Annotated in this window: 50 protein-coding genes and 2 tRNA genes (2 of these 52 running past the window's edge); 26 read left to right on the forward strand and 26 right to left on the reverse strand. The window is 48.5% G+C overall.

Features of this window, described 5'->3' with window-relative positions; translation table 11 throughout:
• The 5 genes from F0L74_RS13350 to F0L74_RS13370 all read left to right on the forward strand — a co-directional run.
• On the forward strand, positions 1-839 hold the 3' portion of the coding sequence (locus tag F0L74_RS13350; protein ID WP_149838350.1) for a carboxylate-amine ligase. The gene continues 262 nt to the left of window position 1, outside the view; the window shows 839 of its 1,101 coding nt (coding positions 263-1,101); the start codon falls outside the window, past its left edge; the stop codon is at positions 837-839.
• Between the two features lie 96 nt (positions 840-935).
• On the forward strand, positions 936-1,799 hold the full coding sequence (locus tag F0L74_RS13355; protein WP_246197701.1) for a type 1 glutamine amidotransferase: 864 nt from the start codon (positions 936-938) through the stop codon (positions 1,797-1,799).
• 47 nt (positions 1,800-1,846) lie between these two features.
• On the forward strand, positions 1,847-3,040 hold the full coding sequence (locus tag F0L74_RS13360) for a hypothetical protein (RefSeq protein ID WP_149838351.1): 1,194 nt from the start codon (positions 1,847-1,849) through the stop codon (positions 3,038-3,040).
• 99 nt (positions 3,041-3,139) lie between these two features.
• Positions 3,140-4,381 carry a hypothetical protein gene (locus tag F0L74_RS13365; protein ID WP_149838352.1) on the forward strand — a complete coding sequence of 414 codons (1,242 nt, stop codon included), beginning with the start codon at positions 3,140-3,142 and terminating at the stop codon, positions 4,379-4,381.
• Positions 4,382-4,392: 11 nt separating this feature from the next.
• Complete coding sequence (locus tag F0L74_RS13370) at positions 4,393-4,779, forward strand: RidA family protein (protein ID WP_149838353.1); 387 nt, start codon at positions 4,393-4,395, stop codon at positions 4,777-4,779.
• A gap of 90 nt (positions 4,780-4,869) precedes the next feature.
• On the opposite strand, the gene F0L74_RS13375 is transcribed toward F0L74_RS13370, so the two are convergent.
• The 4 genes from F0L74_RS13375 to F0L74_RS13395 all read right to left on the reverse strand — a co-directional run bounded on the left by F0L74_RS13375 (position 4,870) and on the right by F0L74_RS13395 (position 7,782).
• Positions 4,870-5,181, reverse strand: coding sequence for a rhodanese-like domain-containing protein (locus F0L74_RS13375; protein ID WP_149838354.1), 312 nt, complete (start codon positions 5,179-5,181; stop codon positions 4,870-4,872).
• 32 nt (positions 5,182-5,213) lie between these two features.
• Complete coding sequence (locus F0L74_RS13380; RefSeq protein ID WP_149838355.1) at positions 5,214-6,038, reverse strand: PASTA domain-containing protein; 825 nt, start codon at positions 6,036-6,038, stop codon at positions 5,214-5,216.
• 57 nt (positions 6,039-6,095) lie between these two features.
• The gene (locus F0L74_RS13385; RefSeq protein WP_149838356.1) at positions 6,096-7,088 is read right to left on the reverse strand and encodes a D-alanine--D-alanine ligase; all 993 of its coding nucleotides are present in this window, start codon (positions 7,086-7,088) and stop codon (positions 6,096-6,098) included.
• Positions 7,089-7,434: 346 nt separating this feature from the next.
• Positions 7,435-7,782 carry a 4Fe-4S dicluster domain-containing protein gene (locus tag F0L74_RS13395; protein ID WP_149838357.1) on the reverse strand — a complete coding sequence of 116 codons (348 nt, stop codon included), beginning with the start codon at positions 7,780-7,782 and terminating at the stop codon, positions 7,435-7,437.
• Positions 7,783-7,876: 94 nt separating this feature from the next.
• Here F0L74_RS13395 and F0L74_RS13400 point away from each other — a divergent pair, with 94 nt between their 5' ends.
• Both F0L74_RS13400 and F0L74_RS13405 read left to right on the forward strand, forming a co-directional pair.
• The gene (locus F0L74_RS13400; RefSeq protein WP_149838358.1) at positions 7,877-8,869 is read left to right on the forward strand and encodes an aldehyde dehydrogenase family protein; all 993 of its coding nucleotides are present in this window, start codon (positions 7,877-7,879) and stop codon (positions 8,867-8,869) included.
• 358 nt (positions 8,870-9,227) lie between these two features.
• Positions 9,228-10,775, forward strand: a complete 1,548-nt coding sequence (locus tag F0L74_RS13405; RefSeq protein ID WP_149838359.1) for a trypsin-like peptidase domain-containing protein — start codon at positions 9,228-9,230, stop codon at positions 10,773-10,775.
• Positions 10,776-11,037: 262 nt separating this feature from the next.
• Here F0L74_RS13405 and F0L74_RS13410 read toward each other — a convergent pair whose 3' ends face one another.
• The 3 genes from F0L74_RS13410 to proS form a co-directional block, all read right to left on the reverse strand.
• Entirely contained in the window at positions 11,038-11,799 is a 762-nt protein-coding gene (locus tag F0L74_RS13410; RefSeq protein WP_149838360.1) for a LytR/AlgR family response regulator transcription factor, read from the reverse strand.
• Positions 11,796-14,708, reverse strand: coding sequence for a sensor histidine kinase (locus F0L74_RS13415; RefSeq protein ID WP_188315990.1), 2,913 nt, complete (start codon positions 14,706-14,708; stop codon positions 11,796-11,798). The genes F0L74_RS13410 and F0L74_RS13415 overlap by 4 nt, the downstream gene beginning before the upstream one ends.
• Positions 14,709-14,837: 129 nt before the next feature.
• Entirely contained in the window at positions 14,838-16,313 is a 1,476-nt protein-coding gene (gene proS, locus F0L74_RS13420) for a proline--tRNA ligase (RefSeq protein WP_149838362.1), read from the reverse strand.
• Positions 16,314-16,607: 294 nt separating this feature from the next.
• On the opposite strand from proS, the gene F0L74_RS13425 reads away from it, so the two are divergent.
• Positions 16,608-17,609: a hypothetical protein gene (locus tag F0L74_RS13425; protein ID WP_149838363.1), complete on the forward strand. Its 1,002-nt coding sequence runs from the start codon at positions 16,608-16,610 to the stop codon at positions 17,607-17,609.
• Positions 17,610-17,706: 97 nt separating this feature from the next.
• Positions 17,707-19,248: an OmpP1/FadL family transporter gene (locus F0L74_RS13430; protein ID WP_149838364.1), complete on the forward strand. Its 1,542-nt coding sequence runs from the start codon at positions 17,707-17,709 to the stop codon at positions 19,246-19,248.
• Positions 19,249-19,309: 61 nt separating this feature from the next.
• Here the strand turns inward: F0L74_RS13430 and miaA are convergent, their stop codons facing one another.
• The 5 genes from miaA to F0L74_RS13455 all read right to left on the reverse strand — a co-directional run bounded on the left by miaA (position 19,310) and on the right by F0L74_RS13455 (position 24,159).
• Complete coding sequence (miaA, locus tag F0L74_RS13435; protein ID WP_149838365.1) at positions 19,310-20,212, reverse strand: tRNA (adenosine(37)-N6)-dimethylallyltransferase MiaA; 903 nt, start codon at positions 20,210-20,212, stop codon at positions 19,310-19,312.
• On the reverse strand, positions 20,213-20,791 hold the full coding sequence (locus F0L74_RS13440; protein ID WP_149838366.1) for an IS1096 element passenger TnpR family protein: 579 nt from the start codon (positions 20,789-20,791) through the stop codon (positions 20,213-20,215). It lies immediately after the preceding gene.
• Positions 20,792-20,863: 72 nt separating this feature from the next.
• On the reverse strand, positions 20,864-22,300 hold the full coding sequence (locus tag F0L74_RS13445; protein ID WP_149838367.1) for a CCA tRNA nucleotidyltransferase: 1,437 nt from the start codon (positions 22,298-22,300) through the stop codon (positions 20,864-20,866).
• 112 nt (positions 22,301-22,412) lie between these two features.
• Positions 22,413-22,985 carry an L-threonylcarbamoyladenylate synthase gene (locus tag F0L74_RS13450; RefSeq protein WP_149838368.1) on the reverse strand — a complete coding sequence of 191 codons (573 nt, stop codon included), beginning with the start codon at positions 22,983-22,985 and terminating at the stop codon, positions 22,413-22,415.
• Positions 22,986-23,028: 43 nt separating this feature from the next.
• Entirely contained in the window at positions 23,029-24,159 is a 1,131-nt protein-coding gene (locus F0L74_RS13455) for a glycosyltransferase family 4 protein (RefSeq protein ID WP_149838369.1), read from the reverse strand.
• Positions 24,160-24,321: 162 nt separating this feature from the next.
• Between F0L74_RS13455 and F0L74_RS13460 the strand changes: the two genes are divergently transcribed.
• Positions 24,322-25,134: a 2,3,4,5-tetrahydropyridine-2,6-dicarboxylate N-succinyltransferase gene (locus F0L74_RS13460; RefSeq protein ID WP_149838370.1), complete on the forward strand. Its 813-nt coding sequence runs from the start codon at positions 24,322-24,324 to the stop codon at positions 25,132-25,134.
• A 105-nt stretch (positions 25,135-25,239) separates the two neighbouring features.
• A tRNA-Leu gene (locus tag F0L74_RS13465) sits at positions 25,240-25,323 on the forward strand.
• A 204-nt stretch (positions 25,324-25,527) separates the two neighbouring features.
• Here the strand turns inward: F0L74_RS13465 and F0L74_RS13470 are convergent.
• Both F0L74_RS13470 and F0L74_RS13475 read right to left on the reverse strand, forming a co-directional pair.
• On the reverse strand, positions 25,528-25,821 hold the full coding sequence (locus F0L74_RS13470; RefSeq protein ID WP_149838371.1) for a putative quinol monooxygenase: 294 nt from the start codon (positions 25,819-25,821) through the stop codon (positions 25,528-25,530).
• A gap of 108 nt (positions 25,822-25,929) precedes the next feature.
• Positions 25,930-26,469 (reverse strand): DUF417 family protein, encoded by a 540-nt coding sequence (locus F0L74_RS13475; protein WP_149838372.1) that lies wholly within the window; start codon positions 26,467-26,469, stop codon positions 25,930-25,932.
• Between the two features lie 170 nt (positions 26,470-26,639).
• Between F0L74_RS13475 and F0L74_RS13480 the strand changes: the two genes are divergently transcribed.
• From F0L74_RS13480 to F0L74_RS13495, 4 genes are all read left to right on the forward strand, one after another.
• Entirely contained in the window at positions 26,640-28,256 is a 1,617-nt protein-coding gene (locus tag F0L74_RS13480) for an aminotransferase-like domain-containing protein (RefSeq protein ID WP_149838373.1), read from the forward strand.
• A 264-nt stretch (positions 28,257-28,520) separates the two neighbouring features.
• Positions 28,521-29,666, forward strand: coding sequence for an alkene reductase (locus F0L74_RS13485; protein WP_149838374.1), 1,146 nt, complete (start codon positions 28,521-28,523; stop codon positions 29,664-29,666).
• 70 nt (positions 29,667-29,736) lie between these two features.
• Complete coding sequence (locus tag F0L74_RS13490; RefSeq protein WP_149838375.1) at positions 29,737-30,471, forward strand: alpha/beta fold hydrolase; 735 nt, start codon at positions 29,737-29,739, stop codon at positions 30,469-30,471.
• A 228-nt stretch (positions 30,472-30,699) separates the two neighbouring features.
• Positions 30,700-31,446, forward strand: a complete 747-nt coding sequence (locus F0L74_RS13495; protein ID WP_149838376.1) for a sulfite exporter TauE/SafE family protein — start codon at positions 30,700-30,702, stop codon at positions 31,444-31,446.
• 6 nt (positions 31,447-31,452) lie between these two features.
• On the opposite strand, the gene F0L74_RS13500 is transcribed toward F0L74_RS13495, so the two are convergent.
• Complete coding sequence (locus F0L74_RS13500; protein ID WP_149838377.1) at positions 31,453-31,923, reverse strand: hypothetical protein; 471 nt, start codon at positions 31,921-31,923, stop codon at positions 31,453-31,455.
• Between the two features lie 11 nt (positions 31,924-31,934).
• Positions 31,935-36,101: an RHS repeat-associated core domain-containing protein gene (locus F0L74_RS13505; protein WP_149838378.1), complete on the reverse strand. Its 4,167-nt coding sequence runs from the start codon at positions 36,099-36,101 to the stop codon at positions 31,935-31,937.
• Between the two features lie 222 nt (positions 36,102-36,323).
• Between F0L74_RS13505 and F0L74_RS13510 the strand changes: the two genes are divergently transcribed.
• Together F0L74_RS13510 and F0L74_RS13515 are read left to right on the forward strand one after the other, a co-directional pair.
• A tRNA-Leu gene (locus F0L74_RS13510) sits at positions 36,324-36,407 on the forward strand.
• Between the two features lie 309 nt (positions 36,408-36,716).
• Positions 36,717-37,052, forward strand: a complete 336-nt coding sequence (locus tag F0L74_RS13515; protein WP_149838379.1) for an antibiotic biosynthesis monooxygenase family protein — start codon at positions 36,717-36,719, stop codon at positions 37,050-37,052.
• A 46-nt stretch (positions 37,053-37,098) separates the two neighbouring features.
• Here the strand turns inward: F0L74_RS13515 and F0L74_RS13520 are convergent, their stop codons facing one another.
• Positions 37,099-37,761 (reverse strand): GDSL-type esterase/lipase family protein, encoded by a 663-nt coding sequence (locus F0L74_RS13520; protein WP_149838380.1) that lies wholly within the window; start codon positions 37,759-37,761, stop codon positions 37,099-37,101.
• A 278-nt stretch (positions 37,762-38,039) separates the two neighbouring features.
• Here F0L74_RS13520 and F0L74_RS13525 point away from each other — a divergent pair, with 278 nt between their 5' ends.
• From F0L74_RS13525 to F0L74_RS13545, 5 genes are all read left to right on the forward strand, one after another.
• Entirely contained in the window at positions 38,040-38,591 is a 552-nt protein-coding gene (locus F0L74_RS13525) for an RNA polymerase sigma factor (RefSeq protein WP_188315991.1), read from the forward strand.
• A 75-nt stretch (positions 38,592-38,666) separates the two neighbouring features.
• On the forward strand, positions 38,667-39,791 hold the full coding sequence (locus tag F0L74_RS13530; RefSeq protein ID WP_149838382.1) for a FecR family protein: 1,125 nt from the start codon (positions 38,667-38,669) through the stop codon (positions 39,789-39,791).
• Positions 39,792-40,010: 219 nt separating this feature from the next.
• Positions 40,011-43,337, forward strand: a complete 3,327-nt coding sequence (locus tag F0L74_RS13535; RefSeq protein ID WP_188315992.1) for a TonB-dependent receptor — start codon at positions 40,011-40,013, stop codon at positions 43,335-43,337.
• Positions 43,338-43,349: 12 nt separating this feature from the next.
• Entirely contained in the window at positions 43,350-44,837 is a 1,488-nt protein-coding gene (locus F0L74_RS13540) for a RagB/SusD family nutrient uptake outer membrane protein (RefSeq protein WP_149838384.1), read from the forward strand.
• 67 nt (positions 44,838-44,904) lie between these two features.
• The gene (locus F0L74_RS13545) at positions 44,905-45,969 is read left to right on the forward strand and encodes a DUF6528 family protein (protein ID WP_149838385.1); all 1,065 of its coding nucleotides are present in this window, start codon (positions 44,905-44,907) and stop codon (positions 45,967-45,969) included.
• Between the two features lie 75 nt (positions 45,970-46,044).
• Here F0L74_RS13545 and F0L74_RS13550 read toward each other — a convergent pair whose 3' ends face one another.
• The 9 genes from F0L74_RS13550 to F0L74_RS13585 form a co-directional block, all read right to left on the reverse strand.
• On the reverse strand, positions 46,045-46,905 hold the full coding sequence (locus tag F0L74_RS13550; RefSeq protein ID WP_149838386.1) for a hypothetical protein: 861 nt from the start codon (positions 46,903-46,905) through the stop codon (positions 46,045-46,047).
• Between the two features lie 28 nt (positions 46,906-46,933).
• Positions 46,934-48,109: a hypothetical protein gene (locus tag F0L74_RS13555; protein WP_149838387.1), complete on the reverse strand. Its 1,176-nt coding sequence runs from the start codon at positions 48,107-48,109 to the stop codon at positions 46,934-46,936.
• A gap of 9 nt (positions 48,110-48,118) precedes the next feature.
• Positions 48,119-49,429 (reverse strand): radical SAM/SPASM domain-containing protein, encoded by a 1,311-nt coding sequence (locus F0L74_RS13560; RefSeq protein WP_149838388.1) that lies wholly within the window; start codon positions 49,427-49,429, stop codon positions 48,119-48,121.
• A 64-nt stretch (positions 49,430-49,493) separates the two neighbouring features.
• Positions 49,494-49,673 (reverse strand): hypothetical protein, encoded by a 180-nt coding sequence (locus F0L74_RS13565; protein WP_149838389.1) that lies wholly within the window; start codon positions 49,671-49,673, stop codon positions 49,494-49,496.
• 26 nt (positions 49,674-49,699) lie between these two features.
• Entirely contained in the window at positions 49,700-49,891 is a 192-nt protein-coding gene (locus F0L74_RS13570; protein WP_149838390.1) for a hypothetical protein, read from the reverse strand.
• Between the two features lie 39 nt (positions 49,892-49,930).
• The gene (locus tag F0L74_RS33275) at positions 49,931-50,107 is read right to left on the reverse strand and encodes a hypothetical protein (RefSeq protein WP_188315993.1); all 177 of its coding nucleotides are present in this window, start codon (positions 50,105-50,107) and stop codon (positions 49,931-49,933) included.
• 69 nt (positions 50,108-50,176) lie between these two features.
• Positions 50,177-50,377, reverse strand: a complete 201-nt coding sequence (locus F0L74_RS13575) for a hypothetical protein (RefSeq protein WP_149838391.1) — start codon at positions 50,375-50,377, stop codon at positions 50,177-50,179.
• Positions 50,378-50,465: 88 nt separating this feature from the next.
• Complete coding sequence (locus tag F0L74_RS13580; protein WP_149838392.1) at positions 50,466-52,862, reverse strand: TonB-dependent receptor; 2,397 nt, start codon at positions 52,860-52,862, stop codon at positions 50,466-50,468.
• Between the two features lie 101 nt (positions 52,863-52,963).
• Positions 52,964-55,162, reverse strand: coding sequence for a peptidase domain-containing ABC transporter (locus F0L74_RS13585; protein WP_149838393.1), 2,199 nt, complete (start codon positions 55,160-55,162; stop codon positions 52,964-52,966).
• A 163-nt stretch (positions 55,163-55,325) separates the two neighbouring features.
• On the opposite strand from F0L74_RS13585, the gene F0L74_RS13590 reads away from it, so the two are divergent.
• From F0L74_RS13590 to F0L74_RS13605, 4 genes are all read left to right on the forward strand, one after another.
• Positions 55,326-56,429 (forward strand): sensor histidine kinase, encoded by a 1,104-nt coding sequence (locus F0L74_RS13590; protein ID WP_188315994.1) that lies wholly within the window; start codon positions 55,326-55,328, stop codon positions 56,427-56,429.
• Between the two features lies 1 nt (position 56,430).
• Positions 56,431-57,171 (forward strand): LytR/AlgR family response regulator transcription factor, encoded by a 741-nt coding sequence (locus tag F0L74_RS13595; protein WP_149838395.1) that lies wholly within the window; start codon positions 56,431-56,433, stop codon positions 57,169-57,171.
• A gap of 148 nt (positions 57,172-57,319) precedes the next feature.
• Complete coding sequence (locus F0L74_RS13600; RefSeq protein WP_149838396.1) at positions 57,320-57,499, forward strand: hypothetical protein; 180 nt, start codon at positions 57,320-57,322, stop codon at positions 57,497-57,499.
• A gap of 25 nt (positions 57,500-57,524) precedes the next feature.
• Positions 57,525-57,671, forward strand: the 5' end (the start) of a protein-coding gene (locus F0L74_RS13605; protein ID WP_188315995.1) for a LytR/AlgR family response regulator transcription factor. It continues 219 nt past the right edge of the window; 147 of the gene's 366 nt are visible here — the first part of the coding sequence; its start codon is at positions 57,525-57,527; its stop codon lies beyond the right edge, outside the window.

Raw genomic sequence — 57,671 nt, forward strand, 5'->3', positions numbered from 1 at the left:
CCTCCGGCACGCATCCTTTTTCGGAATGGGCGTTGCAGCTGATCACAGACCATCCCCGGTATTTTGAGATCGTGAACGAGATGCAGGACGCTGCCCGCTCCAACCTGATCTTTGGCCTGCATGTGCATGTAGGTATGGAGACCCGTGAAATGGCCCTGCATATCGCCAATTCCGTACGGTATTTCCTGCCGCATATCTTTGCCCTGAGCACCAACTCCCCTTTTTGGGAAGGCCGGAATACCGGCTTCAAATCTTTCCGTGTTAAGGTATTCGACAAATTTCCCCGCACCGGTATACCGGATTATTTTGGCAGCATAGAGGAGTATGATAATTACATCAAACTGCTGATCAAGACCAACTGTATTGATAACGCAAAGAAGATATGGTGGGACCTGCGGGTACATCCCTTCTTTAATACGGTGGAATTCCGCATCTGCGATGTACCGCTGACCATAGATGAAACCTGTACGCTGGCAGCTTTGTTCCAGGCCGTATGCGCCAAGGTGTATAAGCTGCGTATGCAGAACCTGAATTTCATTATCTATAACCGGGCGTTGGTGAATGAGAACAAATGGCGGGCATCGCGTTATGGTATTGATGGTAACCTCATTGATTTTGGTAAGGAAACAGAAGTGAATGCGCGGTCGCTGATCTATGAGCTGCTGGATTTTGTGGATGATGTGGTGGATCCCCTGGGCTCCAGGGCCTTTGTGAACAATACGATCAGGATCCTGGAAGAAGGCACGGGCGCGGATAAACAGCTGCAGGTGTATGAGCAGACGAAGGATCTGCTAGCGGTAACTGATTTTATAGAAAGGCAGTTTCTGGCGGGCGCGTAAGATCTTTACTATTGTTATAACGGGCAGCTCTGCAAAGGGGGCGCCCAGGTTATTCCCCACCCCACTACTCCTAACACTATTTCTTAACTTTGCACCATGACTATGCCTGTTAAACAGCACTGGAGAGTAGCGATACTGGATATGTATGAAGGAGTACCCAACGAGGGTATGCGCTGTATCAGGGAACTCTTAGCCGCGTATGCTGCAGAAAATAAGCTGGACTTACAGACAGATACCTACGAAGTGCGATTGCAGCAAGCCGTACCGGACCTTTCTTACGATATCTATCTTTCCACAGGCGGGCCCGGCAGCCCGGTGGACAGTGCAGGCAGCGAGTGGGAACAGGCATACTTTGGGCTGGTGCATGACCTGTTACAATGGAATGAGCGGGAAACTGTGAAAAAGCCGATGCTTTTTATCTGCCATTCCTTTCAGCTGATATGCCGTTATTTTGAGCTGGGGCAGGTATGCCTGCGCAAATCGCCGGCATTTGGGGTATTTCCCGTGCACCAGACGGCAGCGGGACGGCGGGAGCCGGTATTTCACCGGTTGCCGGAGCCGTTTTATATCGTTGACAGCCGCAACTGGCAGGTGATAGGTCTGCGGGAAGATAAATTAAAAGCCATGGGCGCGCAGGTATTGGCCATTGAAAAAGACCGGCCACATGTGCCGCTGGAAAGGGCCGTAATGGCTATACGCTTTAACGACCATTTCCTGGGAACCCAGTTCCACCCGGAGGCGGATGCGGCTGGTATGCGCAAATACCTGCTGCAGGAAGAGAAAAAGCAGCACGTGACCTACATCTATGGCGAAGCAAAATACGAGAGCATGCTGGAACAGCTGACGGACCCGGGCAAGATCATGCTAACGCATGACCGGTTCATACCGGCTTTCCTGAACGAAATTATTTTCAGACCCAGGACGACAGGCCCCGGCCCGCTGCCCGTACCACTACAATAGTACTGGCGGCCGGCGATACGGCCTGCGCACTTTGACCGCATCAAACTATGGTACCCGCATTACGTACTTACTACAACGAGCAGTTTACCACCGGTAAATACCAGGCATTCCTGGAAAGCCTGGCCCACGAAACAGGGGAAGGGCCTGCCTTCCGGGTAGCGGAAACCCCGGTGTTCGTGCCGGCTGCCCTGACGAGCAAACTTATACAGGCCTGTGAAGAGATCGTGGAAGTGATCCTCCGGCCAGACTTTAAAGCGCTTACAGAAGATGCTATACCCCCTTCCCTGAAAGTAGCCGGGGAAAATGAGCACCCACATTTCCTGATCATAGACTTTGCTGTATGCCGGCAGGAGAACGGCGAGCTGGCCCCCCAGCTGATAGAGCTGCAGGGCTTCCCTACCCTGTTTGCCTTCCAGGAGTTGATGGCCCGGCAATACCGGGAACATTTTGCCATCCCACCTACGGTAGATAATTTCTTTAACCAGCTGAACAGCGACAGCTATTTTAACCTGTTACGGGAGCTGATCATAGGGCCCTATGATCCAAAAGAAGTGATACTCCTGGAAGTAAAACCCGATGCGCAGAAAACACGGATAGACTTTTACTATACCCAACAACAATTGGGCATTACCCCGGTATGCGTTACGGAACTGATCCAGGAAGGCGCTAAACTGTACTACCTGCGCAATGGCGAAAAAACGCTGATCAAACGCATGTATAACCGCCTGATATTTGATGATCTTCTGCGGCAAAAGGAAAGCCTGGGCGCGCTGCCTGATCTTTTTCAGCACCTGGATGTAGAGTGGATCACACATCCCAACTGGTTCTACCGTATCAGCAAGTATATGCTGCCACTCATCCACAGCGAATTTGCGCCCAAAAGCTGGTACCTGCACAAGCTGCCTGTAATACCAGCTGACCTGGAGCATTATGTGCTGAAACCATTGTTTTCCTATGCGGGCCAGGGCGTGATCATCGATGTAACGCAGGCGGATATTGACAATATTAAAGACCCGGAGAACTGGATCTTACAGCATAAAGTACAATATGCCCCGGTGATCTATACCCCCAGCGGGCCGGCCCATTGCGAGATCCGTATGATGTATATCTGGCAGGATGGCAGTCCCCGCCCTCTGCTGGTGCATAACCTGGCCAGGATCAGCAAGGGTAAGATGATAGGCGTAAGTAATAATAACCAGGATACCTGGGTAGGCGGCAGCTGTTGCTTTTTTGAGCAATAGGGCGTATAACAGACAGGGATTGGGCAAAACCGCATATTCACTGCGTGGTAACAGGCTAAATTTATATTATTAACTTACGCCTAAATCCTGAATACCCTTATGTTTGGAATCGTAGCCCTGGACGTTGCCATCAGCCTGATCTTCATTTACCTGCTTTACAGCCTGCTGGCCTCCATTATACAGGAACTGATCGCCCGCGCTTTTAACCTGCGGGCACGCTTGCTAACAAAAGCCTTACGCCGTTTACTGGACAATGATTCCCGTAGCAGCTGGTTAGGCAAACTGGGACAGTTCACCATCTTTACCTGGTTTTATGAGCTAATATGGAGCGTGGTCTTCTTTTTTCTACCTTACCGGAACAGCCCTTTTCTTAAGAAATTCTATTGCGAGCCGGGTATCCGTTCCCTGGGGGAAGATCTGGCGGCCAGCCGGCCATCGTATATCAGTCCGCAGTTATTTTCCCAAACCCTGCTACATTTGCTAAGGGGACCGGGATATGACAGCAGCACCCATGAGGAGGCGGCGCTGGTCAAACAAAACCTGGAAAGCGGCGTGCCCCAGCTAAGTAATGATACCCGCAGCCATTTACTGAACCTACTGGAAGACGCACAGCGGGATATTGGCCGGTTCCAGGCCAAAGTAGAGCAATGGTTTGATGAAGTAATGGCCCGCACCAGCGGCTGGTACCGCAAGCAGATCCAGGTGCTACTGCTGATCATAGGTTTCATCATTGCCTGGCAGTTCAATGTTGATTCCATTGCCATTACCCGCATTCTGACCAAGGATAAAAAGGCCCGGGACGAGATGGTGCAGATGGCTACCACACATGTAGCGCAATACGGGCAGTGGAAAGACAGCATGCGCCAGCATATGATCATACAAACGGATACGATACATGCCGGCGACAGCCTGATCATACGGCGGGATACCATTTATCAGGCCTCCCCGGACCTGGTTATGCTGGACAGCCTTTACCGCAGCATGGCCAGCGATGCGGCAGATGTGCAGAACATACTAGGCATACACCGGGGCCCCTGCCGGGACACCAGCGATACTACCCTGGCGGGCGTACGTGCGCGGATTGATACACTGGCGGCAAAGCTGCTATCCCCCGCAGAACAGGTTAAATACCGGCAGGCCATGCAGGCAGCCGCCAGCCGCGGCGTAGGCTGTTATACGCATCCTTACCAGCAGAACGGCTGGCTGATCTTTGTAGGATGGCTGATCACGGCCATGGCGCTGTCATTAGGCGCTCCTTTCTGGTTTGACCTGTTGAATAAGATCGTAAAAGTTAGAACGGGCGGACCGCAGCCCGGCAATGTAGTTGAGAAGAAGAAGTAAATCCACAATATATGCAACGCACCAATTTTTCATCCGGCGCGCCCTGGGAAAATAAAGTAGGCTATTCCCGGGCAGTAAGGGCCGGCAACGTAGTAGAAGTATCCGGTACGGTAGCGGCGGATGGGGAAAAAGTAGTGGGGGCCGGCAACGCCTATGAGCAAACGAAGTACATATTAGCCCGCATAGAAGCGGCATTAGTAGCTGCCGGCGCCAGTTTACATGATGTTGTGCGCACCCGTATGTTTGTGACCGATATTTCAAAATGGGAAGAGGTGGGCCGTGCGCATGGGGAATTTTTCCAAAGTATTAAGCCGGCAACGACCATGGTGGAGGTGAGCCGGCTGATAGATCCGCGGTTCCTGGTAGAGATAGAGGCCACGGCAGTGGTAAGCCATTAGGGGGAAAAATTGCAGTATGCAACCTGCCGGATGGTGTATAACATCCGGTAACCGGCAGCACACTGCAAGTTATATTTAGATGACCGGCAACTATTCTCTGCCGAATCTCTCCTCCCAGGCCAGCATACCGCCGGTGAGGTTCTTAATGTTTGTAAAGCCCATTGTTTCCAGGATCATGGCAGCCTGTCCGCTGCGGTTACCGCTGCGGCAGTATACGATCACTTCCTGGTCCTTCAGGTCTTCAATTTCGTCTACCTGCATAGCCCTTATCTCACCCAGGGGCACCAGGGTACCCCCGATATTGAATTCCTCATGTTCGTGAGGCTCGCGCACATCCACAATATTCAGGGCGTCTCCATTGTCCATACGCTGTTTCAGTTCTTCAGGCGTTATATTTTCCATGATTATATGTTTATCTGTTATTTATCGTCTGTTTAGTGGCTGCTATCCACAGGGGCCGCAGGCGGCGCTGCGGAATCTGCTTTTACCGGTTTTACGGCGCCCAGCCAGATGTCCACACTTTCACCGGCGCGCACCATATTCAGCTCTCCCAGCGGATTTCTGCGGGCAGGCACCTGTTGGGTGATAAAGGCGTTGGCGGTATCAGACACGCCCGCGTCTATCAGCACGGTGCCTACGCTCAGGTTACTGGCGTTCAGGGTTTCCCGCGCTTCCAGGTAGGTCATGCCCACCAGGTCCGGAACGGGGTTCTCTACGCTGCCGGTACCACTGCTTAATACCAGTGTAATATTACTGCCTTCCGGGATCATTTTGCCTGCCTTCACCAATTTACCATTCAGGCGTTGTTCCAATACGGTATTGGTGGCAAAGTCCGGCTTATAGATAGTATCCCCCACATTGAGGCGGCGGCTACGCAGTGTCATTTCCGCACTGCGGAAGGTAAGGCCTTCCAGGTCCGGCATAGCCACCATGGGCGGTACCACCTTATTTACGGTGAGGTAGATCGTACGTCCTACTTTTACTTCCGCGCCTGTTTCCGGCTGCTGTTCCCAAACGGCTAATGCGGGGATGGAGTCCATATAGATGGAGTCGCGCACATCTGCCTCAAAGCCAGCTTTTTCCAGTAGCAGGATGGCTTCTTTCACGTTCTTATGACGTACATCTGGCACAATGAGCGTATCGTTGTGACGGGTAATAACGCCCAGCAGGGAAAAGAACAGGATGGCAAGCACGATCATTAATCCGATGGCTACCAGCAGGTTAAATCTAAAAGAGCGTTTCGTGATGGTTTCAAACACGGTATTTGTACTGTTGTTTTAAAATTTATGCGGTAAAAGGCCTTTTTGACCTTTTACTCAGGCTTTCGCTAGGCATTCTTCAATCAGCATGCCATAAAATTCCTGCAAGGTACGACCGGAGGCGCGCACCTGCTGTGGCACCAGGCTATTCTCAGATTGACCGGGCATGGTGTTCACTTCCAGGAAATACAGTTTGTCAGTGGCTGCTTCCCAGATAAAATCCACGCGCACAATGCCCCTGCAATTCAGCTTGTTATATAATTCCGCGGCGGTTTGCTGTACGCGCCGGGTCACCGTATCCGGCACCTGTGCCGGGGTGATCTCCTGCGAAACGCCGGGGGTGTATTTGGCCTCATAATCAAAAAACTCCTTGCTGCTGATCACTTCCGTAATAGGCAGCACAGTAATGGCGCCATTGGTCTTAAACAGGCCACAGGTAAGCTCCCGGCCTTTGATAAACTCTTCGATGAGCACCTGGCTGTCCTCCTTAAAGGCTTTTTCTATGGCAGCAGGCAGCTCTTCCGCCTTATTTACTTTGGACATGCCAATGCTGCTGCCCCCTTCTGCCGGTTTCACGAACACAGGCAGGCGAAGCTGCTGCAGGATGGCAGCGGCATCAAAAGGCTGATCCCTGAAGATATGAACGGATTTAGATACGTTCACCAGGTTCAGGGCGGCTACGATCTTATTACAATAGCTTTTGTTAAATGTAAGGGCGGAGGTAACCATACCGCAGCTGGTATAAGGGATGCCCAGCATTTCGAAGTATCCCTGCAGGCGGCCGTCTTCGCCGGGTGTGCCATGGATGCCGATGAAAACCGCATCGAAACGTATTTTGCTGCCATCCAGGGTCAGGGAGAAATCGTTCTTGTCCACATCTACATTAGCGCCATTTGCGCCGGTGTAGGTCCAGCTTTCGCGGGTAACCACTATTTTATAAACATTGTATTTACCGCTATCCAGCTGTGCTTCGATCACGGCTGCGCTTTGTACGGATATTACGTATTCGCCGGAATAGCCACCGGCTACCAATGCTATATTTTTTTTCATAAATACCTTTCCTATAAGCGGGTAAAGATAAAAGAAAAAACCTTTATTTCCTGATAGTAACGCCCGCAGGCTATATGGTAGTGTATTGGGTTGGCTTATTGGTGCAATGTTGCCTTTTTAGCAAGCAGCTCATCTACCGTTTCCTGGTACATCTCATCCGGCACGCAGCAGTCAACGGGGCAAACGGAAGCGCATTGCGGCTCAAGCGTTACAAACGATACATTCGTCAGTTATTTTTAATGCCATGGGATAAATAGTTTTGTGTTCTACGGCTAAAAATAAACGAAAAAAGGAGAAAAGTCATTAAGACCTTTCTCCTTTCCCTATTATAAGCTTCCCTGATACGTTATATATGCAGTTTCTCTTTCTTAGCCAACAGTTCGTCTACAGTTTCCTGGTACATTTCGTCCGGCACGCAGCAGTCTACCGGGCAAACGGCAGCACATTGCGGCTCTTCATGAAAACCCTGGCACTCTGTACATTTATTAGGAACTATATAGTAAGTATCTACGCTGATAGGAGTGTTTGCCTGGTCGGCATCGATGGTGGCGCCATCCATCAGGGTATAGGACCCTTTTACGGTTGTACCGTCTGCCATACGCCATTCAACGCCACCCTCATAAATTGCATTGTTGGGGCACTCTGGTTCGCAGGCGCCACAATTAATACATTCATCTGTTATCTTAATTGCCATAGTATAAACTTTTTGTTTAAGTGGTAAGCCATTAATTTTGTTAACAAAAATAGAATTTCCCGGATTAAAAAGTCTAAATATTTCTAACGCTTACATGAACAAAACAGAAAAAGTAGCCGCCCTGTTGCAATTACGCGCATACCTCCAGGAAGACAGCGCAGCGCTGCAAACCGTTAAAGAACGGGCCTTTCAGGCCAATGGGTGGTTCACCCCTGCTTTCACAGATATAGCTATTCAAAATATCTGCCAATATTATCTGGATGAAGGGCTGTTACAGCAGTGGCTGGACGCCTATCCCCCGGCAGCGGGCGCGCCCCGGACGGTGGGCATCGTAGCGGCGGGCAATATACCCCTGGTTGGCTTCCATGACTGGCTCTGCGGTTTTGTGAGCGGGCACCGGGTAAAACTGAAGCTCTCTTCCAAGGACGCCCTGCTGATGCAGCATATCCTGGACAAGATGGCCGGCTGGCTGCCTGCGGCGGCTGAGCAGACCCAGGTAAGCGATATGCTGAAGGATTGCGATGCCTATATTGCCACCGGCAGCAACAACTCCGCCCGGTATTTTGAATACTATTTTTCCCGGTTCCCCCACATTATCCGCCGCAACCGCACCTCCGCCGCCCTGTTAACGGGCGAGGAAAGCCCGGCAGCGCTGGAAGCCCTGGCAGACGATATTATGCTGTATTTTGGCCTGGGTTGCCGGAATGTGACCAAGGTATTTGCGCCGGCCGGTTACGATTTTAATCCGCTGTTACAGGCCCTGGAGAAGTATAACTACCTGGAGGACCACCACAAATACAAGAACAATTACGATTATAACCTGGCCTTGTTGCTGCTGAACGGTACTCCTTACCTGACCAATGGCAGCATACTGCTACAGGAAGCGGATTCGCTGTTTTCGCCGCTTAGCGTGCTGCATTACGGGTATTATGAAAATGCGGCCTCGCTGGCAGCTTCCCTGCTGGCTAACCCGGACCTGCAATGTCTTACGGGGCAAGGATTTGTGCCTTTTGGACAAGCGCAGCAACCTTCCCTTACAGATTATGCGGACGGGGTAGATACGAGAGCGTTCCTGGCAACGTTATAATAGCAGCATTCTGACGCTCAGGAAAGCACTTATCACTTTTGGTAATCTGTTATAACTTTTTGTGATCTGTCGTCCACTTTAGAATGGGAAAAAATGGCGGCCGTGAGTCAGGCAAAAGGGCTGGCGGATAACATTCTGTCTGTTGGATTGTTATTCTGACAGGTAGGAAGAGGTATCTTGTCAGGTTGGAAAGCAGCCGTCTTAACTATTCATTAAAGTTTCATATAAAAAACTGTTAAAGTGATCCGGCTGCAATTCCATTGATTAAACCGGAGCCTTAAATTTGTAATCCAAGGCATGTAAATTGATAACATACCTAGTGATAACATGTCTACGTTAACAATAAATAACCAGATATATGAAATTTCGACAAATTGCTGCGACTGTGCTTATTAGTGCGGCCACTGCCTTTGCCAGCATATTTGTTTACAGCAAATATCAACTACCCCGGCAGGCAGGTCCCTATCAGAATGGCTCCAACAACATCCCGGTAAATTATACCAGCTATATGCCTGGTACGGATAACAGGAATATTGCCCCTCCTACTGATTTCCAGTCGGCAGCCAAGATCGCCCTCCCTGGCGTGGTGCATATCAAAACGAAGATCAATCCCAAACAGGTGACCAATAACCTGCAGCGGAAAAGAACCATATTACAGGACCTTTTCGGGGACGACTTCTTTGGAGATGAGTTCCAGGGTGAAGGCGGCGGACGCCGTTACTACATCCCGGGCCAGATGGCTTCCGGCTCCGGTGTACTGATCTCTGACGATGGTTATATCGTAACCAATAACCACGTGGTAGACCAGGCAGATGAGGTGGAAGTGACCTTAAACAACAACCGTAATTTTAAGGCAAAAGTGGTAGGGGTAGACCCTAACACGGACCTGGCGGTGATCAAGATAGAAGCGCATGACCTGCCTTACCTGCTGTATGGCAACTCTGACGATGTGCAGATAGGCCAGTGGGTGCTGGCGGTAGGTTATCCGCTGAACCTGGAAACAACCGTGACGGCGGGTATTGTAAGCGCCAAAGCGCGTACCATCGGTATCAACAAACGCACGCGCCGTTCTGCCATAGAATCCTTTATACAAACGGATGCTGCGGTAAACCAGGGTAACAGTGGCGGCGCCCTTATTAATACAGCCGGCGAGCTGGTTGGCATCAACTCTGCCATCGCCTCCCCCACCGGCGCTTATGCAGGGTACTCCTACGCTATACCGGTAAACCTGGTGAAGAAAGTGGTAAATGACCTGATGAAGTATGGTAATGTGCAAAGGGCTTACCTGGGCATCCAGTATGTAGACCCGATGGGCCTTTCTGAAGACGAGCTGCGCGAGCGCGGTATCAGAAGGGATCTGGACGGCGTACTGGTACAGGATGTGCCTACCAGAGGCGCAGCTGCTACCGCCGGTATCCATAAAGGCGACATCATCACCAAGATCAATGGCGTATCCACTCCTTCTATCCCGGAAATGACGGAACAGATAGCCCGTTACAAACCCGGCGATAAGATCAGCATCAGCTACCTGCGTGATGATAAAGAATATACCGTGAACAATGTGCTGCTGAAGAATGAGGATGGCACCACCGATATTGTGAAGGTGAGCGTACTGGAGAAACTGGGCGCAGACCTCATCTCCCTGCAGAAAACGGATGCAGCCCGCCTGGGCATACGTGGCGGCGTGTTTGTAAATGATGTAGGCAGCGGCCTGCTGAAGAAACAGACCAATATGAAACCCGGATTCGTGATCCTGAAAGCCGGCGGCCAGGCAGTTGCTTCTATTGAAGACCTGAAAAAGGTGTTCCAGAAACAGAGCAAAGTCCAGCTGGAAGGCATGTACCCTGATTATACAGGCGTATACTACTACAATATTGACCTGAACGGCAGCGCCGAAGAGTTTTAAATAAAGATTGTTTTTATATAGGTTTTATAGGTTAGGGAAGGGAACCTCCGCTAGAAGCGGGGGTTTTCTTTTTAATTACGAATTACAAATGGGGTGCAGAGGAGTTAAGGCCGTGAATAGGAGATGGACGACGACTGGGGGATTGGCGGGTGCAATGGGCACGGGGTAATGGCCTGCGATGATTAGCAGGGCCGGGCCGGAAATGGCATACGGATCATTGGCCGGATGGCGAATGCAAAATGCAAAAGCTGCAGGCTGACAACTATAAATTGATCACCCCTTTCAGCTGGGCAAAGAATTCGTCTTTTTTACGGGAAGAGATGGGGATATTCTTCTGGTCGCTCATCACCACGGCGGTGCCCAGGCCCTTAATGATCTTCACAATATGGTGAATATTGATCAGGAAGGATTTGTGCACCCGGTAAAAGCCCTTGTCTGCCAGCATTTCCTCGTATTCCTTCAGGGATTTGGAGATCAGGTGGGACAAGTTATTGGTGAGCTGGATCTTGGTATAGCTATCAAATGCCTCGCAGTAGATAATATCTTTGAGGTCTATTACATTATAGCCGTCGTTTACCGGGATCACTATTTTGGAGAAGGCGTTATCGTTGTTCTTTACAAAGTCCTTTAAGATGGAAGCCAGTTCATTGAGGCGGCCTTTCTTACTTTTCTTTACTTTTTCGAGGGCGTCTTCCACTTCGCTCACCTTAATGGGTTTAAGCAGGTAGTCGAGCGCAGCGAATTTTATGGCCTGCAGGGCATACTCCTGGAAGGCTGTAATAAAGATCACCTCAAAATTTAGTACGGGAAACATTTCCAGCAGCTGGAAACCATTGTGCGGGGGCATTTCAATATCCAGGAACAGCACGTCGATGGGGTTGTTCTTGATCATTTCCGCCGCTTCATGTATGTTCTGTGCCTCTCCTACTACTGTAACATCCTTACAGTAATTTTCCAATATATTTCTTAAAATATGGATGTTGCGGACTTCATCGTCTACAATCGCAGCTTTAATAATACTCATAACATCTTAACAATGGGAATCAGAATTTCAACCAGGGTACCCTCTTTGTTGCCAAACCCAGACTTAAATTTATCAATTATTTCTAACTTTCCAACACTTCCATTAAAAGATTTTATAATCTGCAGCCGTTCCCGGATCACACTCAGGGCCGTAGACTCGTGCTTTACGAGCCTGCCGGTTTTAATGCTATTGGAGTGTTCCCAGCCTATCCCGTCATCGTCTACGGAACAATACAGGAGGTCGTCCACCATCTCGAGTTTTATTTCCAGGTGGCCGGCGCTGCTTTTGGGAGCAAGGCCGTGTTTAATGGCATTCTCCACAATAGGCTGAATGATCATAGGCGGTATGTACACCGTATAATCCTTTAATTCTGGTTCAATATCAAAATGATAAGTAAAGCTATGGGCAAAGCGGATCTTTTCCAGCTCCAGGTAACGGGTCAGGAAGGCGATCTCTTCTTCCAGTGATATATAGGATTTACGTGAGTTGTTGAGCATCTGGCGCATGAGCGTGGCAAAATCTGCCAGGAAGTTCAGGGCCTGTTTCTCCTCTTTTTCGAGGATCAGATGCTGTACGGAATTCAGGGAGTTAAAGATGAAGTGCGGGTTCATCTGGTTGGTAAGCGCTTTGGCCTCCAATTCCGCAATGCGGCGGTTATATTCCGTTTTCCGTTTTTCCGCCTGTTTAATACGGCGAACAATATAGCGCAGGATGGCGAGTATGCACAACATCCCCATCAGGATGAGGATGCCCCTGGCCCACCATTGCTGGTACCACTGCGGCAGGATGCTGACCGAAAGAGATACCGGCTGGCTCCAGTCGCTTTTATATTTGCGCGCCCTTAACAACAGCTTATAGCTGCCGGGTTGCAGGTCCGGGAAGGGGATGATATTACTCATGGTGGTCGTCCACCCGCTGGCGGTATCGCTGGAGAAATTATACTGGTATTCTACCAGGTCCGGCAGATCAAAAGCAATCGCGCCAAACTCCACCTCAAAGGAGGTTTTCCGTTTGTACAGGTGTACAAAATTGTTAGCGGGCAGGTAGGTGGTATCCCCATAGCGGATAGCGCTGAGGTATACAGTAGGCGGCACCGTATCTACCGGTATATTATGATCATTAAAGTAACAAAGACCATTGGAGGTGGCGATATAGAGCATACCCTGCTGGTAATATACGCCCCGGGTATCGTCGGACATGAGCCCGTCGTTAGAGGAGATATTACGGGTAATGGCCTGCGCGCCAACATCGATCACTGATACGCCTTTGTTGGTGGCTACATACAGGCGGCCAATGCCATCGTAGTATAATTGCTGGCAGATATCGCTGGCCAGGTTATCTGCGGTGCTGATATGTTTTACCACGTGGTTATTCCGCACCACATAGATGCCCTGATCGCTGGTGCCTACCCAAAGGAAGCCTTTGATCCATTTCAGGTCCTTGATGCTTTGTTTCAGGCGGTCATCTTCCAGGTAAGCGGGGTATACCTCGCGGGAACCGTCTGTACCATAATACAGGCCGCTGTTGGTGCCCAGGAAATAGGTGGTATCACTGTCTGTACAGGCAATGGAAGTGATAAGCGGCTCCTGCCAGTAGATACTGTAACCATCCAGCAGCGCGATCTGATCCTTGGCGGCTATCCTCACCTTGCCGGACGGGGAAATGTCCACATCCTTCAGGTTGTTCAGGGATTCCAGCAGGGATACCCGCTGCGTGGCGGTATTGAATGTATACAGGCCGTTGTCCGCCGCCAGGAGAATATCATCATTCCGGTAAGGCAGCATGCTGAGTACGCTGTTACGGCCGCTGGAAGTATCCAGGGTGTACTGGCGCATTTTCCGGTTGGCGTCCATAGTATTCAGCACACCGGCGTTCTGGCCTATCAGCAGCATGCCCGTCTTACGGTCGCGGTAAATGCTGAAGATGGAGTGGGAATACAGACCATTGGTATTATCCAGGTAGTTAAAGTAAAAGTTCTTATAGGGGATATTGTACACACCATCTCCAAAGGTGGTGATCCATATATTACCGTCCCGGTCCTTGAGCAGGGAGGTGATATAGTGATTATCCAGCAGTTTGATGATGCTGCGGGAGCCTTTAAAGAAATCCTTGATCAGGAAAAGGGCGCGCTGTGTGCCTATCCAAAGATTATCGTTCTCTAAGCAAACGTTGGTGATCTCGTCTGTAATACCCCAGTCGCGTCCGTTGAAGAAACAAATGGCGTCTTTGAGGGTGTAGCTGTATACGGTATTCTTTACAATGATAACGGGATTGCCGCGGATGCGGGCCACAAAGGTCTCATCATCCAGGGGGTAGGGCGACAGTGGAAAGATCTTCTGGTCGCCGTTATTGGCGTCTTTTAGTGTGCTTAACTGAAAGTAGTTGTGCAGCGGTTTAAAGATCTCGTCATTGCGCAGAAAATAGAAGATATCTGCGCCATTAGGCCCCAGTTTGTCGTAGGTTGTTTTTTTAGTGTCGTACTGGATGATACGGTTGTCCGTATTGAGGAACCAGATATTGCGGCTTTTGTCCTCGAAGGCATATTGCATGTAATGCCCGTGGCTGTTAAACAGCAGGGAGGAATCATTCTCTGCTGAATGGATGGTATAGTCTCCATAATAAGAGGGCATACCGTTAAGGGTGAAAAACCAGATGCGCCCCCTGGAATCGGGGGCCAGTTTGATCACATCATTATCGGTAAGCCCATCTTTTTTGGAATAGTTCCGGAACCGTTTGCCATCGAATTTGCTCACACCTGTTGGCGTAGAGAACCAGATGAACCCGTCTTTATCCTGCACGGCCGTATACACGGTAGCGTTGGCCAGGCCATCCTTTACGTTGTAATTACGGATCATGAGCCCCTGCGCCAGGAGGTGATTGCCTGTGCACAGCAGTAATGTTAACGCCAAGAGTACGTAACGGGCCCGGAACATCGGATCAAAAAATGAATTAAGAATTAATAATGGGCAGGAAAAATGCTCCTGCATGTTGTTGTAACGCCGGCCCTGATGCCCTGTTGCTAGCTCAATTATCCCCCCTTAGTATGCACGGGCAAACAGCACTCTTTGTGTAGAGGGTTTGCCGGTAAGGATACATACGCCTGCTTCCTGCGGATTGTTCAGCGGGATACAGCGGATGGTAGCCTTTGTGCGTTCCTTGATCTGTTCTTCTGTTTCTGCGGTGCCATCCCAGTGGGCTGAAATGAAACCGCCTTTTTCATCGAGCAGTCTTTCAAACTCTTCGAAGGTATTGGCCGGAGTGATGTGCTCATCGCGATAGGCCTTGGCCTTGTTGTAAATGTTCTGTTGTATCTCTTCCAGCAGGTCTTTTATCCGGGCGGTTATACCGTCCAGGGAAAGGCTCATCTTTTCCTTGGTATCGCGGCGGGCTACTTCCGCCACGTTATTTTCGAGATCGCGGGCGCCTATGGCGATACGCACGGGCACGCCTTTGAGCTCGTATTCAGCGAATTTCCATCCCGGACGGGCGTTGTCGCTATCGTCGTATTTAACAGAGATACCGTTGCTTTTGAGCTCTTTCACGATGGCGGCTACGCGCTCATCTATCTTTGCTTTCTGTTCGTCATTTTTATAGATGGGTACGATCACCACCTGGAGGGGCGCGATGCGGGGCGGTAATACCAGGCCGCTATCGTCGCTGTGGGCCATTACCAGGGCGCCTATGAGGCGGGTAGAAACACCCCAGGAGGTAGCCCATACATAATCCAGCTTGTTTTCCTTGTTGGAGAACTGCACGTCAAACGCTTTGGCAAAGTTCTGGCCCAGGAAATGGGAGGTACCGGCCTGGAGGGCCTTACCATCCTGCATAAGGGCTTCGATACAGTAGGTGTCTACAGCGCCGGCAAACCTTTCAGAGGGGGATTTTACCCCTCTTACTACGGGCAGGGCCATAAAATTCTCTGCAAAATCGGCATACACCTCCAGCATACGGGTGGTTTCCTCCACCGCTTCCTGCGCGGTGGCGTGGGCAGTATGCCCTTCCTGCCAGAGGAACTCCGCCGTACGCAGGAACAGGCGGGTACGCATTTCCCAGCGCATTACGTTTGCCCACTGGTTAATGAGCAGCGGCAGATCGCGGTAAGACTGTATCCAATCTTTATAGGTGTTCCAGATGATCGTTTCGGAGGTAGGGCGGATGATCAGCTCTTCTTCCAGTTTTGCTTCCGGGTCTACTATCACGCCTTTACCGTTGGGATCGTTCTTGAGGCGGTAGTGGGTAACTACGGCGCACTCCTTGGCAAAGCCCTCTACGTGGCTGGCTTCCTTGCTTAAAAAGCTTTTGGGGATGAGTAAGGGGAAATAGGCATTCTGGTGGCCGGTATCCTTGAACATCTTGTCCAATACATCGCGCATACCTTCCCATAATGCAAAACCGTATGGTTTTATGACCATACAGCCTTTTACGGGGGAGTAATCTGCCAGGCCGCCTTTCAAAACCAGGTCGTTATACCATTGTGCGTAATCTTCGGAACGGGACGTAATTTCTTTACTCATAAAACTTTTGCTGCGCCTTTTCTGCCACTGTGGCTACAGTCAGGAGCCATGGGCCTTTGGCTTAATTTTTGCTAATATTAAAAGGAAAAATCTTACAAACCTACATGAAAATCAGTAAGGCGCAAACTGTTTGTTAAAATAATTGAGTAGAACTGATTAACAGTGCTTAACAATGATTAACTAGGGAGATGTAACATTTCGTCTTAAATTAGCGTTAAAACATTAATATACTATTTCCAGTAAAATCGAGTAAATTTACTATATATTTTCAGGTTGATTAAAACTCACACACACATGAAATCCATACTATATACCGCGGCGGGCGCCTTGCTGATCCTCAGCAGTTGCTCAACCGCTTACAAATCCGCTCAAACCCCGGATGATGTGTATTACTCTCCGAAAACCGAGCGCACCGCCTCCTCCAACAATAACAACCGTCAGAACCAGAACCAGGGTCAGACCAGTGTAGCGGCAGCTGACGATCAGGATGGCACTTATGTTACCTATGATGATGAAGATCAGGGTGATTATGCAAAAAGACTGGACCGTTTCCATAACTCTTCCTATAATGGCGGTTACTATGCCGACGGTACGCCTAGTGTAGTAAATAACTATTATGGCGGCGGTTATGGTGGCTATGGCGGTTTCGGATATAGCCCGTACAGCTATTGGGGCGGTGGTTTTGGCTCCCCCTATTTTGGCAGCTACTGGGGCCCTTCCCTTAGTATAGGTTTAGGCTTTGGCTACGGCTGGGGCGGCGGTTTTGGTTACAGCCCGTTCTATAGTCCTTTTTATAGCCCCTGGTACAGCCCCTATTACGGCGGCTACTATGGTGGCGGTTATTATGGCGGCGGTTGGGGCCACTACCCTTCTGCCTACTATTCAGCGCCTAACCGGGTGCTGCGTACCCGTGGCGGTTTTGCCGGTTCTACCTATTCTCCCGGCCGCCGTGTAATAGGCAGCACCAATACCGGTAGCGGCGATTACAGGCCCAGAAGGATCTTCACTACGCCTAACAATGGCAGCGGCGGCAGCAATGGCGGCACTTATCAGCCCCGTCGTATCTTCCGTTCTTCTCCCAGCGAAAGGCCGATGGTAAACCCAGGTAGCAACAATGGCGGCAGCGCTCCCAGAAGGATCTTCAGCAGCCCAAGCAATAATTCTTCCACTCCTCAGCGTACATTCAGCGCTCCCCAGCGTACCTTCAGCGCACCTTCTTCCACCCCTTCCAGCGGCGGCAGCAGGTCTAGCGGTGGTGGTGGCGGTGGTGGCCGTACCTTCAGAGGCCGGAACTAATACATAATTATACGGACCATCCATATAAAAAATTATACCCTGGCATCAAACACCAGGGTATTTTTATAAACCCATGCTATTCTAAAAACATTAAAGAATGATCAAAAAAGTAACGTTGTCCATTGCACTAACTGGTTTATGTTATGTAGTGAACGCCCAAACGATCAACGACGCTTTACGTTACAGTTCCACAATGCCCAGCGGATCTTCCCGTATCCAATCTACCGGCGGGGCCGCCGGCTCCCTGGGTGGAGATTATAGTTCCATGTTTGTGAACCCTGCAGGCGTAGCGTTTTTCAAAACCAGCGAAGCCGGTTTTTCCCTTGGATTCCAGAATGCCTCTAACAAAGGCACTTATCTTGGCACTACCGCCAGCGACAGTAAAGGCAACCTGTATATCAACAGCGCTGCGTTTATATTTGGCGGCGCCAAAAAGAACCCTAACAGCAAATGGGAGAACTTTTCCGTTGGCCTGGGCTTCAACCGTACCAATAATTATAATGAGCGGGTATACTACCGCGGGGTGAATAATAAATCCTCCTTTTCCAATACCTACACGCTGGAGCTGAAGGGACTGGATCCCAATGTATTGGGCGATGCTCAGTATGCGCACGGATCTGAACTGGCGGACGCCACGGGGCTGATTGGCCCTGTAGTGGATGGTAACAACCAGCCGACAGGGGAATGGGGAACCATAGCAACGGGTAGCCTCACCCAAGAAAATACCATTACCTCCAGCGGCAGCGCCAATGAGCTGAACCTCTCCTTTGGTGGGAACTATACTGATAAATTCTATATCGGCGGTAGCCTGAACGTACCTACCTACCACTATGAGCGCAGCCGCGCCTTCCGGGAAACCAATACTTCTGATCCGGCTAACGAGCTGAATTACTGGGACGTAGTGGAAGACCTGAAGACAGACGGGGTAGGCTTCAATACCAAATTAGGTATCATTTACCGCCCATTACCGCCTTTAAGGCTGGGTCTTACCTTCCAATCCCCTACCTGGGCCTCCTTTACGGACAGTTATGTGACCAGCATGCTGGTATCTTCCAAGGACCAGGGCGTTATTACCGCTAATTCTACGGAGACCAATGAGGGCTATGCGGACGAGTCCCGGTATAATGTAACTACCCCGCTGAAGGGTATTGCCAGCGCCTCTTATATCTTCCGCCCGGCTGGCGGCGACGCTACCAAACCTTCCGGCTTTTTAACCGTAGACTATGAATACATGGACTACTCTGCCATGAAGATGCGGATGAAAAATGGCGTAGCTACCGATATACAGGACAGCAATGACCGCAACCAGGCCATTGATCAGACCTACCAGGCAGCTTCCAATATACGCGTAGGCGGCGAGCTGAAACTGAATGTGTTTGCGATCCGTGCCGGGTTTGCCTACTACGGTAATCCCTATAAGCTGAGCGATCTGGATGGTTCCCGTAAATATTATACCGGTGGCCTGGGTTACCGTAATAAGGGTATTTATGTAGATCTTGCCGTGGTATATGGTAATTATACCAGCCAGGACCAACCTTATACTTTACCGGTAAATAATGAAGGACTCGTAACGCCGGCTCCCGCAGATATCAAGAGCAGTGTTACGAATGTGACAGCTACGGTAGGGTTTAAATTCTGATGTGCAGATGAAATAAACGAAGAAATCTTAATACTGAATGTGCTGGTATGCTTAATGCGTATCAGCACATTTCTTTTTGGAGGTATTGCAGAATGGCCTCCTGATCACGGGCATCGAACCACTGAAAGTCTTTGTCTTTACGGAACCAGGTCAGCTGGCGTTTAGCGTATTGGCGGGTATGGGTCTTAATAAGGTCCTGGGCCTGGTCTAAACTGTTTTTTTCATCCAGGTAGTCAAATACCTCCTGGTAGCCTACTGTTTGCAGGGCATTATGGCTGCGGTAGGGTAATACGCTTTTTACTTCCGCTACCAGGCCGGCTTCCATCATACGGTCTACCCGGGTATGGATCTGCTGGTGCAGCAGCTCTTTGGGCAGGGTGATAGCGATCTTAATGATACGGAAATCGCGGGGCGTACGGTTGGCGCTCCGGAAAGCAGTAATGGAGCGGCCGGTGGCTTCCAGCACTTCCAGCGCCCGCATAAGGCGTTGCGGATTCTGGGTTTCTGCAATGGCATAAAAGTCCGGGTCTTGCTGTTGCAGCATTTGCTGCAGCCAGGGCAATCCCTCCTTTTCATATTGTTTGCTAATGGCCTCGCGGATGCCGGGCGGTATAAGTGGCATATCATCTATGCCTTCCGTAAACGCTTTGATATACAGCCCGGTGCCGCCGCACATGACGGCGACCTCTCGCTGCGCAAAAATGTCCTGCGTATACTGCAGGGCCAGGCGCTCAAAAAGGCCTGCGTTTACTTCTTCTTTAATAGAGTGGGAATCAATAAAATAATGCGGTACTGTCTGTAGCTCTTCCGGCGAAGGTTTGGCGGTGCCTATGCTTAGCTCCCGGTAGCACTGCCGGCTATCCGCAGAGATAATAGCAGTATCAAACAACTGCGCCATCCGTATAGCCAGGGCCGTTTTGCCGGATGCGGTAGGACCGGCGAGGACAATGACTGTTTTTTGCATTTAAAAATCCTCTTCTGCGCCTGTTTCTTCTCCTTCTTCGCCCATGCCATCGCTTTCTCCATCATCCTCCCCTTCTTCGCCAAAACCGTCAGCAGGCAGGCCCTCCTTATTGAGGTCGTATTTCTCTTCCATCTCCACCAGCTTATCGCCGATGAGGCCTTTAGTACCGTACTGGCTGGGGGCCAACCCTTCCTTGCGTACGCAGGTAGGATAGGCAACCTTGGCGTTCTCGTCTTTGGTGATACCGATCAGCTCTACCAGGAAGGTCCAGCTTTTGGCAAAATCATAGAGGTAGATGAATTTCTGGTTAGGATCCTTTACTGCTGCAGCAATAGGCGTTTCCACCATCAGCAGGGGCTCTGCCTTGCGGGGCGCGTTGTCTTTTTCAAGGATGATCTCGCGGCCACGCTGCCAGTTATCGTTGCTGCGGAAAAAAGTAGCTTTATGTTTACTGTCAAACTCAAATGCCTGTAAGATGGTCTGATGAAACTGTAAAAAGGATTGATTGGGCTTTATCGCAATATCCCTGTATACGCTTTCATCTTCTTCCCAGTAAACTCTGAATTTCAAAACCGGCATGACAAATATATGTTATAGGTTTTATTAATGCTTTGGCTAAAAATTGGTGCAACTTAATGCAATTTACCATTTTTATTTCACTGGCTTCAGGTTCATTGCGCTTGCCGCATCCAGCATAAAGGCGTAAGCCGCATCATATGTGTTGGGGATGATCCCGTCCAGTATGGCTTCGCGGATGGCGTTCTTCAGATCGCCTACCTGTTTGCAGGGCGACAGCCCAAAGGTTTCCATGATCACTTCGCCGGTTACGGGCGGCTGCCAGTTGCGGATGCGGTCGTTTTCCTCCACTTCTTTCAGGCGCTCCCGCACCAGTTCAAAGTTTTCGAGGTAACGTTTCACCTTCGCCTTATTCTTGGAGGTGATATCTGCCTCGCAGAGCATCATGAGGCCGTCTATATCATCGCCGGCATCAAAAAGCAGGCGCCGTATAGCCGAATCCGTAATATTCTCTTTGGTAAGGCTGATGGGGCGCAGGTGCAGCTCAACCAGCTTTTTTACCAGGCGCATGGGCTCGTGCTGGGGCAGCTTAAGCCGTGCAAAGATACGGGGCACCATCTTCCCTCCCACCGCATCGTGACCATGGAAGGTCCAGCCATGGGCGGGCTCAAAACGTTTGGTAGCCGGTTTGCCTATGTCATGCAGCAGGGCGGCCCAGCGTAACCACAGATCCCTGGTATTCCGGGATATATTGTCCACTACCTGCAGGGTATGGTAAAAATTGTCTTTATGGCCCTTGCCTTCCAGCATTTCCACCCCCACCAGGTCTATCATCTGCGGGAAGATGATCTTCAACAGCCCTCCGCGGTACAAAAGGTCCAACCCTACAGAGGGTTTAGTGGAGAGCATGATCTTATTGAACTCATCGGTGATGCGTTCCTGTGATACTATTTTTATCCGGTGAGCATTGTTCTGTATGGCTTCAAAGGCTTCCGGAACAATGGTAAACTGCAGCTGGGAAGCAAAACGGATAGCCCGCATCATACGCAGGGGATCGTCGCTAAAGGTTTGCGAAGGCTCCAGGGGCGTACGGATGAGCTGTTTTTCCATGTCGGCCAGCCCGTTAAACGGGTCCAGCAGGCTGCCATAGTCTGCCTCGTTGAGGCTGATGGCCATGGCGTTGATGGTAAAATCGCGGCGGAGCTGATCATCTTCCAGGGTGCCTGCCGTTACTTCCGGGTTGCGGGAATGATCACGGTAGCTTTCTTTACGGGCGCCTACAAATTCCACTTCCAGGTCGTTCCATTTGATCTGCGCGGTGCCGTAAGTTTTGAAAAAGGCCACGGGCACATTTTCGCCGGTCATGGCCGCCACTTTATGCGCCAGGGCTATACCATCGCCCACGCATACGATATCCATGTCTTTTGTTCTGCGGTTAAGCAATTTATCGCGCACAAAGCCGCCGATCAGGTAGCAGGGCACACCCAGTTCCAGGGCAGCCATGGCTATCTGTTCCAACACTTTCCGCTCCTGCAGCGTACAGGGGATGTCTATAGGCTTTCTGCTGATCATATGACAAAAAGATATAAAAAGCGCAAAAGTATTTAATAATTGAGAATTAAGAATTAATAATGAAGAATTAGGCAGAAGCGCGCTCAGAATGAAACACTTGTGCCCGGACCGGTCATTCCCTGATTATATCCATTCTGCCATCCTGGTGGATCTTTATAATACGGGAAGGAGGTTTACGCTCCGTATCCTGCTGCCGGTGCTGTACTACATAATTCACGCCACGGCGGATAACAGGGCTGATATCTGCAAATACGCCCGGCGCCGGCTCCCCGCTGATATTGGCAGAGGTGGATACCAGGGGCTTACGGAAGCGTTTGATCAGGTGGCGGCAGAATTCATCCTGTACTATACGTATAGCCACGCTGCCATCTTCGTGCACCGCGCTGGGGGCCAGTCCCAGGGCGCCGTCGTAAATTACGGTGGTAGGACGGTCGAAACCGTTGATAATATTGGCAATATCCGGATGAGGATGGGCAATATGTTTCAGGAGATCGCGCACATCTGCCAGCAGGATGACCATGCTTTTACGCTCATCCCGCTGCTTAAGCGCAAACACATCTTTAACCGCCTCTTCATTGGTGGCATCGCAACCAATGCCCCATACGGTATCTGTAGGGTATAAAATAAGCCCGCCTTCGTGGAGCACTCTAAGGCTGGCGGTGATATCGTTTTCGAAGTCTGACATACGTTTTTATTTGATAAAGAGGCAGCCCCTCTCCTGTTCTTGTTTATAGTCCTTTATATACTTCCATCATGGCGGCGGCGCATTTATCCGCCGTAAAACGCTGTGCATGGGCCCAGCCTTTTTCCCTCATATCCTGTGCCAGCGCCTGATCTTCTGTTACCTGGCGGATAGCCTGCGCAATAGACGCCGGCTGCAGGGGATCCACATACAGGGCCGCATTGCCCGCTGTTTCTGCAAAGCAGGAGCCCCGGGAGGTAATGACCGGCGTACGGCTCCATAACGCTTCCAGGATAGGAATACCAAAACCTTCAAATATAGAAGGATAAAGCAACGCCTGCGCAGCCTGGTATAACAAAGGCATATCCGCATTAGCCGGGCGCTGCCGCTCATTGAGCCATATGATCTGCTCCGTTAATCCATTCGCAGCTATATAAGCTTTTACTTTCTTTTTGTAGGCGCTACCATCGCCTAAAACCACCAGCGGCATATTAAACCGGCCTTTCAACTGCTGCAGGGCCTGTACAATGCCCAGTAGATTCTTACGTTCAATTACGGAGCCTACATACAGCAGGTATTGCTCCGGCAGCCCGTACCGCTGTTTCATGGACTGCAATTCCTGCGGCGTATGCGGCACTGCAAAAGAAGGGTCGCAGCTTTGATAAACAACGGCTATTTTATCTGCCGGTGTATTATAATAGGTAAGCAGGTCTGCTTTTGTCTGCTCGCTGATCGCCACCACTTTATGTGCATGCTCACAGGCATATCTGGCCTTGCGGCGGTAAGTCAGCACATCTATAGGATTATATTGACCGGGGTATCGCTCAAAGATCAGATCGTGCATAGTAACCACCGTCTTTACCCCGCTGTGGTGGATACCAAAAGGGACCTCATGGCTAAGGCCATGATATAGATCTATTCCATCGCGTTGCAGATCGCCCACTACGTATTTACTGCGCCAGGCAGAGCGGAACCAGCGGTGCCATTGCTTTTGCGGCAGCACTGTTTGCATACCAGGGTAAGCGGCGGTGTTGAAAAGGCCTGTTTGCTTAGGCGCAAAGAGATAATAGTGGTGTTCCGGGAAATATGTAGCCAGGGCGCTGATCAGGGAACGGCTGTAGTTGCCCAATCCTGTATTATTCTGAAAAGCCCGTTTGGCATCGAAGGCGATGTTCAACTCTGCTGATTTATTGGTTTTACGGTGTGTAACGGATAGGCAACTAGCGTTGACCGTTAATACCGGAGGGCAAAGTAAGCAAAAATTTTGCGAGTGCAATATGGGCATCTCCACTGGATAAAGTCCCCTCACTATTTTATATTTGTGCAAAAATTATCACCAATGGAGCTAAAAGAACTAATCCAGGCCGCTTATACCGATCGCAAATTATTAGAGGAAACTCAGTATTCAGATGCGATAAGGGCGGTGATAGAAGCTGTAGACAAAGGTAAATTAAGAGTAGCGGAACCCACCGACAATGGCTGGCAGGTGAATGAGTGGGTGAAACAGGCCATACTCCTTTACTTCTGCATACAGCCTATGGAGACTATGACCCTTGCGCCTTTTGAGTTCTACGACAAAATGAAGCTGAAGAGCAATTTTAAAGAGCTTGGCGTGCGCGTAGTACCCCATGCAGTAGCCCGTTACGGCGCTTATATTGCTAAAGGCGCTATCCTGATGCCTTCTTATGTGAACATTGGCGCTTATGTAGGCGAAGGCACTATGGTGGATACCTGGGCAACAGTAGGCTCCTGCGCCCAGATAGGCAAACATGTGCACCTGAGCGGCGGCGTAGGTATTGGCGGCGTACTGGAGCCCCTGCAGGCCAGCCCTGTAATTATTGAAGATGGCTGTTTCATTGGTTCCCGTTGTATCGTGGTAGAAGGCGTACATGTGGAAGCAGAAGCGGTGTTAGGCGCCAATGTTGTGCTGACACAGTCCACCAAGATCATTGACGTTAGCGGCAGCGAGCCGGTAGAATACAAAGGCCGTGTACCAGCCCGCAGCGTAGTGATACCGGGTACTTATACCAAGAAATTCCCCGCGGGCGAATACCAGGTTTCCTGTGCCCTGATCATTGGTCAGCGTAAAGCATCCACTGATCTGAAGACCAGTTTGAACGATACATTGCGTGAATTTAGCGTAGCAGTATAAAGATCTTATTGAAGCCTATAGCGGGTAACCTGGCATGGTTTCAAAAAAATTTGGAAGTTTTAAAAAAGTGCATACCTTTGCAATCCCTAACACGGTAAATGGATTGCCCAGATGGCGAAATTGGTAGACGCACTGTGTTCAGGTCGCAGCGTTCGCAAGGACGTGCTGGTTCGAATCCAGTTCTGGGCACCGCTAAAAGGTCGGAAGAAATTCCGGCCTTTTTTGTTTTTGGGGTGGTTCATATCTGGTCCTGTATGACTCTGGTCTTTGTTTTCTAATATCGCTTATACGCAGACATTACGCAGTCCATTAAAATCAAAAAAGCCACAGTACACTAAAACGGTACTATGGCTTTTCCGCCTTTAAAGAACTTTATAAACGTGATTTGCCCGGCTATTTAACCGCCAAAATGTCCACCTCTTCAATCGATGGGGCTTTAGCAAACAAGTCCGGCGCTATGGCCATTAGTTCTGCAGCTAATTCGCCATGCAAATGTGCGGTTCGCGCTTCTGCTGTCTCAAAAGCATCGAAAACGCCAAAAGTGGAAGGCCCCAGTTGTAACCCATACCAATTGACAGTTAACGGCTCTTTTTGAGCCAGGAATAGTCCATTTTTAATAAACGCAGCCGCTTCCTGTTCTTTCCCGGGCTTAGCCTCTAAGCGTACCAGAAATCCAAATTTTACCATTTTGTTCTTTGTTAGATGATTAGAAATAATGATTCAATATTTTAGCCTGAAGTACCTGATGGATCTGCTATTGTTCTGGTGGTGATTTGAGATCTCTTCCATTGTCTGCTATTTCCCGGGGTGTTGGTCAAGCACTGCTTTGTGCCCAAATTGACTGATAAGGTATAAGGAGGCCCCAAGGTTCAGCACATCTTTGAAAAGAAATAGCCCTAAGAAGCTCATATAGTTAATCCCATTTACATTAACCAGCGCCCCGGGAGTGGTAATTAACATGGTACTGGTTACGAAGAACATCACCACCGCCACTGCTCCGCCAACCACGCCAGCCTTCGGTTTAAACATGCCGGTGATGATCAGGATGGCTGCAATAACCTCAGTAAGCCCGATCAGATCGGAGCCATGATAGACGCCAAAAAGCTTGAAATGCCAGCTGATCAGCGGACTGTTATCCACCAGTGGAACAATACCATCCGCACCGGGCGCCGTCATCTTATAAGAACCGGCCCACAATAACATCACGATCATACCAGTGCTGATCACAGTGAAAGGGAGATTTTTCCGGGTTATCCAGTTGGCCAGTTTGATGATCATACCCTGTCCTTCTGCATGCACATCTTTATCTTCGGAGATGATGGCTGTGTTTTTCATTGTTAACCTTTGATTTTAATTTCAAAAAAGTTTTACCAGGGTAAAAAGTTGGGAGTTGTCAAGCGTCTTCATGCTTATATGTTTAATATTGAAACGCTTTCTATGCCTCAAAGCTAAGCGCAAAATCTACAGCAAAACCGATACAGTAATCATCTAAAAAACCATAACAGTTGACGTCATGGGCACGATGGAGATATTATTGGTATAAACTAAAAAATGATACCTTTGAAGGGGGAATTCCTTTATTTGAATATTTGAAGGACATGGATAAAAAATTCAAATACGAGCAGATTGTCATCAAGATCGAGCAGCTTATTTTGAAGCTTAAGCTTAAACCAGGCGATAAAATACCTTCTGTCCGGTTCGTCTGCAAGGAGCTCGGGGTTAGCCTGGCTACTGCGGTACAGGCTTATGCGATCTTAGAGTCAAAAGGCATGATCTTTTCAAAGCCAGGCTCCGGCTACTATATCAGTGCCAATTCAGATACCCGTTTACAGACCATCAGGGAGCAATCATTTGTTACATATCCTTCATCCGTAGAGATCAATACGATGGCAAGGGAGATGGTCAAAAACCCACGTAAATATGGAGTAACGAATTTTTCCACCCTTGCTCCTGCAAATGAGCTGCTTCCCATAGCACGGCTTAATAAAGCCATGCAGGCTTCCGTAAAAGAGCAAGCGCTGGACAATCTCCCGTATCCGTTCCTGGAAGGACATCCCCGCCTTATTAAACAGATATCCCTGCATACATTTGAATGGCAACTAAGCCTGGCGCACGATGAGATCCTGGTTACAAATGGCTGTATGGAAGCCATCAATCTTTGTCTTGATTTCTTAACCAAACCAGGAGATTTAATCGCCGTCGAATGTCCTACTTACGGCGGGATCCTGCAAAGTATGGAAGCCAGGGGATTGAAAGTGATTGGGATCAGCGTGAATCCGGTTACCGGTTTAAACCTCGATGAGCTTGAGAAAGCATTGTCTGCGTATAATATTACGGCTTGCGTCTTTTCGCCAACCTGCCATAACCCCCTGGGCTGTTCAATGCCGGATGCCAATAAGATAAAGCTGGTGAACATGCTTAATGAAAGGAATATTCCCCTGATCGAGGACGACGCACTGGGAGAAATTTACTTCGGTAATGTCAGGCCGCTTCCTGCTAAGGCATATGACAAAAATAATAATGTGCTTTATTGCTCGTCGTTTTCGAAATCACTCTCTCCCGGTTACCGGATAGGATACGTTTCCGGAGGTAAATATCATACTGAAATTGAAAAGCTAAAGTTTGCCGCAAACATATCCACCAACACCATACTGCAGGATACAATTGCCCGCTATCTGGAAAGCGGGACTTATAAACTGCACTTAAAAAAATTGCGCATAGCGGCTCAAACCCAGATATTAAAGTACCGCGACGCCATCAGCCAATATTTCCCAACGGAAACAAGGGTTTCGATCCCGGCGGGAGGTTATAGTTTGTGGATCGAACTGCCAGATAAAATTAACTCACTTAAGCTGCAGCAATTAGCTTTGGAAAACAAAATTGCATTCTGTCCCGGTCCTATATTCTCCACTTCAGAAGCCTTCCATCATTATATCAGAATCAATTGCGGTCAATTATGGACGCCTAAAATAAAACACGCCCTTCAAAAATTGGGCGATTTAGTAAAATCACTGAGCCACAGCTCCGAAAATGCTACTGCGGATCTAAAGACATTAGCAAACATTGGCGGGCCTGTTTCAATTGGCAATGAACTTAACCAACCTCCATCTCCGGCAATTTAAACTCCTCTCCCCAGCTCCTGCCCAATTATCGATTTAATTTACAACAACAGTGGTATGACATTTAAAATGACGCCAACTGTTATGGTTTTTTATGCAGCTACTGTATCAGGTTTTATAATGATTTAGCCCTCAACTTTGATCAATTCAGAAGCTGATAAATAATTGCCCCGATAAGCATGCTGAAAATCCAGCAGAACAAGGTTTAAAAGCACTCAATCGGGATAACGCAAACGAGAATCGATAATAAACAAGAAAATATTTAATATGCAAACACAATCATCAAACGGAGCTGACTTTCACAACTCCAAACTTTTTACTCCGGTAAAATTAGGCGCCATAGCCTTAGATCACCGCATAATAATGGCTCCGCTTACCAGGCTAAGAACCGATATGCCAGGTAATATCCCCAATGATATGATGGCGCAGTATTATGGCCAAAGAGCGACAAAGGGAGGGCTAATTATCTCAGAAGCAACAGTTGTTTCAACAAATGGGCATGGCTACTTAGGAGCCCCGGGCATTCACACCAGGGCACAAATGGAAGGTTGGAAAACGATAACTAGTGCTGTCCATGCTAAAGGTGGAAAAATATTTAGCCAGTTGTGGCATGTTGGCCGTCAATCCCATAGCGATTTGCAACCTGACGGTGGCCTGCCTGTAGGGCCTTCGGAAGTGTTTCATGAGAATTTTGCAATTACCGCGAATGGCTGGGTTCCTGTAACTCAAAACCGTGCATTAACGATATCGGAAATACATGCCATTATTAAAGATTTTCGCAAAGGTGCAGAACACGCAAAAGAAGCCGGCTTTGATGGTGTGGAGCTCCATGCCGCTAATAGCTATTTGATAGACCAGTTTTTACAGGATATCTCCAACAAACGTACCGATCATTATGGTGGCCCAATTGAGAACCGTGTCCGCTTTTTGTTAGAAGCGCTTGAAGGATTGGTTGCTGTCTGGGGTGCTGATCGTGTTGGGGTACGTATCACACCAAACGGAACCTGGGGTAATATGGGCGACTCTAACCCGGCTGCGCTATTTGGTCATGTTGCTGAACGCCTGAATGAGTATGGATTAGCCTATCTGCACGTAGTGGAGCCTCGTATTCTGAACAATATTGAAAAAGAAGAAGCATATGTGGAACCAATTGCTGCGGGCCAATTACATCGGATTTTTAAGGGCCCTATCTTGTCTGCTGGTGGCTATACCCGTGAAGACGCTGAAAAAATCCTTCAAAAAGGCGATGCAGCGGCAGTTGCCTTTGGACGTTTCTTTGTTTCGAACCCTGATCTGGTAGAGCGTTTTAGAAACGGATATCCATTGAATGCTTACAATCGTGCCACTTTCTATGGCGGAAATGAAGAGGGGTATATTGATTACCCTTTTTATCAGTCTGCAGTTAACGCATAATTATAGCTCCTTGAATAATAGCATTCCTATTAACATCCAATTTTGATCTTTAATTATAACAAACCATTAAATGGAACAAGTTAAACACCACCTCAGACCCACCATCGTGCTTGTGCATGGAGCCTTCGAAGACGCATCCATTTGGCATGTAGTGATTCAGTTGCTCCAGCAAGACGGCTACCCGGTCGTTGCCTTTGCTAACCCACTGCTGGGCGTTGCCGCTGACGCTGCCTATTTGCGCAGTTTATTGGACAAGATCGACAGCCCTGTGATCCTGGCGGCACACTCTTACGGCGGAGCTGTCATCACCCAGGTGAGCGCAGACGAGCCGAAGGTCAAGGGCCTGGTCTATGCGGCCGCCATTATTCCGGCAGCAGAAGAAGCTGCAACCAATTTGCTCGAACGGTTTCCCGGGAGTACATTCCCCACGTCTGTAGAGGCAACCTCCTATACCCTGCCTGACGGAACCAGCGGCACGTATCTTCTTTATCAGGCCGATAAGTTCCATAATAACGTTGCTGCCGATGTGCCCGCGAGCACGGCCGCTCTGATGCTCGCCACTCAGCGCCCCATGAACCTGGCGGCACTGACTGAGATCGTGACATCCGCCGGTTGGACGAACAAACCGAGCTGGCAAATCAGAACACTACAGGATCTCGCCATTCCCCTGGACGAGCAAAAGTTCGAAGCAGACCGGGCGCACTCCCATGTTACCGAGGTCAACTCCTCACATGCGGTCACCGTTTCTAACCCGGATGTCGTTGCTGAAGTGATAAAACAGGCCGCCCGCGCAGCAGAAGAGTAAGGGCTTCCTGAACGGCATTTCACCAAAATGGCTGTTCGAAAGTGAGTAAATGATCCCCAAATAAAAGCACTAAAATCCTTCATAAGTTATGTATGAGAGGTTTTTAGTGCTTCCTGATATGAAGTACTTCATTATAATAGCTATGACTTTCAAAGATTAGCAATAAAATCGCTTCATTTTAATATCTTGCGCTGTCATTGTATTTGAGTATTGTTTGCGCAGAGAATTATGGATTATACAATAGCAGGCATCATTGCCATCAGTTTCATCGCTACTTTAATAAGATCAACATTTGGATTTGGAGAGTCCCTGGTGGCGGTTCCATTATTTATCCTCTTTCTGCCAATTGAGATTGCGGTTCCCCTGTCTGTATTACTGTCTGTTTTGATAGCACTGATCGTTGTAGTACAGGACCATAAACAGATCCAGCTTAACAGCGCCAAATGGCTTATTTTATTTGCACTCCCGGGTATCCCCCTGGGGCTTGCTATCCTGCTGTATGGTAATGAACTACTGGTAAAGGTGGGGCTTGGAACGCTGATGATCCTTTATTCCCTGTATGCGCTGCTGGGGAAACAGGTTATCAAACTACAGCAAGATAACATGTTCTGGCTTTTTATTTGCGGCTTTTGCTCTGGTGTTTTTGGGGGCGCCTACGGCATTAATGGCCCTCCTTTGGTGGTATATGGCAATATGCGCCAGTGGAGCGCCAAACATTTCAGGGCTACTTTACAGGCTTATTTCTTACCCGCCAGTCTTGCAGGATTAGCAGGGTATTTTATAAAGGGCCTTTTTAATCCAACATTACTGAAGTATTTCCTGATAGCACTGCCTGCTGCTATCCCGGCTGTGTTCCTGGGCCGTTATTTCAATCATAAGCTAAAAGACAGCGCATTCTTTAAGTATGTGTACATAGGATTGATCCTGATAGGCATATTTTTGATCATCAATACGCTATACGCCAGATCCAGCTGAACAAGATCAGGCATCTTCCAAACTGTACCGGATATCATCCAGCGCCAGGATCTCCAGGTAGCTATCATACCCTACCAGCAGGAAATGTTTGAACCCTCTTGCAGCAAGCGGCTTGTAAAGATCCTTCTCTTCAAACCATGTTGTATTCACTACTTCATAAAAGTATGGATTTGGGCAGATCCCTTTTTCCTGGAAAAGAGGATCAAACTGCTTCCAGTCAAACGCGTCTTCGAGGAAATTACCGTCAGGGCCTTTTATTTCATATTCATTGTAATGATGTTCTCCAAAATTGAAATTGAAGAACCTTATCTCCGCAAAAGAGGGGAAACTGATACTTACCCGCTTTTGCATGCCATCCGCTAGTTTTACAATGGTACCTGCGACCAATGTATCTGCTTCTGCCCCTTCTATGTTTATTCCATAGGCGCTGGCCTGCCATTCAACGGATACCGGCGCCAGTTTCAGTTTTTCTTTCATGGTTGTATTTTTTATTCGCATCCCCTGGTTAGCACTTCGTGCACGATCGTTCCTTTTTTATCCTCCGTGATTTTTATGGAATTGGATGGCGGATCTGATTTCAGGTGTGGCGGCACTTTCTCGTAAGGTACAAAAATAGCGTCTGTTGGATTCTTTTTGCCAATTGTAAGCGCTGCCAGCCCCCTGTTATTTAGCGTAACTATTTCACCAGAAGGCGTTTTAGTATAGGAGATCAACAGCACATTCGGGTCAAGATCTCCGCTGGCTATCGACTCTCCCACAGCACGAACAGACTGCCCTCTGATGGCGTCATGGGCCTGTGAACCGATCTCACTGAAATTAGGCGCGCACCTGTTCTGACCGAATTTTATATTATCCGGGAAGTCCGTAATCTCTCCAACTTCAAAAGGATCAAAGGACGACAGTCCTAAGATATCCACGCTGGTATTCGGATCTTTCACATAACGGTATAACCGCATACCGCCGGAAAGTCCGATGGGGTCCTGGCTGATGTAGTTACCCGTTCCCGGATCATAATGCCTGAACCTGTTATAATACAGCCCTGTCTCTTCATCCTCATACTGGCCCGGGTATCTGAATGGTACCAGGTACCTGTCTCCTTCTAACTTACGCACGTTCCCATAAATATCCAATTCGCAGGCCCACACTTTATCGCCGGTTTCATCATAGGCCTCGCAGGGCGTGCCTAAATAGTCTGCGATAATGGAGTATTGTTTACCATTAATGAGTTTGGCTGCGGGGGCAATACTGCTCTCTTCAAATACCCAGGTAGCCAGCGACTCTGGCGGCACGGGCTCCGGATGGTCCTGCACTGCCTCTCCCAGCTCGTTTATGCTGATAATGGGCCTATCCTTTGCGGGATAAGTCCATTCATGCAGTGGCACATTGCCATCCCATACAAACCGCGTTAAACGGCTCTTATGTTGTTTTTCAATACGCCGGCCCATAGCATCATAACGGAATGCTACGTGACTGCCATCCGGGCGGATCACTTTGCTGAGCATCCCGTTACCACTCCATTCATATTCCCAAACGGCCGTACCCATAGGGGCGGCGGCTACGATCTTTTTAACCAGGTTGCCTTCATCGTCATATATAAACCGGGCATCCTGCGTTTCCTGCAGTTTACCACCCGGACCGTATTTCCGGTCGCCCCGTGTTTGAGTACGGAAAAGATTACCGGCTTTGTCTGGCAGCCGGTAGTCATACTGCCCGTCTTCATATTGCGCCCAGGCCAGGTTGCCAAAGTCATCATGACCAAAGCTCACACCGCCCCTGCCCAGGGCATTAGTGATCTGTTTCAGGCGTTGGCTGGCATCCCAGCGGTACTGGCGTTGCCGGGTTACCCGATCCCCGCTGATGATAGTATGAGCGCCGGGCATACCTGCGCGGTCATAGGACCAGCCGCTTTTAATGCCACCGGGCAGTGTGCGCTCTATTTCCAGGCCCAGCAGGTTACGTTCCATATGCGCCATCCAGGGGGCGCTGCCCTCGCCTGCCTGCGCGGCTATGCCGGTAAGGTTGCCGGTAATATTCCAGGTTAGCTGTATATCTGCTCCCAGACTGCTTTTAATATGACTCCTTTTGCCCCCCTTTCCATACCGGCTGCCCACGGTATAGCCATCCTGCCATTCCTCCGTTACGCGGCCCAACATATCCCGCTGCAACCGCACGGTACTGTGCTCATTGATGGCTTCTACCAGCTGGCCGTTACGGTCGTAGCTAAAGGTCTCCCAGCTGCCATCACTATACTCCGCCCGGGTCAGGCAGCCGTTATAATCGTATTCATACTCCGTCCACCGGTTGGCGGGGCGTTGCACCCTGGTCACCTTACCTGTTGCATCCCGGCGGTAGTGCCGGGAGATACCGTCAAAGCCTGTTTCCTGTATAATATCGCCACGGCCGTTGCGGGTAAAGCGGTACATGTCGCCCTGCTCATTCACCAGGCCCATAAGCTGTTCATCCCGGTTATAGATGAAATGTACCTTTGCCTCGTTCTCCTCCCTCATTTTAAGGCTGCCTAAGGGCGTATAATCAAATTTAACGTGGTGGTGCCTGGTTCTGGCTTGTATCACGTTTTCATAAGCGTTATACTGCAACTGGATATGGTTGCCATCCGGCAGTTGTACTTCTGTTACCCTGCCCAGCACATCATACCGGAAATACTGCTCCTGTTGCAGCGGATTGGCAGCCCGGATACAGTTACCCCAGGCATCATATTCCCAGGCCGCACGTGCGCCATCCGGAAGCTTAACAGCAGCCAGGTTATCGTCTTCGTCATATTCCAGTACGGTGATCCTTTCCTGCTCATCCTCTATTTTATGCAGCTGGTTGCGACTATTATAACGGAAGATGAGAATGCTTCCATTGCTTTCAGTAATGGTATGCAACAGCCCTTTATGTATGCCGCCCTTATAATAGATATAAGTGCGGCTGCCGCCCTGCGGGTCCGTGCCCAGCGTGATGCGGTCTTCCAGGTCATACTGAAAACTGATGGTACTGCCATCTGGCTGCACAATATTGGTGCGGTTACCCCGCTCATCATAACTATAACCGGTAACATTAGCCTCTTCATCTATATCGCGATAGACCTCCGCGTCATCCGTGTATTCCGTAAACCGGGAATTGCCCAGCGGGTCCTTGATCTGTGTAACCAGGTAGTCCGGCGTGTAATAATAAGTAGTGGTTTGTCCCTGTGTATTGGTGACCTCGTTATAGCCCTCTTCCGGGTGATAGCTGATCCATCCTTCCAGGATGCCGCCATCGCCCCAGGTGTGGATACAACGGCTTTTGTTGTCATACTCCCAGTAAAAGGACTGGCTATTGCGGTCAGTTTTAGCGATCATCAGATGATCCTGATACTGGACACAGGTGGTCTGATCAAGCGCATCTGTAATGGCGTTAAGGTCTCCTGCCTCATTGTATCCATAGCGTACCAGCAAGCGTTCCTTGTCCCGGTGCCGGGCGGTTACGCTAAGCATACGTCCTTCATCGTCATTCGCTATATGCAAATGCCGCCCCGCGCTGTCAATAACCCGCAATAGATGGCCTTTACTGTTATAATGGAAACTGATCAGAAAGCCGGCCTCGTTGCGGATGGCGTGCAGACGGAATTCCGGATCCAGCGGATGCAGGCGGTGGAAATCGTAGTACAGCCGCTCCTGGTGGTCGAATAGCTGATATTCATCCAGGTCCGTGCGGCTGAGGGTTAACCGCTCCGCACGGTTATAATCGCTGTTGCCGGTATAGGGCAGGTATTCGAAAATAGCGCTGCGGCCATCGCCCAGTAGCAGGGCGGTAACGGCTTCTTCTCCCAGCTCCAGCAGGCGCAGATCGTAGCTGAAATGGGTGCCATGCCCAAGAGGGCCGTGGTGTACGCTATCACTATTCCAGGAGCGGCTCCATTTAAGCGGAATAGGCCCCGGCAGCTCAAAATCAGTACCGTCATATATAACTATACCCTGGATGAGGTCTACCGGTTCAAAACCCAGCTTACAAAGGAAGCGGCTTAGCTTATTGCTGCTGCCCATCATTTTCTGCCGCGCATGATTAAAATCCGCAATGGCCTGCTTCATCCTTTTGGATGCTTTGCCTAGTTTCTTCAGGCCTTTACCCAACCCTTTCATGAGCGCCCCAAAACCAAAGGACATCACCAGGTTGAGCAATGCGCCGGCCCAATCCGGTACATAAGGCCCACCCACCATTACCGGCTTACCAAAAGATAGGGGAATGGAAAAGGACGTAGGCAGGTACATGCTGGGAATAGGCTTGAACTTTTTCCCCGGCTGCAGGGAAAGGGGAATACCAATATCATTGCAGGTCATCAACATATGCCCGGAGGGGCTCATGAGGTTACCTTCCACCTTTACTTTTTTGCTGCCAAAGAAATTAACAGAATCATGGCCGATCATCGGCGCCAGGAGAAAGGGACCGCCCATGGGAATATGGAAAAGGATGATAAAGATACCGCTGGTATCGCTTTTACCGCGGGGCACATGGTTGATCTTTGTAGTAGCGCCCAGGAAGGGGATATAGTCCATAGGATCTACCACAAAACCAATATATGGATGCGGCAACGGGATAGGAAAACCGAATAGGATCACAATATGAATGTCGAGCCCAATGACGGGTGTAAAATGTTTGTTACTGACCAGCATGGCGTACTGATTTCGGGTTAATGAGTTAACAGGTAACGGGGTAAGGAGGACAGGCTTAGCGCCGGAAATAAGGGTTCAATATAGGACTTTTTGTGAAAATGGATAGTGTTGCCTTGTTCTTGAAAAGTTGGCCTGACGGGGATAATTGGTGCTGGGATTAAAAAAAATTTGGAATTTTGAATCTGATATTTATCTTTGCGCTCCCTGACACAAATCAAGGATGCCCAGATGGCGAAATTGGTAGACGCACTGTGTTCAGGTCGCAGCGCTCGCAAGGGTGTGCTGGTTCGAATCCAGTTCTGGGCACTAAAAGGCTTGAAATCTATGATTTTCAGGCCTTTTTTGTTTTATTGGTGCGTCAGTTTTTAGCGCTTCCTGCTACTGTAAAATGAAGACTAACTTCTTCCAGGATATCACTTCACAGCAATTATACAATCACCTCCTTTATATTCACTGGCCCCCTCATTGATCCAAATCTGGACCATTAGATCAAAAGATCAAATAGATAGCTTTAACCACAGCTATAAAATACCCGGCCCTTCGTAATAATGCGGTTTAGAATAATCTGCGTCCGAAGGACGATCAAATACTTCATTTTTAAACTATAAAAACGTTATGACAATAATTACAAAAGAGCAAAAAGCGTTGACATTAGTAAATGTATTTACCGTAGCACCTGAAAGGCAGGAAGAGCTCCTGAACTTTCTTATCCGGAATACTGACGAATTTATTTCAAAATGTCCTGGTTTTATTTCTGCGAGTTTCCACAAAGGCATTGATGGAAAAAGTGTTGTCGTATATGCGCAATATGAAAACATGGACGCATTCCAGAATATGATCAAAACAGAAGGTGGACAAAAAATGGTCGAAGAAGGAAGTAAAATTGCAACGTCGGCTCAACGCAGTTTATGTATTGTTTATGACACGAGAGATGCACAATCTAATCTATAAAGCTACCATTCTGCAGGATATACTGGTGAGACGGTCCCACACTCCCTCACCTCACAAGCACCGGCCTCACCGCCTTTTCCCAAATCGCATACCCCTCCTTATTCATATGCAACATATCCTTCACAAAAAGCTCCGGCCTGGGCCTTCCCTCTTTGTTCAACATAGGATGAAAAATATCAATAAACCGGCAGTTCTGCTCACCGTCAAAGAACTGTTTTAGCTTTTTATTCGCCGCCCCTGCAATAGCAATATATTGCTCTCTTACTGGACTAGGTTTCAAAGAAATATAGGCTATTGGTACGTTTGGTAAATGCTCCCTTATTTTTCTATACAGCAGTATGGTCCGCTGCAGGATGGTATCTGAGGTCACCGTTTCATCCGGCAGATCATTCTCTCCCACATAGATCACGATCTGTTTGGGTTTATAATCGAACACCAGCTCCGGCAGATATCTTATGATGTCATTGATAACCGTTCCGCCTACGCCACGGTTCAATACATTAAAGCTGGCAAAGTCGTGTTCAAGGTCATCCCATTTACGTATAGAAGAACTGCCGATGAACAGCACAGGGCCAACCGGCGGCTGATAGATATGATCATATTTCTTGATCGTTTGCACATCGTCCCAGAATCTTGGCTTTTCCTGCGCATTTGCGTTTAACCCTGCTGCAATGCTAAATAAGAGAAATAAAATTAGCTTGTTCTTCATAACCTATATTTTTCAAGTTGTGTTAGTTCCAGATATCTAAACACCGTTACGGTCCAATTTGGCATCATCAAAAATATGCCAGCAGGTAATATAATATATTTAAAAAATACTCAACTGCTTTTCCTTATCCAATAGGGCCACCCGGCCCGTTTAACCCAAATTTAATAATACGATAATGTTCCTTATCTTGAAGCTAAGCCGTATAGTTGGTAAACTTGCGGCCGGAATCACAGGACTTAATCAACACCAACATGCCGGATCACGGTAAAACAACAGATATGGCACTCGTTTTTCTGCTAAAGAAAAGGGACCATGCTGCCTTTACCGAAATTTACAACAGATACTGGAAAGCGCTGTTCATCCATGCATTTAAGATCCTGAAGGATGAAAATGAAGCGGCAGATGTAATACAGGACCTCTTTACCGCCATCTGGAACCAATCAGAGGAATGGCATATTGAATACAGCTTAAAGGCCTATCTGTATACCGGCGTACGCAACCGTTGTTTAAAAGCTATCGCCAAAGGCAGCCGCCGGGAAGCCTTTGTTGACGAGCTGACCTCCGCCTTTGAAGAAGGCGTAAATACCACAGATCTTACCCTCCATTCCCAGGAATTTGAACGCCGTTTAAAGCAGGAACTGCAAAAACTGCCGCCCCGGATGCAACAGGTCTATATTAAAAGCCGCGAACAGGGGCTTTCCCACAGGCAGATCGCAGATGAAATGGGTATCGCTGAAAACAGTGTCAAAACCACCATGCACCGCACTTTAAACTCTCTCCGCACAAAACTGGCGCCTTTCCTTACCCTCGTACTTTTCTTTATGAAATAATTTTTTCCCGGTTGATGTATACCAACGATTAATTAAGGGGTCTTAACTATAAACGGTACTCAAACTGTTTATACTATGGATAAAAAGGACATTGAGGCACTATTGGATAAATACATCAAAGGGACCTGTACACCGGAGGAAAAGCTACTGCTCGAAAACCTGTACGATGAAGTGCTAAAAAAGCAAACAGGCGATCCGGAGCATATAGATTACCCCAGCACCGGAGCAGCCATCTTTGATCAGCTTCCCAAACCGCAGCCCCGGTCAATTGTCAAAGTGCTGCGTTATGCAGCCGCGGCCAGTATCCTGATATGTGCGTCAGCCGCCAGCGTATTATTACTTATAAACAGGAAATCAGACAAGCGCGTTACATTGGCCCAACAACAAACGATTGTTCCCCGCGGCAATGTAGCTACGCTTACCCTATCCAACGGAAAACAAATTGCGCTGAATGATACAACTGAAGGAGAAGTGGCCACACAGTCCGGTATTCATATAGCTAAAACAAATAATGGGCAGCTCATTTACTCCGTCTCCGCAGATAATACGGGTGATGAGCCGGCGGGTTTTAATATAGCCGCCACTCCTAAAGGCGGACAGTATAAAGTGCAACTGGCGGATGGCACCATGGTGTGGTTGAACGCGGCATCCTCTTTAAAGTTCCCGGTCAGGTTTGCGGGCAAAGAGCGCGTGGTGGAACTAACGGGGGAAGCCTATTTTGAAGTGGCCCATGAGGCTGCCAGGCCATTTGTTGTAGAAACCGTCAATGAAAAAGTGCTGGTCTTAGGCACCCATTTTAACATAAATGCTTACAACGACGAGCCCATTGCAGTTACCACCTTATTAGAAGGCAGTATAAAAGTACAATCCACCTATACGGGCAAAGCGTCTGTACTTACACCCGGCGAACAGTCGCTGCTGGCCAGCAGTCAGTTCACCATACAGGCTGCGAATGTAGAAGAGGCCGTTGCGTGGAAGAATGGTTATTTCCGCTTTAATGACGAAAAGATAGCGGACATCATGAAAAAGCTGGAGCGCTGGTATAATATCGAAGTCAAATATGAAGGAAAACCATCAGAAGAACTGTTCAATGGCAAAATATCACGCTTTAAGGATATCAGCCAGGTGCTTCGGATGCTTGAAAAAACAGAAGGTATTCACTTTAAAACTGAAGGAAGGAGGGTCACCGTCATGCCATAAACACTACCAACTTATCTCGTATTCCAATAAAAAAGGTCACCACGGGTGCCACCGGGATGACCATTGACCTGGAATGTTAACAATAACACTATTAATTAACGTGAAGGATATTCCTATTGGGATGGGTCTGTCCTTCGCATATCCAGACTTCAAATGTACTCATTTTACTTTAACAAATCAGTACAGCGATTATGCTGTATACGTCAAATCGTATTGATTATGAAGCTTACCACCTTGCTAATCATTTTAACGATGCTCCAGGTTAGCGCCGCCTCATTTGCGCAAAAAGTAACCTTATCAGAAAAAAACAGCTCTTTAGAAAAAGTATTTGACAAGATCAGCACGCAAACGGGATATGATTTCCTCTTTACCAGGAAGGCCATGGAAAACACAAAACCCGTTAATATTCATGTAAAGGACGAGGAGCTGGCGGTAGTGTTGCAGAAAATTTTCGAAGGCCAACCATTGAAATACAACATGGAAGACCTGTCTATAGTGGTTACCCGGAAAGAGGCCGCTACGCCGCCGCATACATCCGCTTTTGCTGATGTTTCCGGAAAGATCATAGATGAAAAAGGCGTAGCGCTAATAGGCGCCACTATCCGGATCAAGGGCAAATCAAACGGAACGGTTTCCAACGCGGATGGCAGTTTCACCTTACAGAATGCGGCACCAGGGGATATACTGGTTATTTCCTATGCGGGGTTCGTGACGCAGGAGGTGAAGGCCAGCGATGTTTCTTCTCTGACGATCACCCTTAAAGTAGATCAAAAGAAGCTGAATGAATATGTGGTTGTAGGGTATGGCACCGTACAACGGAAAGACCTTACCGGCGCCGTGTCATCCGTCTCACCCAGGGATATTGACAATATGCCGGTTACCAGGGTAGACCAGATGCTGCAGGGCCGTGCCGCCGGTGTGGATGTTAAATCCACCAATGGCGCACCCGGGTCAGGCGCCACCATCCGGATCCGCGGCTCCCGCTCCATCACGGCTACCAACGAGCCTTTATATGTGATAGACGGGCTTATTGACGCTATTAACCTGAACACTATCAACCCGGAGGATATTGCGTCCATAGATATCTTAAAAGACGCTTCCGCCACCGCTATTTATGGCTCAAGGGCTGCTAACGGCGTGATATTGATCACTACCAAAAAAGGAGCGCCCAACCAGAACAATACAAACGTCAGCGTAATTACCGGGGTGCAAACATTGCCTAAAACACTGGACCTGATGAATGCCCGCCAATTTGCGGAGTTCATTAATGAATCCAGGATAGATCAAAACCGTGCCCCCATCTACCCCAATATCGATTCTATTATTGGCGTAGTGGGCGAAAAAGGCACCAACTGGACAGACGCTACCACCCGCCCGGCCGTTTACCAGAGCTATAATGTGTCTACTTCCGGCGGAACGGAAAAGATGACCTATTTTATCTCCGGTAACGTGATCGATCAGCAGGGCATCATCAATAATACCGGCATGAAGAAATACCAGGGCAGGGTAAACCTGAACAAAAAATTCTCTGACCGTATTGATATGGGCCTTACCATGAATGCGAGCCATTACCGTATTGACCAGGGTAATGTTAACTATGGGTCCAACTCAGGATGGGTAGGTTCTATGATCACCCTGCCTCCTACTATGCCCCTGCGTAAGCCCGATGGTACCTATGAATCCTACAACCCCATCTGGTATTCCGGCGGCATTATGGATACCCCTCCGGTAGTTGCTGAAATGACTGAAAACTATAACACCGTAAACGATCTGCAAGGTAACTTGTATCTGCAGGCGGAGATCATTAAGGGGCTTAAGCTTAAGTCAGCCATAGGTACCAGTCTTTCCAATAACAAGTCCGTCTATTTCCAGCCTTCCAATATACCCAGCAAGGTGGCAACGAACACGATGACCGCCAATGCCTCGTCCAGCATGGGCACCTCTACCTATGTATTGAATGAGAACACGCTTACGTATGACCGCAACTTTGGCGACCATCATATCAATGCGCTAGGCGGCGTTACATTTGAGCACCGTCAGAACAGCACCATGGGTATTTCCGTAACCGGCCTTACGGATGATATCATGAAGTACAACAATTTTGGCGCGGCCGCGCAAGCCAACCGCGGCATCAGCTCCCAGGCAGAGGAAAATAACCGTCAGTCTTACCTGGGCCGTGTAAATTACGATTACAAGGCACGGTATTACCTGACCATGACCGGCCGTTATGATGGCGCTTCCAATTTTGCCGCAAAGAACAAATGGGGCTTTTTCCCATCCTTTGGCGTAAAATGGAGAACCTCTGCTGAGCCTTTCTTCCAGCACTCCGCTATCAACAAAGTGGTAAATGACCTGGCCTTCCGCGCCAGCTACGGTAAATCAGGCAACCAGGGTATTAAGAACTATCAATCACTGGCTACGCTTAGCCCTAATGCGGGCAGCTATGTCTTTGGCGGCGCGCCTGCGTTAGGATATACGCAACTCATAGTAGCTAATCCTGACCTGACCTGGGAAACCTCCACACAGCTGGATATAGGCACTGAACTAAGCCTGTTTAACGGCAGATTGAACCTGGATGCGAACTATTACAGCACCAAAACAAAGAACCTCCTCCTGGAAGTGCAGATCCCGCAACAAACAGGATTTGTTTCCCGGCTGGTGAATCTTGGCAAAACGGAGTCCAAGGGTTTTGAGTTCCTGGTTTCAGGCGATGTTATCAGAACCAAAGATTTTAGCTGGAAATCCACCCTCACACTATCCACCAACACACAGAACGTACTGGATATAGGTCCGCTGGATATGATATCGCTGGATAATAACGGCTATGGCGCCAATACCAACTACCTGAAAGTAGGCGTGCCTATCGGGGCTAATTTTGGCGCAGAATATGGCGGCGTATGGCATAACCAGCAAGAAATTGACGCCGAACTGGCAAAGCCTGCCGGAGGGCGTACCCTGGTATCCCCTTCCGGGTTCTACAAACCGGGCAAACCGCGTTATGCTGATCAGAACGGGGATGGCCTGCTGAACGTGAATGATTATGTGTACCTGGGAACGCCCAACCCTAAACTCTTTGGCGGCTTTGGCAACACGTTTACCTATAAGGATCTATCCCTCGATATCTTTTTCCAGTACAACCAGGGAAATACCATGTATAACGATATCGAATTCTTTATGGGAGCAGGCGCAGAGTACACCAACCAGTTTGCCTATATGGTTAACCGGTGGACGCCGCAGAATCCCAATTCAGATATCCCGGCAGTTAACTCCCGCGATAACGTGCCCAACTCAAGATTTCTGCATGACGCATCCCTGATCCGTCTGAAATCACTGCAGCTGAGCTATAACCTGAAGCGGTTCATGCCCAGGGCTATCAAATCCGCCAGCATTTACCTGACCGGCACCAACCTGCTGCTCTTTACGAAGTATAATGGCTTTGATCCTGAGGTTAACAAAGAGAACGATAACTCTACCATCCGCGCAAAGGATGATGGTACTTACCCGAATGCCAGAACATTTGCTTTTGGGATCAATGTTGGTTTTTAAAAACACAGACTCATGAAATTAGAGAATATAGCAAAATACCTTATTGCCGGTACACTGTTGTTTTCAGTTGCCTGCACAAAAGACCTGGAAGAAAAGCCGCTAAGCATCATTTCACCGGACCAGTTCTACCAAACAGAAGCGCAATGTATCCAGGGCGTGAACGGCGTATACTCCACGCTGCCAGATATTTTTGGACAGGAAGATCTGTGGAAGTCCATTGAACAGGGAACAGACCTGATCATGTATGTGCCTACCAATGATTTTACGCAGGAATATACTTTTACCGCCGCATCGCCGGGAAACGTTACCGGTCTCTGGACCAAATGTTATAAGGCTATTTCTAATGCCAATGTAGCTACCAGTCGTATAGCGGTTGCCCCTATCTCAGATGCCATGAAGACCCGCTTAACAGGGGAAGCAAAGTACCTGCGGGCGCTTTACTACTACATCCTCGTTAATACGTTTGGCAATGTGCCACTGTGGACAAATGAAATGACCGTTGATGAAGTAAGCCAGCTGCGCCGTACAGACGCCAAAGAGGTGAGAGCGCAAATAAAGGCAGATCTGCTGGACGCTTCCAACAACCTGCCGGCCACCTGGGGTAAGAGCGATGTGGGCAGGGCTACTAAAGGCGCTGCATTAGCATTGCTGGCCAAAGTATACCTGTTTGATAAGGATTGGGGAAATGCACAAAAATATGCGCAGCAGGTAGTTGATATGGGCATATATGACCTGGTAAGCTTTGCAGATGTGTTTGATCCAAATAACAAGTTCAAAAATAATAAGGAGTCCATCTTTGAGATCCAGTTCCTGCGGGACCCTGCTGCCAATACCAATACAAAGATCAATTACTATTACACCTGGTTTATGCCGTTGAAAGACGCCAACAACAAGACATATGCCGGCGTTGATTTTGGCACTACCGTGTTGAGGGGCTATGAAAACTATTACCCTTCTGCAGTATTCGTGAATATGTTTGAAGAAGGAGACAAAAGGAAAGATGTTACATTGGCTACTACTTTTGGCGCCCAGCCATTTACCCGGTTCCTGAAGCCCAACCGCCCCTGGTTTGGCGCTAAGTTCTGGGACCTGCAGGCCAATGACCGTAACAGCGGCAAAGACCTGTATTTCCAACGGTATTCCGATGTGCTGCTGATCCTGGCAGAGGCGATGAATGAGCAGAGCAATACAGGTGGCGCGCTGCAGTGGATCAATAAGGTACGCCTGGATCATGGCGGATTAACAGAACAGTTGGCCGGCCTGGGCCAAACAGCCATCCGCCAGCAGATCATGAAAGAACGGGCTATTGAGTTTGTAGGTGAATTCCAACGTAAATGGGACCTGGACCGCTGGGGCACCCTGGTAGACGCAGTAAGATCCGTTGCGGAGGACAATCCCAAAGGCGCACAGAATGTAAAACCAACGCATGTTGTATTTCCTATTCCGGATGCCGAGATCCTCAAAAATCCTAATTTATTGCCTCAGAATGAAGGTTATTAATATTGATTGTATGCAAGCCCGGCGTTTATGCCGGGCTTGTTTTTTTAAACCCTTATATAACTATATCATGAAGCCTCTGTTTATTCTTTCTTTCGCATTGATCTTTACTAGCTGCAAACAGGAAAGTTTGGTTGGTATAAACAATCAGACCCAAACCGCCCTCCCATCTGATCAGCAAAAAGCCATGGTAGCAGCAGCTGCTGATGACTGGGTATGGACCGGTAACCAGGCCAGCAACCAAATTGAGATCTATGATCCCGCCGTTGCAGACTGGAATAGCGCCAGCGCGCTTAAATGGTCCTGGAAACCAGTGACCACGAAAGGGTATTCCCAGTATGCAGTTGACCATTGGGGCCTGCCTACGGATTTTAAAGTACGCACCGTAAGCACATGGGGCGGTAATCACCTGGTATCCTCCTGTTCAAACGGGTTGGTCACTATTGCAGCCTATCCCGCAGGCACAAAGAAATGGGCGTATAATCTTGGTTTTAACCCGCACGGCGTAGAACTGCTGCCGAATGGGAACATTGCCGTTGCAGCTACTGATAAAGACTCTGTACTGCTTTTTGCCTCTTCTACCGGAACGGATAACCTGGTGCATGCAGCGGTACGGCTTAACAAGGCACATTCTGTGTTATATGATCCCGTGGAGAATATCCTTTGGGCAACCGGAAATGATTTTGTGATCGCCATGCAGGTGGGTGGCACCAATTCCGCTCCTACTTTAACAGAGCTGCCCGCAAGAAGAGGCCTGCTGAACACCACCAGCAGCGCTAATCCTTATGGCCATGATCTGTCAAGGGATCTGGGCGATAATAATATCCTATGGATAGGTACCAACGGTGGCGCTTACTCGTATAACAAAACAACTAAAGTTTTCACTAACGGTCCTGGCGGAGCAACCGGTATCAATAAAACAATGATAAAGGCCATCAGCCGGCAGAACTCGGGTTTATTCGTGATCACCCGCCCGGATTCAGAAAAAACAACTGAATTACCGGATCCCGTGACTGATCCTACCTGGTGCACCCGTTATGTTGATTTTTACTCCAGTGCCGGCGTTTTCCAATACTACAGGACAAAAAGCGGCGCTAAATTTTACAGGGCAAAGATCTTCCGCACGCCTTATTAGAAATGTGCGTGCATGAAAAAAGGGCCGTCTTTTTCTTTTAAGACGACCCTTTTTTCTCTTTAGTTGATCGTTAAATCAGCAGGCAGCCGCATATTCCAGCATTACCTTGCGGCTGTCTGGATAAAAAGCCACATGTTCCTTGTTAAATGATGCTGCTTTTTGCCTGAAAAGGGCATGTTCTTCCCGATGGAAAAATGTAAACGCATCGATATATTCCTTCATTAACACCTCATCCGCATCTTTAGGCTGGTACTGATGTACCGCCGCTACCACCGGCCCCAGGAACATTGCGCTGTTTGTGCGCAACGCATCTCCTTTGCTAAACTTAAGTATGATCCCCAGCGTCTCGAACAGCACCTGGCAAATAAACAGGTAATTAAGCAGAGCATATTTTTCAGGATGTTTATACAACGGAACGTTCAGATCCGTGAGCTTATCTGACCGGCCGCTTAAAAGAAAAGCTACCAGGTCTGCCGCCAGGATGATCGCGTCCTTCGTTTGGCCGTAGGTAAAATACAGGCGGGCCAGGTTATGGTATTGTTGTACCCGGCCAAACAGTAAATGCTCAAACCCCTGCTGTTCCAGGGCCTTCATGGTATCCATCGCCTGCCTCACCATGATCTCGGCGGCGGCCATTTGACCCGTTTTATGCAGGTAATAGGCTTTTTTGGGCAGGTACTCATCCTGCACCACTAACCATAGATAGGTATCCGGAGATAACTCCCGGGCATAACGTTCCCCTGTCTCAAAATAATAGTTGGCCAGCCCTACCCTTCCGGCTTTGGTTTGCATAAGCCCCTTATAAAAATAGCCGCTCAGCAGGTGCAGGGTATGTTTGTCTGCTGTGGCAAGGGGTTGTACCAGTAAACCATGGAAATAAGCTTCCATGTTAGCAGATGTTTCGCTGAGTGATTTTTTGGTTGCCAGCTGGGTCATTGGAATAGCAGGTTAGCAGTGAAGAATATTATCTGAGGGACAAGCCGGCGCCGGCCGCCACCCTGGCGGACAGCTGCCGCACAAACAGGGGGCAATCTTCTATACCCATAGCCAGCTTATCTGCATGGCCCCCGCAAAGCGGCAGGTACAGGCAATCACGGCAAGGAGAGGTAGTATTGCTCAGGCGCTTTACATGATCTGTGTCATAATAGACCCTGCCCGCCTCCAGGGATGCACGGCTTAGCATATAACGGATGTCTTCCGCATCCCAGCCAAGATCTGTACGCTGCATGCTGTCCTCCATGGCGGCTCTATAATAGCGGTGCTGCGGAGCCGGCAGCCAGTTGCTTTTTACCTGGTTAACGGTCAGGAAATGCAGCAGCGGCTCCTCCTGCTCTTCCGTAATAAATTCCAGGTGTACATTCCGCTGTGCGGATAACACGCGCAAAGTGTCTACTAAATCCGGGGTCCAGCGCTCCCAATCGCCTGCTCCTGCCAGGAACACGCCATGGAGTATGGCGGGCGTTGGGCCGCCTGGCGCCTGCATTTGCTGTAACAGGGATTGTAAAGCGCTGGTAAGGCCGGATGGCTGTTGGGTATGGCTGAATACCACGTATAGTTTATTCAGGATAACAGATTGCAGCCGGGGTATGATGAGCTCTATGCATCCTTCATTGATGGCCAGCGTCTGCAGGATAAACTGGGTCTTAACGGGCGGCTGCCATGATCTTAACCAGGCATCCAGCCCTGGCAGCCAGTCCCATTCCATGGGGTGCGGCACTACCAGTAAAAGCCGTACAGTATATTTAAAGCCCTTTACGCTGCTGGGCGGCATGGCCGCCAGGGCCTGGGTGATATCCTGCTGCAGGGAGGTATAACAAAACTCCTCTCCCTTTGCCGGCGCGCGGAGCGGTATGGTAAGGGACTGATCACGTTCATCCGCTGCGCGCACCAGGTTGCGGGTAATGATAAAATCTGTTTCCGCCTCTTCATCCGGCACCAGTATTTCCATATTCAGCAATATGGCCACCAGCTTATCCGGCAGCTGTAAAAAAGCGCCTTCCTGCAAAAGGGCTAAAAAATGGCTGGAGATCCGCATTATTTTCCCCGTGCGTGTGGAGAACAGCAGGCGGTCCGCATCCGGTTTATCCCTAAAGGCCGGTATAGGGATCACCATTACGTATTTAGATAGTTTCAGTTTCATAGTACCGGATTAAGCTACTACGGTCTTGGCGTAAACAATTTTCAGGAATTTGTTTAATACCGCCTCTTTTTTGGCATGTTCGCTAAAATTATACACACAGTAGTCCTTCCCATCATGTTCCACTGCCTGCTGGGAGCATCCACCGTTGCAGATAGGCATGATAGGACAGCTCAGACAGGGCTTGTTCTTAAACTTTATATTCATCCGTTTCTCATACTTCTCATTCCAGGTAATGGAGCCATCTTCATTCAGCTGGCCTTCCTTAGCATCACTGGAAAAATTCCTGGCCGTGCATTTGAACACTTCCCCGTTATAGTTGATGGTGGCCTGGTTGCGGCGGTCTCCATAACAGGAGTTCCGCACATTATCCGGCAAACCACCGGTAACGGCATTGATACCATGTTTGTGAAAGATCTGTAAAAGCTCATCTACCCGCGTGCCCAGATCTTCCTCTTTTTCCTGCCATACTTTATGGAAAGTAACCACCAGGTTCTTCCTGAACTCTTGTTCCAGCGGTTGCAGGTCCTTAGCTACCTCTTCCAGGTCCGTAAGGGTATTCTTGGAGTAGTTGATGCGCAGTGTTATATGAAAGCCCGCCCGGCAAAGTTTAATTACATTTGCTACGATCTCGTCATAGGAGCCTCTGTTAGCGCTTACATAGCGCACGGTATTATGCATTGCCTTGTTGCCGTCCAGGGTGATCTGGAAGCTCATGATATTGTACAGCTTAAACCGTTCGATCATTCTATCATTGATCAGGAATGCATTGGTGGTAAAGCTGGAAGCGAATTCCACGTTACGTTCCTTACATAATTGCGTGGTATAGGACAGCAGCGGATCGATCACTTTATCGAAATACAGCAGCGGCTCACCGCCAAACCAGTCTACATGTAATGTCTTTAGTTCTGGTTTGTTCTGTAGTACGGAGGTGATGTGTTTCTTTACATTGTCCAGTGTGGGCTCCGTCATCTTGGAGTCTTTGATATGGGTCTCATAACAATACCAGCACTTGAAATTACAATTCATGGTAGGGTTAATGATCAGGTGGTAGAAGGTCTCATTACTATCCACGCTCTCGCTGATCTTTCTTACCTTATCCACCTCGTCCACTGCATCTTCAACAATAAATCCTTTTTCCCATAGTACTTTATAGAATTTGGGGTGATAGGCAGACAGTCCCTCTACGTCTGCCTCTGCCTTGGCAGCATCCATCAGCTGCTGCAGCATAGGCTCAACCAGCAGGAACTGATTACTGAAAGCGTTATACAACACAACTTTATCCTGGTAGGGAATGATGTTATTAAACTGGCTGAACTTCATAGCAACGGGGTTTATTTTGGTCAAAAAAGGAAATACAGGATAGGGCAATGCCCTATCCTGCCAATCAGGCGCCGCATTGGCTTTGATTGGTAATCTTGCAGCTGATGCCGTTGATCTCGCTGCCCGGATCTGTGAACTGCTCCTGATCAATTTCAGAAAAGCCGCCTTCGATCTGGCCTAATTCATTTTCCTGCAGGGGATCTACCTGGGGAGTTACGGGTGCGTCCTTTTTGGGTGCTGACATGTTGTGTGGGTTTTAAGGATTAAATATTATTTAGTGCTTTCTGTGGTTTTACCGCATTGGCTTTCATTGGTGGTAGAACAACCGATGCCGTTGAATTCGCTCTGGTCCTGGGTGAAGTCCTGGCTGATCTCAGAGAAACCGCCTTCGATCTGGCCCATTTCATTCTCCTTCAGGGGCTCTACCAGCGGAGTAGATTTGCTGTCTTTGGGTACTGACATGTTGATGTAGTTTTAGGATGATTAATTATAAATGAGTTGTTAAGCGCAATGGCTTTCGTTAGTCACTTTGCAGCTGATACCATTGATCTCGCTGCCTGGTTCTGTGAACTGCTCCTGATCGATCTCAGAAAAACCGCCTTCGATCTGGCCTAATTCATTTTCTTTCAAAGGGTCTACCTGGGGAGTTACAGGGGTGCTCTTTTTGGGTGTGGACATGCTGGGTAAGTTTTTTAACTAAAAGCCTACTCTGGTAAGGGTTTTCGGCATCCCCCTGTAGAAAATATCCTATTCAGTGGTTGCGCCGCAGCCAGACTTATTGGTCGTTTTACAGCTAATGCCGTTGAATGCGGATTCCTGCTCATCCTCTATCTGGGAAATTTCGGAAAAGCCGCCTTCAATCTGTCCCAGCTCGTCTTCTTTAAGCGGGTCTATAGCCAGTTTTTCTTTTCCTTCCTGGGGGAGTTTCCCCTTTTTGGGTGTTGACATGTTGGGTTTGTTTTTTTTGGATTAAAGCCTACTCTTGTGAAGGGTTTTCGGCATTCCCCTTTGTTGCAACAAGTTATTTTGAGATGGCTTACTTATCATTCAGCCGGTTCTTTTCATCGGTATTACTATTATCCATTTTCTTCACGGTAAATACCTTACCCATCCTGAAATTGTAGGTTAGCTGCAAGACCACGCTCTGTGTCTGCCGTTTTTCCCGGCTTGTTATATGGTAGTGATCATAGGCAATCGTGGAACGGATCACTTCAGAGTTAAACAGATCATTCATGGCTACTTTGGCGGTAAGCCGGTCTTTCCAGAAGGATTTCTGCAGCCCTGCGTCCAGGCGGAAATACCCGTCTATGACAATATTACCCTGCGTGAACTTTGACAGGTACAGCGCGGTCATGTTCAGTTTCAACCCGCCGGGCAGCTTAAAGTTCTGGTCCGATTGCAGCTCCACGCTGGGCTGGCTGTTCTGAAAATCCTGGTATCGGTATTTCACCACGCCATATACCAGCTCATTGGTCATAGACCACCATTTAGACACCGTAATAGGTACATACAGCACGGCACTGTAGGCATGGCGGGTATCCAGGTTCTGCGGGGTATACCGGATGGCCATGCTGTCGCCCTGGCGGCCGGGCAGCATGATCGTCTGTATCACATCACTCACCTGCTGGTATACAAATGCCAGCTGGTACCGGTTATGATAAGTATATCCCAGCTGTAAAGAATGCGCATACTGCGGGCGCAGATCAGGATTACCCTCCTGGGTAGTATAATTATCAACGTACACTACAAAGGGGTTCAGCTGGCGGTATGAGGGCCGGTAGATCCTCCTGGCGTATGACAGCGAGAAATAGTCATCCTGTTTGTTCAGCACTTTTTGCACATTGAGGCTGGGGAACCAATCCAGGTAATTCTTCTTAGTGCGCTTATCCATGTTCACCAGAAGACCGTCCGTGGCGGTATACTCTGCGCGTAAACCCAGCTGCACCGCGGTCTTGAATATGTTGCCCTTGTAGCTTACAAATCCTGCATAGATACTTTCCCGGTAGTTGAACTGGTAACTCCGCGCCTGATCAGTTGTCCACCACCCTTCCTTATAGTTCTCAAACAGGGCGCTATTGTCAATGCTGGTATTTACCAGCTTTCCACCCAGGGTAAGCGCAGCTGATTTTGACAGGGGCCGGGTAAACTTTACATCTGCCGTATAGATCTTTGATAACGCGGGTATGGTATTACGGTACGAGGTATCCTTGACTATATTGGTGATCTCATCATAGTAATCCGTTGCCGCGTCGTTGATCCGGGATATATCGCTTTTGGTGTAATCTGCTAAGATGACCAGTTTTGTCCCGATGGAATCCAGCTTCAGGTTGTAGTTGAGCCCCAGGTTCTCATAACGGTTATCGCTGGACTGCGGAAAACTGCCCCGCAATAACACCTGGTCATTCTTTTCTCCTGATATGGCCGTTGTGCTTTGTGAAGGCGCGGCCAGCGACCTGCTGGAGCGGGAGTATTCAAGGGCCAGGTATTGCCGGCTGCTGATATCGTACACGCCCCCTATCCGGTAACGGTAGCCGGAATAATCTGGCTTGCCGGCGGCGCTATAATTATAGCTATAACCTGCTTTATCATACGCCCGAGATGCAGACTGCTCATTGTATCCTTTCTCCCAGCTCCGGTTATAGCTACCAAAAAAAGACAGTTTATCCTGCTTATAGTTCAGCTGCCCGCCTTCGTTAAAACTGGCATAACGCCCCTGCTCGTAGCTGCTGGTCAGGAAACCGTTGAGGCCATCCTGTCTTTGTTTTTTGTATACAATGTTTATCAGGCCACTGCCGGATGCATCATATTCTGCCGGCGGGTTGGGGATCACTTCAATGCTGGCTATTTCGCTTGCTTTCAGGTTGCTGAGAAAATTCACCAGCTCATCCCCGGTTAACTGGAGCAATTTACCATTCAGCATCACCCGTGCATTACCCATACCGTTTATGCTGATGTTCTCTCCCATCACAAATACGCCCGGCACCATCTTAAACAGTTCCAGGGAAGATTTACCGGCGGCTAGTGGGTTGTCTTCCACATTCATTACGATCCGGTCAATCTTGCGGCTTATCAGCGGCTGGTTGCCGGCTACTACCACTTCTTTCAGGTTGCCTGTTTTCCGCTTCAGTATGATCTTGCCCAGATCCAGGTTGCCGGCGGCGGTGATGGTCTGATCCAGGATCTCGTAATTTAACTGGAAAACCTTTAGTACAAATATGCCCTCTTTATTTACCGCTAATGAAAAGACCCCGTTCTCTGCGGCGGTAGCCTGCGCTACGGGAGTGGTGGTGTTGTTACCGGCAAATAGTACGGCGGTAGCGAATCCAACAGGGTTACCAGCTTCATCCACGATGGTACCCTTAATATTATTTTGCTGGGCGTTAACAACAATGGAGAAAAGCAGCGTTACTATATGGAGGATGAATCTTTTCATACGGGAGGGTTTGGACTACATTATCTAAATTCTATTTTCGGCACAGGTATTCAAAAATTATTAGACAAAATGACCAGCATACGCGACAAAAGATACCCGGTTCAACTACCTAGCTCCAGCTGGTTCTTTATAAGATGATAGTAATGCCCTTGCAGCTGCACTAATTCATGGTGTTTTCCTTGCTCTACTATTTCACCTTTATGCAGCACTACAATATTATCCGCGTTTTTAACGGTGCTTAAACGATGGGCTGCCACCACTACCGTTTTGCCTTTACAGAAATCGTTGAGGTGCTGGATGATCATTTTCTCGTTATTAGCGTCCAGCGCACTGGTGGCCTCATCCAGGAAAATATATTCGGGGTTCTTATATACTACGCGGGCGATGAGTATGCGCTGTTTCTGTCCGCCGCTGATGCCTTTCCCATCTGCCCCTATCTTGGTATTTAATCCCAACGGCAGGTCGCTTACAAACTGATGCAGGTTAGCTACGGTAAGGGCATTATCGATCTTATCCGGGTCCGGGTGCTCATCACCCATGATGATATTACCGGCGATGGTATCCGAAAAAATAAACCCATCCTGCATAACAATTCCACATTGATTGCGCCAGTACTTCGGACTGATATTCCGGAAATCCATATCATTCCCTATCAGGATCCTGCCTTCGTTGGGGGCATATGTTTTCAGCAACAGTTTAAATAAAGTGGTCTTACCGCTTCCACTGGTACCTACAATGGCCGTGGTACAACCCTGGAGAATGGTCATGTTGATATTCTTCAGGATAAGCTGGTTACCGGCGCCGGGGTAAGCAAATGATACATCGCTAAAGCGGACGGTCCTGGAAACAGGCAGATAGCCGTGTAAATTCATCTCTGGCCTTTCTTCCTCATCCAGAATATGGATCTGGCCCAGCCGTTCAATACTGATCCGGGCATCCTGCATTACCTGGAGAAAGCCCGCCATTTGCATAATAGGGCTGTTCATCTGGCCGATGATGAACTGTATGGCCATCATATCGCCTATGCTTAATTTGCCATGCAATACAGCGGTGGCGGCCAGGAAAATGATAATGATGTCTTTTGTCTGGTTGATGAACAGCGCGCCCAGCTGCTGATACTGGTTCAACGACAGGCTTCTCAGATTAAGCCGGAACAGTTTGGCCTGCACCCTTTCCCAATCCCAGATCTTTTGCGTGCCATTATCATTGATCTTTATTTCATGGATGCCGTTAATGATCTGCAGGGTTTTTGCCTGGTTCTGCGCCCTTGTCTCAAAACGTTTAAAGTCCAGCTGTTTCCGCTTATTCAGGAAAACGATGAGCCACAGGAAATAAATAGCGCTGCCTGCAAAGAATATACAAAAGATACTGACGCTGTAATGCAGCAGGATACCGCTAAATACAGACAGCGTAAGCAAAGAGAACAGCGTATTAAGGGAGCTGCCGGTAAGCAGCGCTTCGATCCGTTTGTGATCTTCTATCCTTTGCAGCAGATCCCCCGTTAGCTTGGTATCAAAAAAAGACAGGGGCAGCTTCATGAGCTTATGCAGGAAATCAGACAACACCGTTATATTGATACGGCTGGTGATATGCAGCAGCACCCAGCCCCTTACCAGGTCAATAAAGAACTGGCCGGCAGTCAATACCAGCTGGCCGGCAAGGATCAGGTATATAAAGCGCAGGTTATTATTTTCTATGCCAATATCAATGATGCCTTTGGTAAGGAAAGGGAATATCAACGAAATAACACTGCCCGCCAGGATGCCCAGGCATAGCTGGATGACCAGCTTTTTATAATGCCATACATGGTCCCACAGATACTTTAATCCCAGCCCTTTCCTGGGCGCCTCATCCTCCCGGCGGTAAAATACAGGCGTAGGCTCCAGGTGCAGTATCACCCCTACTGCTTTCTGGCCCTGGTAGGTATAGGCCCAGTTCTCCAGGAATTCGTCCCGGGAATATTTCACCAATCCCGATGCCGGGTCTGACACATACACCCTGTTGCCGCTTACTTTGTATACTACCACAAAATGATTCCTGCGCCAGTGTGCAATACAGGGCAGCACCGCATTGTCAGACATCTTATCAAATGTAACTTTACCGCCCACGGCCCTTATGCCCATGGATTCCGCCGCTTTCGAAATACCCAGCAGCGATACCCCTGTTTTGCCAATATCAGATAACTTGCGGATGTTTTCAATGTTTAACAGTTTACCATAGTATTTGCTGATGATCATTAAACAAGTTGGCCCGCAATCCATCATGTCATGTTGCTTATAATGCGGAAAGTTCAATAACATGTGGGGTGGATTTTAAAAAAGTTTGCTATTTGTTTGACTTTTTCTTATAATTTAGTTGTTAAAACAACCAAAATTTAACGCAACCCGAAATTCCCTTCGACGAATGTCATTAAGTTTTAGACGTAAAACCCTTCCGGGCCCATCCCAACCCGGTCAAAACATATTGAACTGGTTAACATCATCGGGATTTGAGAAATTCTATACCCCCCGTGTCCGGATCTACGCGCATACGGTGATGTGGGTGCTGCATACCTTGCTCTATACCCTCACTTACCTGGTGCTGTTCCCGGATTCCCTTGGCGTGGAACTGATCTTTGCCTTACGGAACACATTAGGCGCAATGATCTTCTTTTATCCGATATTCTATTTCATCATCCCCCGGCTGCTGCAGCGTGGGCGTTTCCTGGTTGGTATTATCCTGTTGTTCCTTCCCTTTCTTGCCTGGTGTATCATCAATTACTGGACCGCCCTATTTGTTGATTCCGCATTTACTATCCACAATGAAGAAGTAAAGCTGCCCGTAAAACGTTTGGTGCACGGCGGCTTCTCTGAGGCGGTTTCTATTAGCCGCGCGCTGCAATATTCCCTGGCCATTATTATGACAATTGCCCCAAGTATGTCCGTAAAGCTGGTATTGGATATTATCCGGGCTACCACGCGCACCCTGCGTCTTGAACGGGATAATTTGAACCTGGAGATCGATTTCCTGAAATCGCAGCTCAATCCCCATTTCCTTTTCAATACCCTCAATAATATCTACGCGCTTTCCATCAGAAATGACAAGCTGGCGGCGGATCTGATCCTGAACCTATCCAACATGATGCGGTATACTTTATATGATTCCAATACCCCGATGGTACAGCTGTCAAAAGAAGTTGCCTTTCTCAAAAACTATGTGGACCTGGAAAGTATCCGATATGGCAAAAAGGCGAGCATCCTGTTCGAATGCGACCAGGAACAGATCCAGGAGCAGCAGGTAGCCCCTTTATTGATGTTCCCTTTTATTGAAAACGCCTTTAAACATTCCCATAACGCCGCTATTGATAAATGCTGGATCAAGGTATCCATACACGTGGATGGCGACCATCTTTGTTTCATTGCCGCCAACAGTAAAGAAGAAACACCGGTAAAAAAAAGGGAAGTAGGCGGTATAGGTATTGTTAACTCAAAAAAGCGCCTGGCGCTCCTTTATCCGGATAAACATTCACTCGTTATTGACGACGCCTCAGATCAGTTCAAAGTAACCATGAAATTAACAATCAGCTGATATGGAACAGAAAATTAAATGTCTTATAGTGGACGATGAGCCCTTTGCAAGGGACCTTATGATTAGCTACGTAGAAAAGATCCCCTATCTTGAACTGGTGGCATTCTGTGAAAATGCTTTTGATGCAACAGACATCCTCCAGCAACAACCTGTCGATCTTCTTTTTACAGACATCCAGATGCCCAAGATCAATGGCATAGAGATGATCCGCTCCCTGCCTAACCCACCACTGGTCATCTTTGCCACCGCTTTCCCGGACTATGCGATAGACGGGTTTGAGCTGGATGTGATAGACTACCTGGTAAAACCCTTTCCTTTTGAGCGCTTCCTGAAGGCGGTGAACAAAGCGCGGAATAACATCCTCCAGAAAAGACAGGAACCGGTAAAAGGGGCCCTGGCGCAACAGACCGCGCATTTTTTTGTGAAAGACGGTTACAAGCTTTCTAAGATCCTGTTTGATGATATCTACTATATAGAGGGGATGAAAGACTATGTAAAGATCGTTACAAAACAAAAGAACGTGGTCACCTACATGCGGATGAAGAATATTGAGGCCAGCCTGCCGGCAGACCTGTTTATCCGTATCCATAAGTCCTATATTGTACAAACCAATGCTATCCGGTCCATTATGGGCAATACGGCAGAGCTGATCAATAATGAGTCCATCATTATATCCAAGCAGTATAAACAGGAGCTTAATAAGCGGCTTGGCATCAGCAATTACGGTGGTGATGAGGAATAGCGGCCTGCCGGACAGGGCGGTTCGCCTGAAATGATCCATTTGGTCGTACAACTGCTTCTTTTGGTCTAAAAGAAATGCCGGAAATATTTTCTATCCGCATCTTTGGGTGGTAATAAAAACAATTTATAACCCTTCCAAAAAATCAGCTATGAAAAAGACAAATGTTCCCTCACAGTCCCTGATGCTTGTCCTTGACAAAGAGATTGTCTCCAAGGCAGATCCGCGTACCATTGAAAACATCAACCCGGATAAAAATGCCAATGCCAGCAACCGGATCGAGGATACATCTTTTCCTACTACCTCCCCTACCACCATCATCATCCAATAACAGGCCAATCCAGGGAAAAGCTCACATGAAATACAGATGCGCCATAGTAGATGACGAGCCCCTGGCGCTGGATCTCCTGGAATCCTATATCCGGAAAACAGCGGGCCTGGAGCTGGTGATCAAAACAGATGATCTGCAAAAGGCGGAACAACTGGTAGAAGACAAGCGGGTA

The organism is Chitinophaga agrisoli (assembly GCF_008386695.1).
GTDB lineage: Bacteria > Bacteroidota > Bacteroidia > Chitinophagales > Chitinophagaceae > Chitinophaga > Chitinophaga agrisoli.

Bases quoted from the DNA above. Each gene is read 5' to 3' on its own strand.
- F0L74_RS13555 (WP_149838387.1), bottom strand. From the start codon at position 48,109: ATGAAACTGAAACTATCTAAATACGTAATGGTGATCCCTATACCGGCC.
- F0L74_RS13460 (WP_149838370.1), top strand. From the start codon at position 24,322: ATGGAGCTAAAAGAACTAATCCAGGCCGCTTATACCGATCGCAAATTA.
- F0L74_RS13505 (WP_149838378.1), bottom strand. From the start codon at position 36,101: ATGCTGGTCAGTAACAAACATTTTACACCCGTCATTGGGCTCGACATT.
- F0L74_RS13430 (WP_149838364.1), top strand. From the start codon at position 17,707: ATGATCAAAAAAGTAACGTTGTCCATTGCACTAACTGGTTTATGTTAT.
- F0L74_RS13425 (WP_149838363.1), top strand. From the start codon at position 16,608: ATGAAATCCATACTATATACCGCGGCGGGCGCCTTGCTGATCCTCAGC.
- F0L74_RS13575 (WP_149838391.1), bottom strand. From the start codon at position 50,377: ATGTCAACACCCAAAAAGGGGAAACTCCCCCAGGAAGGAAAAGAAAAA.
- F0L74_RS13485 (WP_149838374.1), top strand. From the start codon at position 28,521: ATGCAAACACAATCATCAAACGGAGCTGACTTTCACAACTCCAAACTT.
- F0L74_RS13600 (WP_149838396.1), top strand. From the start codon at position 57,320: ATGAAAAAGACAAATGTTCCCTCACAGTCCCTGATGCTTGTCCTTGAC.
- F0L74_RS13400 (WP_149838358.1), top strand. From the start codon at position 7,877: ATGAACAAAACAGAAAAAGTAGCCGCCCTGTTGCAATTACGCGCATAC.
- F0L74_RS13570 (WP_149838390.1), bottom strand. From the start codon at position 49,891: ATGTCAGTACCCAAAGACAGCAAATCTACTCCGCTGGTAGAGCCCCTG.
- F0L74_RS13565 (WP_149838389.1), bottom strand. From the start codon at position 49,673: ATGTCAGCACCCAAAAAGGACGCACCCGTAACTCCCCAGGTAGATCCC.
- F0L74_RS13475 (WP_149838372.1), bottom strand. From the start codon at position 26,469: ATGAAAAACACAGCCATCATCTCCGAAGATAAAGATGTGCATGCAGAA.
- F0L74_RS13470 (WP_149838371.1), bottom strand. From the start codon at position 25,821: ATGGTAAAATTTGGATTTCTGGTACGCTTAGAGGCTAAGCCCGGGAAA.
- F0L74_RS13405 (WP_149838359.1), top strand. From the start codon at position 9,228: ATGAAATTTCGACAAATTGCTGCGACTGTGCTTATTAGTGCGGCCACT.
- F0L74_RS13395 (WP_149838357.1), bottom strand. From the start codon at position 7,782: ATGGCAATTAAGATAACAGATGAATGTATTAATTGTGGCGCCTGCGAA.
- F0L74_RS13370 (WP_149838353.1), top strand. From the start codon at position 4,393: ATGCAACGCACCAATTTTTCATCCGGCGCGCCCTGGGAAAATAAAGTA.
- F0L74_RS13410 (WP_149838360.1), bottom strand. From the start codon at position 11,799: ATGAGTATTATTAAAGCTGCGATTGTAGACGATGAAGTCCGCAACATC.
- miaA (WP_149838365.1), bottom strand. From the start codon at position 20,212: ATGCAAAAAACAGTCATTGTCCTCGCCGGTCCTACCGCATCCGGCAAA.
- F0L74_RS13515 (WP_149838379.1), top strand. From the start codon at position 36,717: ATGACAATAATTACAAAAGAGCAAAAAGCGTTGACATTAGTAAATGTA.
- F0L74_RS13440 (WP_149838366.1), bottom strand. From the start codon at position 20,791: ATGCCGGTTTTGAAATTCAGAGTTTACTGGGAAGAAGATGAAAGCGTA.
- F0L74_RS13535 (WP_188315992.1), top strand. From the start codon at position 40,011: ATGAAGCTTACCACCTTGCTAATCATTTTAACGATGCTCCAGGTTAGC.
- F0L74_RS13495 (WP_149838376.1), top strand. From the start codon at position 30,700: ATGGATTATACAATAGCAGGCATCATTGCCATCAGTTTCATCGCTACT.
- F0L74_RS13490 (WP_149838375.1), top strand. From the start codon at position 29,737: ATGGAACAAGTTAAACACCACCTCAGACCCACCATCGTGCTTGTGCAT.
- proS (WP_149838362.1), bottom strand. From the start codon at position 16,313: ATGAGTAAAGAAATTACGTCCCGTTCCGAAGATTACGCACAATGGTAT.
- F0L74_RS13585 (WP_149838393.1), bottom strand. From the start codon at position 55,162: ATGTTATTGAACTTTCCGCATTATAAGCAACATGACATGATGGATTGC.
- F0L74_RS13525 (WP_188315991.1), top strand. From the start codon at position 38,040: ATGGCACTCGTTTTTCTGCTAAAGAAAAGGGACCATGCTGCCTTTACC.
- F0L74_RS13385 (WP_149838356.1), bottom strand. From the start codon at position 7,088: ATGAAAAAAAATATAGCATTGGTAGCCGGTGGCTATTCCGGCGAATAC.
- F0L74_RS13360 (WP_149838351.1), top strand. From the start codon at position 1,847: ATGGTACCCGCATTACGTACTTACTACAACGAGCAGTTTACCACCGGT.
- F0L74_RS13365 (WP_149838352.1), top strand. From the start codon at position 3,140: ATGTTTGGAATCGTAGCCCTGGACGTTGCCATCAGCCTGATCTTCATT.
- F0L74_RS13595 (WP_149838395.1), top strand. From the start codon at position 56,431: ATGGAACAGAAAATTAAATGTCTTATAGTGGACGATGAGCCCTTTGCA.
- F0L74_RS33275 (WP_188315993.1), bottom strand. From the start codon at position 50,107: ATGTCCACACCCAAAAAGAGCACCCCTGTAACTCCCCAGGTAGACCCT.
- F0L74_RS13445 (WP_149838367.1), bottom strand. From the start codon at position 22,300: ATGATCAGCAGAAAGCCTATAGACATCCCCTGTACGCTGCAGGAGCGG.
- F0L74_RS13375 (WP_149838354.1), bottom strand. From the start codon at position 5,181: ATGGAAAATATAACGCCTGAAGAACTGAAACAGCGTATGGACAATGGA.
- F0L74_RS13560 (WP_149838388.1), bottom strand. From the start codon at position 49,429: ATGAAGTTCAGCCAGTTTAATAACATCATTCCCTACCAGGATAAAGTT.
- F0L74_RS13580 (WP_149838392.1), bottom strand. From the start codon at position 52,862: ATGAAAAGATTCATCCTCCATATAGTAACGCTGCTTTTCTCCATTGTT.
- F0L74_RS13530 (WP_149838382.1), top strand. From the start codon at position 38,667: ATGGATAAAAAGGACATTGAGGCACTATTGGATAAATACATCAAAGGG.
- F0L74_RS13545 (WP_149838385.1), top strand. From the start codon at position 44,905: ATGAAGCCTCTGTTTATTCTTTCTTTCGCATTGATCTTTACTAGCTGC.
- F0L74_RS13520 (WP_149838380.1), bottom strand. From the start codon at position 37,761: ATGAAGAACAAGCTAATTTTATTTCTCTTATTTAGCATTGCAGCAGGG.
- F0L74_RS13500 (WP_149838377.1), bottom strand. From the start codon at position 31,923: ATGAAAGAAAAACTGAAACTGGCGCCGGTATCCGTTGAATGGCAGGCC.
- F0L74_RS13450 (WP_149838368.1), bottom strand. From the start codon at position 22,985: ATGTCAGACTTCGAAAACGATATCACCGCCAGCCTTAGAGTGCTCCAC.
- F0L74_RS13550 (WP_149838386.1), bottom strand. From the start codon at position 46,905: ATGACCCAGCTGGCAACCAAAAAATCACTCAGCGAAACATCTGCTAAC.
- F0L74_RS13355 (WP_246197701.1), top strand. From the start codon at position 936: ATGACTATGCCTGTTAAACAGCACTGGAGAGTAGCGATACTGGATATG.
- F0L74_RS13540 (WP_149838384.1), top strand. From the start codon at position 43,350: ATGAAATTAGAGAATATAGCAAAATACCTTATTGCCGGTACACTGTTG.